The organism is Streptomyces sp. CA-111067 (genome assembly GCF_050956065.1).
GTDB lineage: Bacteria > Actinomycetota > Actinomycetes > Streptomycetales > Streptomycetaceae > Actinacidiphila.
Genome location: NZ_CP192103.1, coordinates 4877049 through 4933717 on the forward strand (window position 1 = coordinate 4877049; position 56669 = coordinate 4933717).

At 70.1% G+C, this 56669-nt stretch carries 54 protein-coding genes, 1 tRNA gene and 3 pseudogenes (2 of these 58 cut by a window edge); 36 read left to right on the forward strand and 22 right to left on the reverse strand.

The annotated features are described in order from the left end of the window. Window positions 1-1981: the 5' portion of an AAA family ATPase gene (locus tag ACQPW6_RS21265; RefSeq protein WP_433891252.1), read on the reverse strand. Its footprint begins 1259 nt before the window's first position; 1981 of the gene's 3240 nt are visible here — the first part of the coding sequence; its start codon is at window positions 1979-1981; its stop codon lies off the left edge, out of view. A 336-nt stretch (window positions 1982-2317) separates the two neighbouring features. Between ACQPW6_RS21265 and ACQPW6_RS21270 the strand changes: the two genes are divergently transcribed. Continuing rightward, window positions 2318-3151 (forward strand): alpha/beta hydrolase, encoded by an 834-nt coding sequence (locus tag ACQPW6_RS21270; protein ID WP_433891253.1) that lies wholly within the window; start codon window positions 2318-2320, stop codon window positions 3149-3151. 93 nt (window positions 3152-3244) lie between these two features. Beyond that, window positions 3245-4033 carry an oxidoreductase gene (locus ACQPW6_RS21275; RefSeq protein ID WP_433891254.1) on the forward strand — a complete coding sequence of 263 codons (789 nt, stop codon included), beginning with the start codon at window positions 3245-3247 and terminating at the stop codon, window positions 4031-4033. Window positions 4034-4150: 117 nt separating this feature from the next. On the opposite strand, the gene ACQPW6_RS21280 is transcribed toward ACQPW6_RS21275, so the two are convergent. Then, a complete protein-coding gene (locus ACQPW6_RS21280; RefSeq protein WP_433891255.1) occupies window positions 4151-4354 on the reverse strand; it encodes a hypothetical protein in 204 nt (67 codons plus the stop codon). Window positions 4355-4493: 139 nt separating this feature from the next. On the opposite strand from ACQPW6_RS21280, the pseudogene ACQPW6_RS21285 reads away from it, so the two are divergent. After that, window positions 4494-5449 (forward strand): annotated as a pseudogene (locus ACQPW6_RS21285) (ADP-ribosylglycohydrolase family protein). A gap of 61 nt (window positions 5450-5510) precedes the next feature. Here ACQPW6_RS21285 and ACQPW6_RS21290 read toward each other — a convergent pair. Then, a complete protein-coding gene (locus tag ACQPW6_RS21290; RefSeq protein WP_433891256.1) occupies window positions 5511-5945 on the reverse strand; it encodes a MarR family winged helix-turn-helix transcriptional regulator in 435 nt (144 codons plus the stop codon). Window positions 5946-6074: 129 nt separating this feature from the next. Here ACQPW6_RS21290 and ACQPW6_RS21295 point away from each other — a divergent pair, with 129 nt between their 5' ends. The 3 genes from ACQPW6_RS21295 (at window position 6075) to ACQPW6_RS21305 (ending at window position 9267) form a co-directional block, all read left to right on the forward strand. Further along, entirely contained in the window at window positions 6075-7028 is a 954-nt protein-coding gene (locus ACQPW6_RS21295; protein ID WP_433894611.1) for an MBL fold metallo-hydrolase, read from the forward strand. Window positions 7029-7087: 59 nt separating this feature from the next. Continuing rightward, the gene (locus tag ACQPW6_RS21300; RefSeq protein WP_433891257.1) at window positions 7088-8500 is read left to right on the forward strand and encodes an MFS transporter; all 1413 of its coding nucleotides are present in this window, start codon (window positions 7088-7090) and stop codon (window positions 8498-8500) included. Window positions 8501-9030: 530 nt separating this feature from the next. Beyond that, window positions 9031-9267, forward strand: coding sequence for a hypothetical protein (locus ACQPW6_RS21305; protein ID WP_433891258.1), 237 nt, complete (start codon window positions 9031-9033; stop codon window positions 9265-9267). A 50-nt stretch (window positions 9268-9317) separates the two neighbouring features. Here the strand turns inward: ACQPW6_RS21305 and ACQPW6_RS21310 are convergent, their stop codons facing one another. Beyond that, a complete protein-coding gene (locus ACQPW6_RS21310) occupies window positions 9318-10253 on the reverse strand; it encodes an aldo/keto reductase (protein WP_433891259.1) in 936 nt (311 codons plus the stop codon). Between the two features lie 425 nt (window positions 10254-10678). Between ACQPW6_RS21310 and ACQPW6_RS21315 the strand changes: the two genes are divergently transcribed. The 7 genes from ACQPW6_RS21315 (at window position 10679) to ACQPW6_RS21345 (ending at window position 21070) form a co-directional block, all read left to right on the forward strand. After that, complete coding sequence (locus ACQPW6_RS21315) at window positions 10679-11641, forward strand: hypothetical protein (RefSeq protein WP_433891260.1); 963 nt, start codon at window positions 10679-10681, stop codon at window positions 11639-11641. Continuing rightward, entirely contained in the window at window positions 11638-13860 is a 2223-nt protein-coding gene (locus ACQPW6_RS21320) for a hypothetical protein (RefSeq protein WP_433891261.1), read from the forward strand. The genes ACQPW6_RS21315 and ACQPW6_RS21320 overlap by 4 nt, the downstream gene beginning before the upstream one ends. 151 nt (window positions 13861-14011) lie before the next feature. After that, the gene (locus tag ACQPW6_RS21325) at window positions 14012-15832 is read left to right on the forward strand and encodes a vWA domain-containing protein (RefSeq protein WP_433891262.1); all 1821 of its coding nucleotides are present in this window, start codon (window positions 14012-14014) and stop codon (window positions 15830-15832) included. Window positions 15833-15871: 39 nt separating this feature from the next. After that, window positions 15872-16549: a vWA domain-containing protein gene (locus ACQPW6_RS21330; protein WP_433891263.1), complete on the forward strand. Its 678-nt coding sequence runs from the start codon at window positions 15872-15874 to the stop codon at window positions 16547-16549. A 1-nt stretch (window position 16550) separates the two neighbouring features. Further along, window positions 16551-17690, forward strand: a complete 1140-nt coding sequence (locus tag ACQPW6_RS21335) for a protein phosphatase 2C domain-containing protein (protein ID WP_433891264.1) — start codon at window positions 16551-16553, stop codon at window positions 17688-17690. Next, entirely contained in the window at window positions 17687-19426 is a 1740-nt protein-coding gene (locus ACQPW6_RS21340; protein WP_433891265.1) for a hypothetical protein, read from the forward strand. Before ACQPW6_RS21335 ends, ACQPW6_RS21340 begins: the two co-directional genes overlap by 4 nt. A gap of 9 nt (window positions 19427-19435) precedes the next feature. Then, window positions 19436-21070, forward strand: coding sequence for a hypothetical protein (locus ACQPW6_RS21345; protein ID WP_433891266.1), 1635 nt, complete (start codon window positions 19436-19438; stop codon window positions 21068-21070). Between the two features lie 70 nt (window positions 21071-21140). Here ACQPW6_RS21345 and ACQPW6_RS21350 read toward each other — a convergent pair whose 3' ends face one another. The 3 genes from ACQPW6_RS21350 to ACQPW6_RS21360 all read right to left on the reverse strand — a co-directional run bounded on the left by ACQPW6_RS21350 (window position 21141) and on the right by ACQPW6_RS21360 (window position 23258). Then, window positions 21141-21833, reverse strand: coding sequence for a Crp/Fnr family transcriptional regulator (locus ACQPW6_RS21350; RefSeq protein WP_433891267.1), 693 nt, complete (start codon window positions 21831-21833; stop codon window positions 21141-21143). A 305-nt stretch (window positions 21834-22138) separates the two neighbouring features. Next, the gene (locus tag ACQPW6_RS21355) at window positions 22139-22648 is read right to left on the reverse strand and encodes a hypothetical protein (protein WP_433891268.1); all 510 of its coding nucleotides are present in this window, start codon (window positions 22646-22648) and stop codon (window positions 22139-22141) included. A gap of 298 nt (window positions 22649-22946) precedes the next feature. Next, window positions 22947-23258: a hypothetical protein gene (locus ACQPW6_RS21360; protein WP_433891269.1), complete on the reverse strand. Its 312-nt coding sequence runs from the start codon at window positions 23256-23258 to the stop codon at window positions 22947-22949. A gap of 181 nt (window positions 23259-23439) precedes the next feature. Here ACQPW6_RS21360 and ACQPW6_RS21365 point away from each other — a divergent pair, with 181 nt between their 5' ends. Further along, window positions 23440-23982 carry a DUF6368 family protein gene (locus ACQPW6_RS21365; protein WP_433891270.1) on the forward strand — a complete coding sequence of 181 codons (543 nt, stop codon included), beginning with the start codon at window positions 23440-23442 and terminating at the stop codon, window positions 23980-23982. A 20-nt stretch (window positions 23983-24002) separates the two neighbouring features. Here ACQPW6_RS21365 and ACQPW6_RS21370 read toward each other — a convergent pair whose 3' ends face one another. Then, window positions 24003-25589, reverse strand: coding sequence for an ISL3 family transposase (locus ACQPW6_RS21370; protein ID WP_433891271.1), 1587 nt, complete (start codon window positions 25587-25589; stop codon window positions 24003-24005). Window positions 25590-26239: 650 nt separating this feature from the next. Between ACQPW6_RS21370 and ACQPW6_RS21375 the strand changes: the two genes are divergently transcribed. Next, complete coding sequence (locus ACQPW6_RS21375) at window positions 26240-28105, forward strand: serine hydrolase (RefSeq protein WP_433891272.1); 1866 nt, start codon at window positions 26240-26242, stop codon at window positions 28103-28105. 73 nt (window positions 28106-28178) lie between these two features. After that, the gene (locus ACQPW6_RS21380; protein WP_433891273.1) at window positions 28179-29078 is read left to right on the forward strand and encodes a MurR/RpiR family transcriptional regulator; all 900 of its coding nucleotides are present in this window, start codon (window positions 28179-28181) and stop codon (window positions 29076-29078) included. Between the two features lie 166 nt (window positions 29079-29244). Here ACQPW6_RS21380 and ACQPW6_RS21385 read toward each other — a convergent pair whose 3' ends face one another. Both ACQPW6_RS21385 and ACQPW6_RS21390 read right to left on the reverse strand, forming a co-directional pair. Beyond that, window positions 29245-29646, reverse strand: a complete 402-nt coding sequence (locus ACQPW6_RS21385) for a hypothetical protein (protein WP_433891274.1) — start codon at window positions 29644-29646, stop codon at window positions 29245-29247. Window positions 29647-29719: 73 nt separating this feature from the next. Beyond that, complete coding sequence (locus tag ACQPW6_RS21390; protein ID WP_433891275.1) at window positions 29720-30283, reverse strand: SUKH-4 family immunity protein; 564 nt, start codon at window positions 30281-30283, stop codon at window positions 29720-29722. Window positions 30284-30499: 216 nt separating this feature from the next. Here ACQPW6_RS21390 and ACQPW6_RS21395 point away from each other — a divergent pair. After that, window positions 30500-30572 (forward strand) — tRNA-Gln (locus tag ACQPW6_RS21395). A 2-nt stretch (window positions 30573-30574) separates the two neighbouring features. Beyond that, on the forward strand, window positions 30575-32908 hold the full coding sequence (locus ACQPW6_RS21400) for a hypothetical protein (protein ID WP_433891276.1): 2334 nt from the start codon (window positions 30575-30577) through the stop codon (window positions 32906-32908). A gap of 523 nt (window positions 32909-33431) precedes the next feature. Here ACQPW6_RS21400 and ACQPW6_RS21405 read toward each other — a convergent pair. The 8 genes and pseudogenes from ACQPW6_RS21405 to ACQPW6_RS21440 all read right to left on the reverse strand — a co-directional run bounded on the left by ACQPW6_RS21405 (window position 33432) and on the right by ACQPW6_RS21440 (window position 40280). Next, complete coding sequence (locus ACQPW6_RS21405; RefSeq protein ID WP_433891277.1) at window positions 33432-33836, reverse strand: type II toxin-antitoxin system VapC family toxin; 405 nt, start codon at window positions 33834-33836, stop codon at window positions 33432-33434. Continuing rightward, window positions 33829-34107, reverse strand: a complete 279-nt coding sequence (locus tag ACQPW6_RS21410) for a type II toxin-antitoxin system Phd/YefM family antitoxin (protein ID WP_433891278.1) — start codon at window positions 34105-34107, stop codon at window positions 33829-33831. Before ACQPW6_RS21410 ends, ACQPW6_RS21405 begins: the two co-directional genes overlap by 8 nt. A gap of 517 nt (window positions 34108-34624) precedes the next feature. Next, window positions 34625-35490: pseudogene (locus ACQPW6_RS21415) on the reverse strand (IS5 family transposase). A gap of 23 nt (window positions 35491-35513) precedes the next feature. After that, a complete protein-coding gene (locus tag ACQPW6_RS21420) occupies window positions 35514-36374 on the reverse strand; it encodes an aKG-HExxH-type peptide beta-hydroxylase (protein ID WP_433891279.1) in 861 nt (286 codons plus the stop codon). Continuing rightward, window positions 36322-36960, reverse strand: coding sequence for a cyclophane-containing peptide 2OG-Fe(II) oxygenase YhhC (gene yhhC, locus ACQPW6_RS21425; protein ID WP_433891280.1), 639 nt, complete (start codon window positions 36958-36960; stop codon window positions 36322-36324). Before yhhC ends, ACQPW6_RS21420 begins: the two co-directional genes overlap by 53 nt. 22 nt (window positions 36961-36982) lie before the next feature. Then, window positions 36983-38104: a cyclophane-forming radical SAM/SPASM peptide maturase YhhB gene (gene yhhB / locus ACQPW6_RS21430; RefSeq protein WP_433894612.1), complete on the reverse strand. Its 1122-nt coding sequence runs from the start codon at window positions 38102-38104 to the stop codon at window positions 36983-36985. 9 nt (window positions 38105-38113) lie between these two features. Further along, a complete protein-coding gene (yhhA, locus tag ACQPW6_RS21435) occupies window positions 38114-38278 on the reverse strand; it encodes a YhhA family cyclophane-containing RiPP (RefSeq protein WP_433891281.1) in 165 nt (54 codons plus the stop codon). A gap of 819 nt (window positions 38279-39097) precedes the next feature. Beyond that, window positions 39098-40280 (reverse strand): annotated as a pseudogene (locus tag ACQPW6_RS21440) (IS701 family transposase). Window positions 40281-40677: 397 nt separating this feature from the next. On the opposite strand from ACQPW6_RS21440, the gene ACQPW6_RS21445 reads away from it, so the two are divergent. The 3 genes from ACQPW6_RS21445 (at window position 40678) to ACQPW6_RS21455 (ending at window position 44649) form a co-directional block, all read left to right on the forward strand. Next, window positions 40678-41514 carry a VWA domain-containing protein gene (locus ACQPW6_RS21445; RefSeq protein ID WP_433891282.1) on the forward strand — a complete coding sequence of 279 codons (837 nt, stop codon included), beginning with the start codon at window positions 40678-40680 and terminating at the stop codon, window positions 41512-41514. A gap of 23 nt (window positions 41515-41537) precedes the next feature. Then, entirely contained in the window at window positions 41538-42407 is an 870-nt protein-coding gene (locus tag ACQPW6_RS21450) for a hypothetical protein (RefSeq protein ID WP_433891283.1), read from the forward strand. 88 nt (window positions 42408-42495) lie between these two features. Then, the gene (locus tag ACQPW6_RS21455) at window positions 42496-44649 is read left to right on the forward strand and encodes a hypothetical protein (RefSeq protein WP_433891284.1); all 2154 of its coding nucleotides are present in this window, start codon (window positions 42496-42498) and stop codon (window positions 44647-44649) included. 6 nt (window positions 44650-44655) lie between these two features. On the opposite strand, the gene ACQPW6_RS21460 is transcribed toward ACQPW6_RS21455, so the two are convergent. Together ACQPW6_RS21460 and ACQPW6_RS21465 are read right to left on the reverse strand one after the other, a co-directional pair. Next, window positions 44656-45213 carry a restriction endonuclease gene (locus ACQPW6_RS21460; RefSeq protein ID WP_433891285.1) on the reverse strand — a complete coding sequence of 186 codons (558 nt, stop codon included), beginning with the start codon at window positions 45211-45213 and terminating at the stop codon, window positions 44656-44658. A 368-nt stretch (window positions 45214-45581) separates the two neighbouring features. After that, on the reverse strand, window positions 45582-46121 hold the full coding sequence (locus ACQPW6_RS21465; RefSeq protein WP_433891286.1) for a hypothetical protein: 540 nt from the start codon (window positions 46119-46121) through the stop codon (window positions 45582-45584). 172 nt (window positions 46122-46293) lie between these two features. Between ACQPW6_RS21465 and ACQPW6_RS21470 the strand changes: the two genes are divergently transcribed. Beyond that, window positions 46294-47091 carry a hypothetical protein gene (locus tag ACQPW6_RS21470; RefSeq protein WP_433891287.1) on the forward strand — a complete coding sequence of 266 codons (798 nt, stop codon included), beginning with the start codon at window positions 46294-46296 and terminating at the stop codon, window positions 47089-47091. 1499 nt (window positions 47092-48590) lie between these two features. Here ACQPW6_RS21470 and ACQPW6_RS21475 read toward each other — a convergent pair. Continuing rightward, window positions 48591-49103, reverse strand: a complete 513-nt coding sequence (locus tag ACQPW6_RS21475) for an N-acetyltransferase family protein (protein ID WP_433891288.1) — start codon at window positions 49101-49103, stop codon at window positions 48591-48593. Between the two features lie 15 nt (window positions 49104-49118). Next, window positions 49119-49895, reverse strand: a complete 777-nt coding sequence (locus tag ACQPW6_RS21480; protein WP_433891289.1) for a GntR family transcriptional regulator — start codon at window positions 49893-49895, stop codon at window positions 49119-49121. A 157-nt stretch (window positions 49896-50052) separates the two neighbouring features. Between ACQPW6_RS21480 and ACQPW6_RS21485 the strand changes: the two genes are divergently transcribed. The 14 genes from ACQPW6_RS21485 to ACQPW6_RS21550 form a co-directional block, all read left to right on the forward strand. Continuing rightward, entirely contained in the window at window positions 50053-50409 is a 357-nt protein-coding gene (locus tag ACQPW6_RS21485) for a hypothetical protein (protein WP_433891290.1), read from the forward strand. Between the two features lie 6 nt (window positions 50410-50415). Continuing rightward, window positions 50416-51768 carry an FtsK/SpoIIIE domain-containing protein gene (locus tag ACQPW6_RS21490; protein ID WP_433891291.1) on the forward strand — a complete coding sequence of 451 codons (1353 nt, stop codon included), beginning with the start codon at window positions 50416-50418 and terminating at the stop codon, window positions 51766-51768. A 93-nt stretch (window positions 51769-51861) separates the two neighbouring features. Further along, window positions 51862-52062, forward strand: coding sequence for a hypothetical protein (locus tag ACQPW6_RS21495; RefSeq protein WP_433891292.1), 201 nt, complete (start codon window positions 51862-51864; stop codon window positions 52060-52062). A gap of 6 nt (window positions 52063-52068) precedes the next feature. Next, a complete protein-coding gene (locus ACQPW6_RS21500; protein ID WP_433891293.1) occupies window positions 52069-52254 on the forward strand; it encodes a hypothetical protein in 186 nt (61 codons plus the stop codon). An 85-nt stretch (window positions 52255-52339) separates the two neighbouring features. Next, complete coding sequence (locus ACQPW6_RS21505) at window positions 52340-53002, forward strand: DUF2637 domain-containing protein (protein WP_433891294.1); 663 nt, start codon at window positions 52340-52342, stop codon at window positions 53000-53002. Window positions 53003-53020: 18 nt separating this feature from the next. Then, complete coding sequence (locus ACQPW6_RS21510) at window positions 53021-53209, forward strand: mobile element transfer protein (RefSeq protein WP_433891295.1); 189 nt, start codon at window positions 53021-53023, stop codon at window positions 53207-53209. A gap of 18 nt (window positions 53210-53227) precedes the next feature. Beyond that, window positions 53228-53560 (forward strand): SpdD protein, encoded by a 333-nt coding sequence (locus ACQPW6_RS21515; protein WP_433891296.1) that lies wholly within the window; start codon window positions 53228-53230, stop codon window positions 53558-53560. Between the two features lie 5 nt (window positions 53561-53565). After that, entirely contained in the window at window positions 53566-53805 is a 240-nt protein-coding gene (locus ACQPW6_RS21520; protein WP_433891297.1) for a hypothetical protein, read from the forward strand. Window positions 53806-53898: 93 nt separating this feature from the next. Next, a complete protein-coding gene (locus tag ACQPW6_RS21525) occupies window positions 53899-54084 on the forward strand; it encodes a hypothetical protein (RefSeq protein ID WP_433891298.1) in 186 nt (61 codons plus the stop codon). Further along, the gene (locus tag ACQPW6_RS21530; RefSeq protein ID WP_433894803.1) at window positions 54081-54263 is read left to right on the forward strand and encodes a hypothetical protein; all 183 of its coding nucleotides are present in this window, start codon (window positions 54081-54083) and stop codon (window positions 54261-54263) included. The genes ACQPW6_RS21525 and ACQPW6_RS21530 overlap by 4 nt, the downstream gene beginning before the upstream one ends. 62 nt (window positions 54264-54325) lie before the next feature. Continuing rightward, complete coding sequence (locus ACQPW6_RS21535) at window positions 54326-54970, forward strand: DNA methylase (protein ID WP_433894613.1); 645 nt, start codon at window positions 54326-54328, stop codon at window positions 54968-54970. Next, a complete protein-coding gene (gene repSA, locus ACQPW6_RS21540) occupies window positions 54964-56355 on the forward strand; it encodes a replication initiator protein RepSA (protein ID WP_433891299.1) in 1392 nt (463 codons plus the stop codon). Before ACQPW6_RS21535 ends, repSA begins: the two co-directional genes overlap by 7 nt. 2 nt (window positions 56356-56357) lie before the next feature. Then, a complete protein-coding gene (locus ACQPW6_RS21545) occupies window positions 56358-56564 on the forward strand; it encodes an excisionase family DNA-binding protein (protein ID WP_433891300.1) in 207 nt (68 codons plus the stop codon). Further along, window positions 56564-56669, forward strand: partial view of a tyrosine-type recombinase/integrase gene (locus ACQPW6_RS21550; protein ID WP_433891301.1) — the 5' end (the start) only. The gene runs 1058 nt beyond the window's last position; only the first 106 of its 1164 coding nucleotides appear in the window; the start codon lies at window positions 56564-56566; the stop codon falls past the right edge of the window. The genes ACQPW6_RS21545 and ACQPW6_RS21550 overlap by 1 nt, the downstream gene beginning before the upstream one ends.

The following is a 56669-nucleotide window of genomic DNA, read 5'->3' on the forward strand; positions in this document are numbered from 1 at the left end:
CGTGCGCGAGGCGGATGCAGTAGGCCTCGACCACCCGGTCCGGAACCAGCATCGGCAGCGAACGGTCCCACGGCATCGAGAGGACGGTGGCGGCGAGTTCGTCCAGCGCGATGCCGACCGTGTGCTCCCGGGTCATCATCGCCACCGCGAGCGCCTCGAAGACCATGTCGCGCGCCAACCGCTCGTCGTACGGCAGGACTTCGGCCGCGGCGGCCATCAGGATCGACGGCGCCAGCACCGCACGGCCGCGCAGCCAGGCGATGGCCGCGCGCAGGCGCTGGGCGCGGGCCCGGGTGGCCGGCGTGCCGAGGCCGGGGACGGCCTGGTCGAGCACGGCCTCCGCCATCGTCACGTCGCCGATCACGAGATGGGCCTGCGCGGCGGTGAAGTAGCGGTCGGCGCGGCCGCGCGGGTCGGAGGTCAACTCAGCCGCGCGGACCAGGAAGTTGGCCTGCGCCGCGTAGCCGCCACGGCTGCGCGCGCCCTCCGCCACGCGTTCCAACTCGGCGGCCACCGCGTCGTCCAGGCCGGGCGCGGCCTCCGCGAGATGCCAGGCCCGGCGGTCGGCCGCGCTGCCGGGGTCGGTCGCGGCGGCGAGCGCGAGGTGGACGTCACGGCGCCGCGCCGGTGCCGCCCCCGCGTGGACGGCCGAACGGATCAGCGGATGGCGGAAGACGGGCCGGTGGTCCCGGGTCAGTACGCCGTCCGCCACGGCCGGGTCCAGCGCGTGCGCCGGCAGCCCGAGCGCCGCCGCGGCCCGCCACAGGACCCCCGGATCGTCGGACGGCGCGAGCGCGACGACCAGCAGCAGGGCCTGCGTCTCGGCGGGCAGCGCCCGGACCCGGGTGAGGAAGTGCGCCTCCAGGCGCGGGCCGATCGGGAGCGGGGCGGACGGGGGAGGGAGGGGTCCGGTCGTGAGGTCGGCGGCGAGTTCGATGAGGGCGAGGGGGTTGCCGCGGGTCTCGGCGACGATGCGGGCGACGGCGGTGGCGGCGGAGGGGCCGGCGGGGGTGGGGCCGGCGGGGGTGGGGCGGTTGGCGTTCGTGGGGGTGGACGGGCCGGTCGGCGAGCTGGTGGGCGCGTCCGTGGCGGCGGACGGGCCGGGGTCGTTGGACGGGCCGGGGGCCGTGTGCGGCCCCGTGGTGGGGGGCGGGCCGGTGGTGGGGGGTGGCCCGGCTGCGTCGGACGGCCCCGGGGCCGCGAACGGCCCCGTCACGTCGGACGGCCCCGAGGCCGCGAACAGGCCGGTGGAACTGGCCGCCAGCAGCCGCCGGGCGTCCGCCTCGGACAGGCCCGTCAGCCGGAGGACGGGCAGCCCGTCCAGGACGACGAGGCCGGGCCCGTCGCCGTCCCACCCGCTCGGCGCCCGCCCCGTCCGGCCGTCCTCGCCGCCGCTGCCCCGTACGCCGATGATCAGCCCGATGCCGTCCGCGTGCAGCCGGCGCCCGACGAAGGCCAGCACCTCGAGGGACTCGCGGTCCAGCCACTGGGCGTCGTCCACCAGGCACATCAGCGGGCCGGTCCTGGCGACGTCCGAGAGGAGGGTGAGGGTGGCGAGCGCGGTCAGGAAGCGGTCGGCCGGCGGGCCCGCGACGAGGCCGAACGCGGCGCCCAGCGCGTCCCGTTGGGGTGCCGGCAGCCGGGTGAGCCCGTCGAGGAACGGCAGCAGGAGCCGGTGCAGGGCGGCGAAGCCGAGCCGGGCCTCGGTCTCCATGCCGACGATCCGGGCGGTGCGGAGGTCGGCGGCGGCGCCGGCCGCGTACTCCAGCAGGCGCGTCTTGCCGATGCCGGCCTCGCCGACGAGGACGACGGCGCCGCTCAGTCCTTCGCGGACGGCGGCGACGAGGGCGTCGAGCGCTTGCTGTTCGGCCTCGCGGCCGAGCAGCGGGACGGGTGCGCGGGCGGGTGCCCGTGCGGGTGGTGGCGCCGGTGGGACGGGCGGTGCGGGAGGCTGCCGGCCCGCCGGTCCGATAACGGTCATGGGGCAACGCTACGGAGCCGCGCAAGGGCTTGACCAGGCCCGAAGGGGAGAGATCCGCCGAGGATCGGGGGACCGGGTTCCGCGGGAGGTGGAAGGGACTGGGGTGTTTCCACGGTACGAATCCGCGCGCCGTGTGGTGAGCTGATCCCGCTCTCGAACCCCCTCTCGGACGCGCTCCGGACCCGCCGCACGCCGCCGACTTCCGCACGCTGCCGTAAGCCGCATCGCCGCCGTACTGCCCGCGACCGTACCCGCCGTACCCGCCGTACCCGCCCGCCGTACCCGCCGTACGCCTCCGCATCGCCGTAGACCCGCCGCACCGAAAGGCCGCCCGCCATGACGACCCCGGAATCCCCGACCACGCCACCGCCGTCCGCCGCCCCGACCCCCGTCCTCTTCATCCACGGCCTGTGGCTGCACGCCACCTCCTGGACCCCGTGGGTCGACCTCTTCCGCAGCGAGGGCTACGCGCCCGCCGCCCCGGGCTGGCCCGGCGACCCCGACACCGTTCCCGAGGCCCGTGCCAACCCGGAGAGCATCGCCGACCACGGCATCGACGACGTCGTCGACCACTACGCCGAGATCATCGGCTCGCTGGACGCCAAGCCCATCCTCGTCGGCCACTCCTTCGGCGGCATGATCGCGCAGAAGCTGCTCGGCCGGGATCTGGCGCTCGCGGCCGTCGCGATCGACGCCGCGCAGATCAAGGGCGTGCTCCCGGTGCCGCTGTCGGCGCTGCGCGCCACGCTTCCGGTGTTCAAGAACCCGGGGAACAAGCACCGGGCGGTCTCGCTGACCGCCGACCAGTTCCGGTTCGCGTTCGGCAACGCGCTGCCGGAGCAGGAGTCGGCCGACCTCTACGAGCAGTGGACGATCCCGGCGCCCGGCAAGCCGCTGTTCGAGGCCGCCGCGGCCAACTTCAACCCGCACTCGCCCGCCAAGGTCGACACCGGCAACGAGAGCCGCGGACCGCTGCTGCTGATGTCCGGCGGCCGGGACCACACCGTGCCGGAGGCCGTCGTGCGCGCCACGCTCAAGCAGTACCGGCATTCCGAGGCGGTCACTGACATCATCGACTTCCCCGACCGCGGCCACTCGTTGACGATCGACGCCGGCTGGCGGGAGGTGGCTGACGCGGCGCTCACGTGGCTGCGGCAGCAGTCGCTGTGACGTCCGCGTGAGGCGCGGCCCGGGCGTCCCGGGCCGCGTGATCCGCCCCCCGTCGTGTCCCGTTGATCGCACACCCACCCCAAGGGAGCAGCCATGGACCTCCAGTTGACCGGCCGTACCGCAGTCGTGACCGGCGCGAGCCGGGGCATCGGCCTTGCCGTGGCGCGCGGACTGCTCGACGCGGGCGCGCGGGTGGTGGCCGGCGCGCGCGAGATCACCGACGAGCTGAGCGCGCTCGCGGCCGCGGGCGAACTGACCACCGTCAAGGCGGACTTGACCGCCCAGGACGGCCCGGCGGCGATGGTCGAGGCCGCGGTGTCGGCGTACGGCGGCGTGGACATCCTCGTCAACAACGTCGGCGGCGTCCGCCCCCGCACCGACGGCTTCCTCTCGGTGACCGACGACGACTGGACGTCCACCCTGGCCGTCAACTTCCTGGCCGCCGTCCGCACCACCCGCGCCGCGCTGCCGCACCTGCTGGAGGCGGACGGCGGCAGCATCGTCACCGTCTCGTCCGTCAACGCCTTCCTGCCCGACCCCCTGGTGATCGACTACAGCGCGGCGAAGGCCGCCCTGTCCAACTTCTGCAAGTCGCTCTCCAAGCAGGTCGGCCCCCAGGGCGTCCGCGTCAACACGGTGAGCCCCGGCCCGGTCTCGACATCCCTGTGGCTCTCCGACAACGGCGTCGCCGCGACCGTAGCCCGCGCGGCGGGCGGCACCCCCGAGGACATCGCCGCCCAGGCGGCCGCCGACGCCCCCACCGGCCGCTTCACCCACCCCGAGGAGGTGGCCGACCTGATCCTCTTCCTGTCGAGCCCCCGAGCAGCAAACATCACAGGCGCCGACTACGTGATCGACGGCGGCCTGGTCAACACCCTCTAGCCCGCCGCCCGACTCATCGATGCAGACCGGGGCGGGTCGGTCGGCCCATGAATGCCAGAATCGTCGCCCCTGTTCTGCCAGATCGGTCGCACGTCGGCGCGAGGGTCGGTCCTGGGCTCACCCGGCTGCCGGGGGCCCGTACAGGTCCTCGATCTGGCGCTCGCCGCGGGGGCAGGCGGCCATCATTCCGTTCGGCGTCTCGTAGCTGCTGGTCGGCTGTTCGCGGCAGGCCCTCTCGCCGTGCCAGGAGCAGCCGCCCCGCTGTCCTACGGTGCCTTTGTTGTGCAGCGTTGCGTCGTAGGCGTGCTTCACGATTGCCATGCGAGCTCCCGAAGTGAGCCGGAACCAGGGGGTCAACGGTAGCCAGTGGCGGGGGCGCGGGAGGGGTGCGAGGCGGCATTGGTCGGGGGTGTTTTCCTGAAGCGGGGAGGCGGAGCCGGCGGGCTTCTACGCTGCGGGGGTGGATGACGTGGAGCGGGCCGGTGGGGCGGTGGTCGGGTCGGCGGTGGGGGACGCGCTGGGTGCGCCGTTCGAGTTCGGGCGGCGGGGGTGTTCTCGGGGCGGTTTCCGGAGTCCGGGGTCGGTGGGGAGATGTGCGGGGGCGGCGGCTGGGAGCCGGGGGAGGCGACGGATGACACGCAGATGGCCGTGCACGTCGGGGAGTCGCTGGTGGAGCGGGGCGGGTTGGACCTGCCGGACGTCTTCGCGCGTTTCCGGCGGTGGGCGGCGGCCGATCCGAAGGACATCGGTTTGCAGACCGAGGACGTCCTGACCACCGGCCTGCCGTGGGACCGCGCGGCCGAGGAGCACTTCCGGACCAATCACCGTGCCGCCGGGAACGGCGCCCTGATGCGGGCGGCCACGTCAGGCGTCTACTTCGCCGGGCACGGCCGGGCCGCCACGATGGAGGCCGGGCGGCGCCTGGCCGCGCTCACCCACGGAGACCCGGCCGCGTGGGAGGGCACCGCGATCTTCCACGAGTTGCTGCGCGTGGCGCTGACGGGCGGCGATCCGATCGCCGCGATCCCCGACACCTTGACCGCCGCGCGCCCCGAGCACCGTGAGCGCTATGCGACGGTGCTGGCCCGCGACTGGCGGCCCGAGCAGGCCACGGAGTTCAACGGCGCCGTCTGGCCCTGCCTCGGCTCGGCCGTCTGGGCGGTGCGGACCACCGGTTCCTACGAGGCGGCGGTACGCGCCGCGATCGACCTGGGCGGCGACACCGACACCGTGGCCGCGGTCACCGGCGCCCTGGCCGGCGCGGTCCACGGCCTCAGCGCCGTCCCCACCCGGTGGACGGACCCCCTCCACGTCCCCCTCCCGGGCGCGACCGCCCCCCACCGCGTCCTCGACGCGACCGATCTCGCGGACCTGGCCCGCCGCCTTCTGGCCGCACCGGATGATGGCCGGCAATGACGGCAGCGACTCAACACCGTTGGAGCGCCGGGTGCCGTCGGCAGGCCGAGTCTGTGAGCGGTCACCCCGAAGGCCGGGTGATCGCCTGCTCCAGGAGGCCTTGGAGGACCCGCTGCTGGTCGGCGCTCAGGCCGGCCAGGGGTGAGTCCTGGACGAGGAGTTCGAGAAGCCGCTCGCGCAGATCGGTGCCCGCCGGCGTGAGGACCAGGAGTCTGGCGCGGCGGTCGGTGGGGTGGGGGTGGCGTTCGACCAGGCCCTGTTTCGCGAGCTTGTCGATGACGAACGTGGCGTTGGACGGCTCGCAGCTCATGCGTTCGGCGAGCTCGCCCATGGTCATCGGCCCGGTCATCTCGCGCAGCGCCGTCGCCTGGGCCGCGGTGAGCCCCAGCGGGACGGCGCGCTCGCGTACGTGCTGGGCGATCCGCTGTGCCATTCCGTTCAGCAGGCCGCACAGCTCCCGCTCGGCGGCGGCGTGTGACTGCGAGGGCGTCGTCATGTCTTCATCCTAGCAAGTCCATCAAGTAAGAATATTTCTAACTTGCATGATTCTAACTTGACTCATATGGTGGCGCCGTCGCCCCGCAATGCCGGGCGACGACCTGCCAGGAGGACGGGGATGAGGATCATGGCGCAGTCCGCCACCGAACAGCTGCGGGTGCCGGCCGGCACGCGTTCACTGCTGCTGGGCGACACCCGGGTGTCATACGTACCGGACGGGGAGGTGCTGCTCAGACCGCGCGAGATGTTTCCCGACAGCACCCGCGAGACGTGGGCCGCCCACCCCGAACTCCTCGACCGTTCCGGCAGCCTGGTGGCGAGCATCGGCGGCCTGCTGGTGGAGAGCGGCGACCGTGCGCTGCTGATCGACGCGGGCTTCGGACCGCGGTCGCTGCCGCCCGCGCCGGACGGCCCGCGCGGCGCGATCCACGGTGGCGGCCTCCTGGACCAGCTGGCCCGGCTCGGCCGCCGGCCCGAGGAGATCGAGGCGGTGGCCATCACCCACCTGCACCCCGACCACACCGGCTGGGCCTGGCATCCCGCCGGCGACCTCGGCCGCCCCGCGTTCGCCCACGCCGACTACCTCGTCTCCGCGCCGGAATGGGCCTCGCACCGCGACCAGTTGGAGCCGCACGAGGCCGCCGGGCTGGCCCCGAACGTACGCACCGTGGCCGACGGGCAGGAGGTCTTCCCCGGCGTACGGATGCGGATCACCGCCGGACACACGCCCGGACACGCCGAGTTCGTCATCAGCTCGGGCGGCAGCCGGCTGATCGCCTTCGGCGACGCGCTGCACTCGCCGATCCAGGTCGCCCACCCCGAATGGTCCTCGGCGTTCGACCACGACCCCGTCGGGTCGGCCGGCCATCGGCGCCGGCTGGTCGCCGAGTTGGCGGAGCCCGGCACGTTCGGTTTCGGCATCCACTTCGGTGACGTGATGTTCGGGCACGCCGAACGGGACGGCGAGCGGTTGACCTGGCGCCCGCTGGAGCGTACGCGGCGCCGGCCGGAGCGCACACCGCGCCCGCTGGACGGCAGGGGGCGTCCGCTGGACAACGGGCGGCGCCCGCCGGCCTCGTGAGACCGGGTCGCACGGCTCTCACCCGTTGAAGCACCGGTCGGCCAACTCGGGGGTACCCCATGGAAACCGCAGTATCCGCAGCGTGCGGCGCCCGCCGGGGCACGCAAGCCGTGCAGCCGGGGGCCGGCTCGGTGCCGCAACCCGTACGGCCCGGGGCCGGCTCGCTGCCGCAACCCCTGCGGTCCGGGGTCGGCTCGCTGCCCGGCTCCGGCCGCCGCAACGCGGTGGTGCTGGTCGGCTTCACCGCCGTGACCAACCTCGCCGACGGCGTGATGAAGATGGCGCTCCCGGTGCTCGCCGCCCGCCTCACCAGCTCTCCGTCCCAGGTCACCGCCGCTTCCCTGACGCTCACGCTGCCCTGGCTGCTCGTCGCCCTGCACGTCGGTGTGCTCGTGGACCGGTTCGACCGCCGGTGGCTGCTGTGGGGCGCGAACGGGATGCGGCTGGTGGCAATGGGCCTGCTCACCGCCTCCGCCGTGACCGGCGGCATCAGCCTCGGCCTGCTCTTCGCGGCCGGCGCGGTGCTCGGCGTCGCCGACGTGCTGGCGGCCACCTCCGCGTCCGCCCTGGTCCCGGCCGCGGTACCGGCGGCGGGTCGGGAACGGGTGAACACCTGGATGGTGGGCGCCGAGACCGTGGGACAGGAGTTCGCCGGCCCCTTCGTCGGCGGACTGCTGCTGGCCACCGGAACGGCTCTGGCGCTGGGAGCCGCCGGCGCCGCCTACGCGGTCGCGGCCCTCGTCCTGCTGCTGCTCGCGGGCCGCTTCCGGGCCGAGGGGCGCGCTGCGGGGGCGCCGGGCGCGGGGATGCTGGCAGCGGGGGCACCGTCCGCAGTGGCACTGGCCGCGGGGGCGCCGTCCGCCTCCGTCAACAGCCGGATCGCCGAGGGGATGCGCTTCCTGTGGCGGGACCGGCTGCTGCGGACGCTGTCGGTGGTCGTCGCCGTGCTCTCCGCCACCTGGGGCGGCTGGTTGGCGATCATGCCGCTCTACGCCAGGGAGGCCATGCACCTGGGGCCGAGGCAGTACGGCATCGTGCTCAGCGCCCTGGGGGTCGGAGGTCTGGCCGGCGCCGTGGCCGTGACCTGGGTGAACCGGCTGCTCGGCGCGCGCAGGGCCATGCTCGCCGACCTGCTCGGCACCACCGCGATGGTGGCTCTGCCCGCCGTGACCACCAGTATCTGGGCGGTAGCGGCGGGCGCCTTCCTCGGCGGCATGGGCGGCACGCTCTGGTCGGTCAACGCCCGTACCCTCACCCAGAACATGGTCCCGGACGAGATGCTCGGACGCTACGGCGCGGCATCCCGGCTCTTCACCTTCGGCGCCATGCCGCTGGGCGCGGCGCTGGTGGGCGTGCTGGCCGAACTGGCCGGCATGCGAACGGCGTTCGGCCTGTTCGCACTGGTCACCGCGGCGACCCCGGTGTTCTTCCTCAGGAACGTGACCGAACCGGACCTGAGGGCCGGCCGCTGAGGCCGCTCCGACGACGTCCCGGAGGCCGAACCCGCGACGCCGCCGCGTCGCCCATTCACGCGCAGGCGGTCCGCAGCGGCGGCCGGCAACAGCCGACCGCGTACGAGGCCGCCGACGACCGGTACCCGCCGCCGCCCCGACGAAGTGCGCGCCGATCTGGACGCCGGCCGGGACAGCCCGGCCGTCGCGACCGACGCCACGACCCCGTGGCCGCCCCTCGCCCGCTCCCACCCGACGGCGCTTCCTGCTCCCGTGTCCCCGTCAAGCGGCCTCCCTCCGCATCCGTCCACGACCCCGGAACGGGGTCCGCACAGACGACGAACGGGACGACTCCAGGTCGACACCTGCCGGCAGGGACTGCTCCAGGTGTGCCTTGTCGCGCCGGATCAGGGGCAGACGGCAAGAAGGCGAAGTCGGCCGGGACGACGAATCGAGGCCCCCGTGCAACGAACCCGACGCACCGCGACCTTCGCGGCGACGAACGCCGCGCGGGGCCGGCTCCGTCCGGCCGCCGCCTCGGGAGCGGGACGGTGAACGGCGGCCTGCCGCCGCTGCGGGAGCGGCACATGGCGGCGGTCTTCATCGTCGTCATGTACGCGGGGCTTGGTGTCCTGCTGGCCGGGCTGCTCGCTCTGGGGCTCGGGGGAAGCAGCTCCTGGGGAGGGGTGGCGGCTGCCGCGGGCGGGATCGGCGGAGCTGCCTTCGGCCTGTGGATGATCCACCGGACCCCGGAGGAAGAGCGCATGGACGACAGCCCGTACTCCTGAGGGGGCGGGTCCTGAGGGGGCGGGTCCGCGCCCGCCCCCTGCCTGCGGGGTCAGGGGACGAGGTGGCCGGCGGCGCGGAAGAGTTCGTACCACTCGGCACGGGTCAGGCGGAGGTCGGAGCCCTGGGCGGCGCCCGCGACGCGTTCGGGGGTGGTGGTGCCGAGCACGACCTGCATCTGGGCGGGGTGGCGGGTGATCCAGGCGGTCGCGATGGCGATGGCGGGGACGTCGTACTGGGCGGCGAGCCGGTCGATGACGGCGTTGAGCTCGGGGTAGTCCGACGAGCCGAGGAAGACACCGGTGAAGAAGCCGGCCTGGAACGGCGACCACGCCTGGATGGTGATGTCGTTCAGGCGGCAGTAGTCGACGATCCCGCCGCCGTCGAGGGTGGCCCCCTGCTGCTCCGCGAGCATGTTCGCGGCGACCCCCTGGGCGATGATCGGCTCGTGCGTGATCGACAGCTGGAGCTGGTTGGCCACGATGGGCTGGCGCACGTACTTGCGCAGCAGGTCGATCTGGCGCGGAGTGTGGTTCGAGACACCGAACGTGCGCACCTTGCCCGAGGACTCGAGCTCGTCGAACGCGCGGGCCACCTCCTCGGGCTCGACGAGCGCGTCGGGGCGGTGCAGCAGCAGGATGTCGATGCGGTCGGTGCCCAGGGCCGCGAGCGAGCCCTCGACCGACTCGATGATGTGCTCGTAGGAAAAGTCGTAGTACGGCCCGTCCGGCACGATCCCGGTCTTGGTCTGGATGGTGATCTCGTCGCGCTGCGACGGGGTCAGTGCCATCGCCTCGGCGAAGCGGCGCTCGCATGCGTGCAGCTTGCCGCCGTAGATGTCGGCGTGGTCGACGAAGTCGATCCCCGCGTCACGCGCGACGCGGACGAGTTCGCGGACGTCCTCGTCGGACTTGTCGGCGATACGCATCAGGCCGAGCACGATGTTCGGGGCGAGGATGTCGGTGCCGGGCATGATGAAGGTCTTCACGGCGGTTTTCCTTTCGATGTTCAGGTCTGCACAGTACAAGCGGAGCCCCGCCGCCCTTGACCCCGGCAGGCGCACCGGGGCCGAGCCGCCTGCGACGATCACGGTCCGCTGCCGACCTGCTGCTGCCCGTACCGGAGCGGCACCGCCCCGCCCGCCCCTCACTTCATGGCGGACGCCGCCCGACCCGTGGCGCCCCGGCCGGGCACCGCAGTGATTATGACGGACCGTCATGCTTTCCGCGTACATTTCTCGCTTTCCCGTACATGGGGGGAAGGCGCTCACCTACCGTCGGCGGCGCGGTCTCGGGGATCGGGGGATCACGTCCCGGCTCTGTGCGCCAGGTGGCGTAGACGCGTTCGCAGGCTAGGCATATCCAAGTAAGCCAGGGGGGCGGGGAGCCCGCCTGGTCAGGGGAGGGAACCCGCGTGGAATCGAGCGACCCCGTCAACCAGTCGATCTTCCTTGTGGACATCGAGAACTTCAGCACCAGGCCGCAGGCCGTCCAGGCCCTGCTGCACGACCGGCTGTACGAGGTGCTGTCGTTCGCCCTGCGGAAGTCCCGGATCGACGAGTCCGCGTGCCGGTACCAGGACTGCGGCGACGGTGTGCTGTACCTGCTGCCCGCCACGGTCAGCACCGCGGTGCTGCTGCGGGAGCTGGTGCGCGGGCTGCAGGACGCGCTCGCCGCGCACCACGCCTCGTACCGCGAGGACCACGCCATGCGGCTGAGGGTGGGGCTCCACCACGGCGCGGTGAACGTCAACGGCAACCGCTTGACCAGCGACGCGATCAACGACCTGTCGCGGCTGGTGGACGCCGGCCCGGTCAGGCGGGTGCTGGCCACCGCCGAGCGCGCGCACATGGTGCTGGTGGTCTCGGAGTACGTGCACCAGTCGGTGGTGGTCGGCCGGCATCCGGGCATCGACCCGGCGGCCTACCTGCCGTTCGACTTCGTCACCAAGCACCAAGAGGCTCGGCGGGGATGGGTGACCGTTCCGGGTTACCCGTCCCCGCCCGGGCTCCCGGCGGCGCAAGGGGGGTCGGGCGCGGGAGCGGAGGGGGGCTCCCCCGTGCCCGGTGCCGCCCCGGGAGCGGGGGGCGGGGCAGCCGCCGGGGGAACTGCCCCGCTCCCCTCGAATGCGGCCGTCCCGGTCCCGGCCGCCGCGATCCCGGTCGTTCCGGCCCCGGCCGCCCCGGACCCTGCCGCCCCGATCCCGGCCGCCCCGGTCCCTGCCGCCCTGAACCAGGAGGACGGGCCCGCGGGCCGCTCGATCCACATCAGTGGCGACTACGTGGCGGGCGACCACGTCCGCGTCGCAGGTGACTTCACCAAGCAGGTGGCCGACAAGATCGTCACGATCCACACCACGGGCCCGGTCACGACATGACCACCCCGCCCGCCCTGGCTCCCACGGCCACGCCCACGACGCCCCCGCCCACGACCGCGCCCCCGGCGAACGGCAGCGCCCCGCCCCCCGGCAACGCGCCGCCCGCCGGCGACCCTTCCTCCGCGACGCCCCCGGGCGCCGACAAGGCCGCCGACGCCAACCAGCCGGGCGGCGGCCAGGACGCGAACGCCGCCGGCGCCACCGGCCGCCCCGGCCAGGGCAGCAAGCGCAGACGCCTCCAGGAGGAGGCGCGCATCAAGGTGGAGGGCGACTCCGTCGCCGGCGACAAGATCTACGTGAACGGCACCTGGCGCCAGGTGCGGCCGCGGCCGGTGCCGGACGCGTACGTGCAGGCGGCACGGCACGCCTTCCATCCGCCGCCGCACTGGGCGGAGTTGTACGACAACGCCTGGCGTAAGCGCTCGATGGTGCTCCGCGGCCCGGCGGGCTGCGGCAAGACGGCCGCCGCCCTCAGGCTCCTGCTGAAGGCCGGCGCCTGTTCGTGGCACTTCCTCGACTCCGTCGCGGACCTCGGCTGGCTGACCGACGTCGAGAGCCTGGGCGAGCGCCCCGGCCTGCTGGTCACCAGCCCGCAGGACGCCGCCGAGTTGCGCGAGGCGCGCCTGGAGGGCCTGGAGGACATGCTGGAGAAGGCGGGCGCCCACCTGGTGCTGACCGTGGGGTCGGAGCCCCGGCTCGACCGCGACCTGGCCGGCTACCTGAAGCGGCTGGCCCGGCCCGAGGACCTCCGGGACGTCCTGCTCGCCCACCTGGTGCGCCGCGTCAGCGAACGCGAGGCCGCGGAGCTGCTCGCCGGGCCCGAGGCGGCAGCCCTGATCGCCGACCACCTCGGGGAGAACGCGGCATGCAGGACCGCGGCCCTGGCCGCCGACGTCCTCGCCGACGAGCACCTCGGCGGCGCCCTGGACTGGGACCGGGTCAGGGCGCTGATCAAGGAGAGCGAGAGCGAGGACCCCGAGACCCGGTTCGAGCAGCTCGCCGATCCGGTGCTGCGCACCCACGCCGTCGCCCTCGCCGTCCTCAACGGCCTGCCGCAGGAGGACATCGCGCTGGCCGGCGCCGCACTGCTGCGGCGCTTCGAACCCGAAGGCCGGGTGATCGGGTCCGCCGCCGACACCGACCAACTCCCGCGCGTCCGCGACCCGTTCGCCCTGTCGCACCGGCACGAGCTGGAGCGGTTACGGGCCCGTACGTCCTCGGGGCTGACCCGCGGCGAGTTCGGTGATGTGCCGTGCACGGTCATCGAGTACCGGGACGGCGGCGATCCGAGCCGGCTGATCCGGCACGTGTGGACGGAGTACCGGGCCCAGCAGGAACTGCTGGCGTGGCTGGGGGAGTTGGTCGACTCCGGTTCCGACCAGATCCTCAGTTTCGCCGGCACCGCGCTCGGTCTGATCGCCTCCGTGTCCTTCGACCTGCTGAGTGCCCGGGTGTTCCCGCAGTGGATCGCGGACCGTCAGCACGGCCGCCGGCGCCGTGACGCGGTGGCCCACGCGCTGCGGGTGTGCGTGCGGAATCCGGAGCTGCGGCCCGGGGTCAGTGCCCTGGTCGACGCCTGGTTCATGTCCGGGCAGTGGGAGTCGCAGGCCGCCGCGGCCCGCGCCTACGGACGGTGCCTGGGCGGCGCCGACCTGACGGCCGCCCTGGAGGGTCTGTCCCGGCTGGGCACGGTGGGGGACGTGGCTGTCGACGTCGCCGTCGGGGACAGCTTCGCCGACCTGATCGAGGAGGATCTCGCCGGCAACGCGCCGCTGGTCCTGCGGACGCTCGTCAGGATGGTGGCGGAGCCCGAGACCCGGGAGTGCGGGCACCTCAGCTTTCTCATCCTGGCCGACACCCTGGTCATCGAGGACGCCGAGCCCGCGCCGGGCGCCTCCGCCGCCAGCCGGCCCACTCTGATGCACCTGTCGATGACCGACGAGCGGCTGCGCGGTCTGCTGGCCCAACTGTGGTCCGAGGTGATCTGCGGTGAGCTCTACGGCGACCTGGCGGCCGGGGTGCTGACCAGCTGGGCCGCCCAGTCCGAGGCGGATCCGCAACTGCTGGACGCGTTCGTCCGCATCATGCGCGACCTCGCGCAGCGCGACACCCGCACCCGGGAGCTGCTGCTGCGCTACGCGGTCGGCTGGGACGCCCGCGGGAGCCTGCGCCCGCTGCACCGGGCGGCGGCGCTGCTGCGGTCCGTGCTGAACCCGTGACCGGGCGGGCCGGCGGGGACGGCCGGGCCGCCGAGCCCCGGGCCGCCCAGCCCCCCGGAATTCGTCCCGCCGTCCCGCCGCGATCCGTCCCGCCGGAACCGGCCAGAGCTTTCCCTCCGCGTCCACACGATCCGATTGAGGAGGTGCCACGGTGGCCGAACCCGTGTCACTGATCGCCAGCCAGACCTCGGTGCCCCGGGTGGCGCTGGGCCCGACCAAGAGCAAACTCCCGTACCTGGCGGTGGTGTACGCCACGGCGAGCGGCGACGTCGAGTGCTTCGACGGGCGCCCGCTGTCGCCGTCACGGCAGGTCTTCTCCCGGTACCGCACCCGGTACGAGGTCGACATGCGCGACCAGTCCCGTACGGTCCTGCTGGGCCGCACCCCGATCGTCTCCCGGGACAAGGTGCACGAGTTCGAGGTGACGGTCACCTTCGGCTTCCACATCGACGGCATCGAGGGAGCCAAGGCGTGGGTGGCCGGCGGGCAGCCGGACGCGCTCGCGGTGGTCTACGGATACGTCAACTCCCTTTTCCACAGCACCGGTCAGAACTTCGACATCGAGGACTCCTTCGGCCTGCAGAGCGCGCTGAACCAGCACTGCGCGGGATCCGTGCCGCTGCACCCGGGCCTTCGCTTCCACGACTGCCGGGTGTCGGTCCGGCCGGACGCCGCCTCCCGGTCCTACCTCAACGGCCTGCTGGAGGCCCGGCGCACCGAGACCACGGGCCGAGCCGTGCACCAGGCCGACGTGGGCGAACTGAGCCGGCGGATCGAACTGGACACGCAGCGGCAGTTGGCCGACCTGGAGACGACCAGGAGGCAGGACGCCGCCCTCGGCTCGGTGCTCAACACCAGCGAGAGCATGATCCGTTACTACCTGGTCACGCACCCCGAGGACGCGGCCAGCGCGGTCGGGATGATGCGGCAGTTGGAGGAGGCCAGGTCCCACCACACCGGCGAGCAGTACGACCGCGCCCTGGGCCTGTTCAAGATGATGACGGACAAGGGGCTCATCCTGCCGGGTGACGTCAACCCCATGCGGGACCAGCTGGTCGGGCAGGTGCAGGCCGCCACGGGCGGTCTGGCGGCCGATCCGGCACGGCCGAACGTCGGCTGGGACACGCCGCTGGCGCTGGGCGACGCGGCCGCGGCGGGGTTCGCGGCGGGGTCCGCGGCCCACGCCGGACCCCCGCCGCGGTACCCCCGGGCCGGCCAGGACGGGGCGGGGGCCGCAGCCCCCCAGGGCGCCGGGGAGTTCTACGAGCCGACGCTCGTCACGCCGACCGCGAAACCGCCCGCGTCCCCCGCGTTCCCCGCGGCCACGCTGATCTACCTGGTGCTGGACGAGTCGCTCGCGCCCGGCGCGCTGGACGAGCTCAACCGCGGCCTGAGCGCGCTGCACGACGCCCTGTCCGGCAACCCGGTCGCCTCCGCCGCCGTCCGGCTGTGCGTACTCGGCATGGCGGCCGACACGCAGATACGGCTCACGCTGGATCACGTCGGCCCGGGCACGCGGACCCCCATCCTCGTCCGCCGCCCCGGCCTGTCCTACGCGCACGCGTTCCGCACCCTGCTCATGCTGCTGCCGCAGGACGTGGCCCTGGTCAAGTCGCAGCACACAGCGGTGCTGCGGCCGATGGTGTTCCTGCTCAGCGGCCACGCGCCCGACGACGGCAACTGGTCGGACGCGCACGACGAACTGGTGGACGTGTCCCGGCACCCGTCGGCGCCGCAGATCATCGCCTGCGGGCTGGGCGAGGCGGAGCCCGGTGCGATCGGGCGCATCGCCTCCCGCGCGGAGTTCGGCCACGTCGCCGCGCCGCACTCGGACGCGGCGTCGGCGGCACACAGCTACGCGGCGTACCTGCGCGACTGCGTCCTCGACTTCGGGCAGCAACTCGCCGCCGGAAGAAGCGAGTTCAACGTGCCCGCCCCGGACGGCTTCCGGCCGGCCACCGACGTTCTCTGAGCCCGTATGCACGGCGTACCTGGAAGGACTTCGACAATCATGGACGGCAACCGGGGACACCTGCTCCCCATCTATGTCCTGGCCGACGAGTCGGGCTCGATGGTCGACGACATCGGCGACCTCAACGACGGGCTGCGCTCGCTGCACCAGGCGCTGCTCGGTGAACCGATGGCCGCGGCCAAGGTGCGCTTCTCCGTGCTGGGATTCGCCGACGACGTGGCCGAACGTGTCCGCATGGTGGACCTGCGCACCGCCGCGGAACTGCCCCAGTTGTACACGCGGGGCATGACGAGTTACGCCACCGCGTTCGCCGACCTCGCCGGCCGGATCCCGCGCGACGTGGCCGCCCTCAAGAGCGAGGGCTACAAGGTGCACCGGCCCGCGGTGTTCTTCCTCAGCGACGGCGCGCCCAACCCCGACGAGGACTGGCGGTCGGTGCACCGGCGGCTCACCGACAAGGCGTCCACCCCGGCCGCGCCGAACATCATCGCCTGCGGCATCGGCGAGGCGGACGCGGCGACGATCGCGGAGGTGGCCACCCAGGAGGAGTTCGGCTTCGTCGCCAGGCAGGGGGTGGACGTGGGCGCTGCCATCGCCAAGTTCTGCACCTCGCTGACCAAGAGCGTGATCGCGTCGGGGCGTTCGCTCAACTCCGCCGATCCGCAGCTCGTGGTGGACCGCCCGGACGGCTTCACCCTCGCGATCGAGGTGATCTGACGTGGCGTCCCTCTTCGGCCGCAGGGCCACCGAACCCCGGCCGCCCGGGGCCGACTTGCTGCCGCCGGAGCCCGTGGCGGCTTACGGGCACGACGTGTTGCCGCCGGGACCCGCAGCAGTACACGGGCAGGACGTGCAGCCGCCGGAGCCCGTGGCGGCGTACGGGCCGGACGTGCTGCCGCCCGGCCCCGTTGCGGCACAGCCCCGGCACGCGAAGGACCCACAGCCGCCCGCCTCGCGCACCGCCGACCGCACCGACCCCTGGCGGCCGGTCGTCGTCGGCCGCCCGGTGGCCGACTTCCCGGCCGCGCCGCCCACCGGCCTGTCCTACCGGCCCGACACGCTGTGCGACGGATGGTCAACTCCGGCGCTGCACTTGCGACTTGCGTCCGTACGCGGCTACCAGCACCGCTACGACGGCCGTCCGCGGGAGGACGACGCGGCCGCCGCTTACCACCCGGAGACCGGCACGGTGGCCTTCGCCGTCGCCGACGGGGTGTCCGACGCCCGGCAGCCGCACGTCGGGTCCCAACTCGCCTGCCGCAGCGCCGTCGACGAACTGCTGAGCCAGCTGACCGCGTCCGGTGTGCACAACACCGACTGGTCGAGGCTGCTGACCACCGTCCACTGGCAACTGGTCGAGCAGGCCCGGCGCATCCTGCACCGGCCGGACGCCGACGTGCTCGCCACCGAGGAGCTGCTCGCCACCACCCTGGTGGCCGGCACCGCCACGCCCACGCCGCAAGGGGTGGAGGTCGCCGTGGTGTCGGTGGGGGACTCCGGGGTCTGGCAGCTGAAGGGTGGCCGGATCCACCGGCTGGTCGGCGGCAAGGACTCCACCGCCGACGGACTGGTCTCCTCCACCGTCAGCCCGCTGCCGCGCATCCCCCAGCACTTCCGGCCGCAGACGTTCTACCTCGACCCGGGCAGCGTCGTCCTGGTCGGCACCGACGGCTTCGGCGACCCGGTGGGTGACGGCGAGGGAGACGTCGCCCGGCTGTTCGTCCGCGAACTCCGGGAGCCCGTCAGCCCGTTGCGCTTCGCCCATCTGCTGGACTTCTCCCGGGAGACCTTCGACGACGACCGGACCCTGGTCGCGCTGTGGAACACCGGCCACGGGTCGGAGGTGCGACCGGCGTGAGCGTGATCCACTTCGACCCCGCCGAACTCGGGCCGTACCAGGACCGCCTGCTGGACGAGGGCGGCCAGGGAAAGGTGTTCGGCGTACCGACGCCGCCCGGCGGGCTGACGGGGGAGTACGTCTACAAGGAGTACCTGCCCGGAGTCCCGGTCTCCGCCGACCTGTTGGAGCAGATGGCCGGGTTCCTCGACTCCGTCGAACCGGACGACCGCAGGCTGCTCGACTCCCGGCTGGCGTGGCCGATCGCGCTCGGCCGGCAGGACGCGCGGCTGACCGGATTCCTGATGCGGCGGGTGCCGACCGCGTTCTTCATCGAGATCGCCGGCAGCTCCAAGGCCCAGAGCCTCCAGTATCTGCTCAACGCGCAGACGTACCAGCGCGCCATCGGCCTGCACGTGGACGACGCCCAACGCCTCGAACTCCTCAAGGACCTGGCCGTCCTGATCGCCCGACTGCACCGGCTCGACGTGGTGGTGGGAGACCTCTCGCCGAAGAACGTGCTGTTCACCCTCCTCGGACGGCCGCGCTGCCTGCTGATCGACTGCGACTCCATGCGCTACCGCGGGCAGTCGGTGGTCGAGCAGGTGGACACGACCGGCTGGGAGCTGCCGGACGGGGAGGAGAAGGCGACGCCGTCCTCCGACGCGCTGAAGTTCGGACGCCTGGCCGTCCGGCTCTTCAACGGCGACCAGGACAGCCTTGACGCGAAGCCGCTCGTGGCGATCTCACCGGCCCTGGCCGACCTCGCCCGGCAGAGCCAACTGCCCGACTCCGGCAGCCGGCCGACGGTGGACGACTGGGTGGAGCCGCTGGAGCAAGCGCTGGACCGGATGCTGGACGAACCGCCCGTGCCGGACCCGGAGCAGACGCAGACCGCGCTGTCCTCCGTCCTGTACGCGACCCCGAGCCACCCGCCGCCGCCGGCCGCCGCACCGGCACCGCCACAGGGCTTCGTGCTGCCGCCCCGGGTCGTCCCGTCGCAGCACACCCCCTACGGCCGGCCGCCGCGGCCCCCCGGACGGGCGAAGGGCGTGGTGTCGTTGGCCGTCTCGCTGACCGTCCTGGCCCTCCTGGGGTTCGGCATCGACCAGGCCTCCGGGGGCAGCCCCTCGAATGGCACCGGCGTGTCCAGCACGCAGGACGCCGGCCAGCCCGGCGTGGAGGACACCGGTCTGCCCACGACCGAGGACACCGGACTGCCGAGCACCCAGGAGACCGCTCTCGACCCCGGCACCGACGACTCCTCGGGCGGATACCCGGACACCCCCACCGACGACCCCGGTACCGAGGAGAGCACCACACCCGACCTGCCGGACGGTCAACTGCCGGTGGACACCTCCGCGGTCGACACGGATCCCGAGGCGGTCGCGGTGGGCGACCTGTTCAGCCGGTTCTACGGGGCGATCGACGCCCAGGACTACGACACCGCGCTGTCGCTCTACGACCCGCGGACGACGTCGGTCGATGTGAATGACGACGCCAGCACCTCGCGGTGGAAGCACACGATGAGCACCACCCAGGAGTCCGACGTCGCCCTCGTCGGACTCACCGCCTCGGGCTCCGACACCATGGCCTCGGTGACCTTCCGCAGCCACCAGGACCCCGGGTACGGACCGGGCGGCGCGGAGGACGAGACCTGCACGGACTGGGCGGTGACCTATGAACTGACCAGCACGGACGGTGAGTACCACATCCTCAAGGCGCCCCGGGGCGGCGTCAGCCACAGCGGATGCTGAGGTGGCCCGGTGAGGTGGGCTGATCCGGTCCCGTACTGGATCGTCCAGTTGGCCGTCGACGGGCCGGGCACGGGGGAGGGGGCGGGCGCGGGCGCGGGGGCGGGTTCGGGTGCGGGCGCGGACGCATCGCGGGCGCGCAGGTCGGAGGAGTGGCACAAGGCCGTCGACCACGCGATGACCTTGGCGGGCATCGACCGGGAGCTGTGCGTGTCGCATGAACAGGGGTCAGGGGTACTGCTGTTGGTGCCTCAGCGGTACAGCGCCGCGACGCTGCTGCGCGACATGGTGCGCGTACTCGACGGCCTGCTCTCCGTGTTGCGCGAACGGTCCGGTGCCGACCGCCGGATACGGCTGCGGGTCGGGTTCGCCGACGGTCCGGTGGCCGAGCACGGCGGCCGGCCGGCCGGGCGGGCGGTCGGTGAGGCCGCCCAACTGGTCGGAGCCGAGCCGGTACGGCGGGCGCTGCGGGCCGTGCCGGACGCGAACATGGTCGTCGTCGTGTCCGACCGGATCTACCAGACGGTGGTGACGGGCGGGTATCGCGGAATCCGGGCGGCGGAGTACGGGTCGTTCGACATCGGGACGGGGGAGCGCGGGGGCGTGCGGGCGTGGGTGCGGCTGCCTGGGGGGTACCGGGCACCGCGGTTGGTGCCGGGGGCGGCTGGGAGGGGGGCCGTTGCAGGTGCGGGGGATGCCGGGGCCGTTGCGGATGCCGGGTCCGGGGGCGCCGGGGCCGTTGCCGATGCCGATGCCGTTGCCGGGGGTACGGGGGCCGATGCCTCGGTCGAGGACGCCGCCGGTTACCGGGACATCCCGCTCGGCGAGGGCAGGGACGGTGTGGTGTACACGGTCACCAGGCCGTACCCCGGGCTGCCCGGCCACCTCGCGTACAAGGAGTACCGGCCCGGGCGGCTGGCCGACCCCCAACGGCTGGCGACCATGGCCGCGTTCCCCACCACCCTCAGCGCCGCCGATCGTGCCTTCCTCGACTCGCGTCTGCTCTGGCCGCTGGCGCTGGGCACCCGGTCCGGCGCGACGTCGGGCTTCCTGATGAGGCGGATCCCGGCCGAATTCCTGCTCGACGCACCGGAGTTGCCGGGCCCCCGGCCGCGGGGTGTGGAACTCCTGCTGCGCTCCGACGCGTACCTGGAGCGGCTCGGCCTGCCCGTCGGACGTCCGCAACGGCTGCGGCTGCTCAAGGACTTGGCCGAGATCATCGGCCGCCTGCACCGGCACGGCGTGGTGGTCGGCGACCTCGCGCCGCACCGGGTCCTGTTCACCGTCGCTGTCTGGCCGCGCTGCCTGCTCACCCACTGCGACTTGATGCGCTGGCGGGGGAGTCCGGCCCTCGCCCGGGCCGAGTCCGCGGGCTGGGAGCCACCGGAGCGAGGCGGGCCGACCCCCTGGACGGACATGTTCAAGTTCGGCCTGATGGCGGTGCGGATGTTCGCCGGGGACGGCCGGTCTCGGGACTCCGGTCCGCTGGGGACCGTGTCGCCGGAACTGGAGTACCTGGCGCTGCTGAGCATGAGTCCGGCGCCGCGGCAGAGGCCCGGGTTCGCGGACTGGATCGCCGCGCTGGAGCGGGCGTTGGAGGGGAGGGGCGTGCCGGACGTGGTGCGGATCGACGTGGACGCGCTGTGAACGGGCCGGGTGTTCTGTGGACGGCCCTCGCGGCGCGCGGCGGCGGCCGGGACACGGCTCGTGAGGTGGGTCAGCCGTCCGAGCCGAGCATCTTCAGCCGGTCCACCGACATCACCGACAGCGACCTGCGGCCGGTGACGATCACGCCCCTGCCGCGCCAGTCCTCCAGCACCCTGCTGACCGAGCGGCGCGAACTGAGCACCAGCCCGGCGAGGTCGTCCTGGGACAGCGGCAGGCCGATCCGCACCTCGCCGGGGCCGCGGCCGGGCTCCCCGCAGCGCTCGCACAGGTCGAGCAGCACCGCGGCCAGCCGGACCGACACCGGCTCGGTGATACCGGCCCGTTGGACGTCCGCCTCCCGGAGCCGCCTGGAGAGCGACTGCTCCACCGACCGTCCGACCGAGGACCGCCGCCGGGCCAACTCGCCGAAGCGGTCCGCCGTCACCTGCAGCAGGCTCACATCCGTCGCGGTGTGCAGGGATGCGCCCCGCCGCCGCCCCTCCAACCCCGCCTGCTCGCCGAGCAGATCCCCCGGACCGCGTAAGGCGAGCAGCGCCCGGTAGCCGCCCGACGAGTGCGCGGCCACCTTGATCCACCCGTGCAGCACCACGATCAGGTAGTCGGACGCCTCGCCCTGAGCGAGCAACTGCGTGTCCGCCGGGCGCACCACGTTCGTCCCGAGCCGGCTCAACTCGGCCCGGTCCGCGGCACCCAGCGAGGCCCAGAAGGTCGTCGCGTTCCCCGTTCGCCCCGTGCCGGTCAACGCGCTACCCCACCATCCAGGACAGTGCGGCGAGCCCCGCGGACTCCCGACTCACCGCGAAGCTCGCCTTGGCATCCACCCGCCCGGTGCACTCCGCCAACGCCGCATGAATGCGCCACGCCGTGCCCACCGGATCCGTCCCCGCCAACAGCACCCCTCCCCGAGCGCCCGCCGCCTGGCATCCGCGAACTCCCATTTTGACACCCCATCCCCGCCGGAGCCGCCCAATCCCGACAACTCCCCCCGCCCCGCACCACCCCGCGCCCCGTCGCGCACATAACCACCCGGTCCCCGGCCCGCCCACGTCAGCCGTTCGGGGCCTCGAACGTGTTCATCACGGTCCGGAAGGTGCCATGACCGGGCTGAGCGGGGTTGATCAGCACCACGAAGTCCGGCAGGGCGCCCGGAAGGGGCCGCCCGGTCTCGTCGTAGCTGCCTGCTTCGGCCTGCCAGTCGATCACGTGGACGACCACGGCACAGCGCCCCTCGGGCACAGGTTGTTCGATCGTGCCGTCGGAGGCGTCGCCGCTGACGTCCTCGATCCCGCCGACGATCGCGCGACCGCCGGAGACGAAAAGATAAGGCTGGGAGGCGGCCAGTTGGTGGCCCCTCTCGCGCTCGGTCAACGCGGCCGGCACGGACGCGGTACCCACCCGCACCAGAACACGGAACGCGCCGTCGCTGTCGACGTGGAGCGGAACGAGGGAACCCGCCCGGATGTGCCGGACGATGTCCTCGTCCTCCAGGAGCTCGTCCTCCCAGGTCTCGTGATCGACGACGCCCTCGAACCGCCGCGGATCCCACAGGACAAGCATCCCGGCGTCCGTTCCCACCGTCGCCGAAACCGCACCAGAGTGCTCGTGAGCAGCCACCCGTTCCTCCGATCGTCCCGCCCGATTCGAATCGGCTGAATTCTTCCAGCAAGGAACCCCGCGCATAGACTTGCGGCGGCTCGCGTCGGTCAGGAGCCGCACCCCCGGCACCTGACCCGTTGTGGAGGGGACCAGCCCGTTCAAGCCGGGCCGGGTGGGGGGTCGCTCAGCACCTCTTCCCTCACTTCTGGCGGCGAAGTTCTCTCCACGCGTCAGTGAAAGAGAGCGTGACCGCGCCGAGTCACCTGGCGTCCTCCGGGTCGTCCCAGGTCGCCGGGTCTTCAAGAATCGAGGGGAGCTGCTCGCGCGGAATCGGTGGGCCGTAGGTGAGTCCCCTGCGCCCTTCTGGTGAGGTCCACGGCACAATCCGATGGACCTGTACCCAGCCGTGATCAACCAGCCCGAGCACACCGCGCACAAGGTCGGCCTGCTCGTAGTCCTCGCTCTCGTCGATGTCGGCCTCGGCATAGGGGAGAATCCCTGTCGCCTCCTGCGCACAGATCAGCAGCGCATGCTCTATCGCGCTGAGCGTTGCCCAGACATCCTCACCCATGCGGAGAGAATGACACAGCGCAGAAAAACGCCGAGCCGGAGCGGACCGCCGGTCGTCATGCCCCGGTAACCACCACAGAGTGGCTCTGTCCACCAGAACGGGCTCTGGCTCAGCTTCTGTGACGCGGCCACTCTGAGTAATCGGTTGGGGATGGCATTCCTGGCTGGTTAGGCTCCGGGCCATGAGCGGACCGGTGTTGGTGATCGAGTTGGCGGAGGCCGTCCCTCGCGTGGCGATCCAGCGGCTCCGCGAGTTCCTTCTTGGCGCCTCGGCACGGTTTGAGGAGAAGCGGGTCGGCGAGTACGACCTGAACATTCGCGCGGAGGGCCTCGGGATTGCGGATGCCGGGGACGTAGATGGACGTCGGCCTCTCCTGGTCTCTCTCATGGGGCCTGGGATCGGTGACGAGGCCATCTTCGATGCCGAGCACGCCGACGAAGTCGACCAGGAACCCCTCATCGGCTTCACCCCCACCCACGCGGTCGACGTCATCGCGTTCTGCAACCGTCCTGTCGACCACCTCGTCACGGCCCTGCTGACCGCCGCCGTCATGGATGTGATCGGTGGTGTCGCTAACGCCGAGCTGCGAGAAGATCAGGTTGCAATCGTGGCCGGCCTTCCCGGCATCGTCGCAACGATGACCGATCCGTGGCCCGCCGTGTACGGCTCGGCGGAATTCCTCCGAGCGTGGGCCCAACAGTCCGGTTTCCGGCTCCTGAAGTAGCCGGAACTCAGCCAGCTGGCTCACGCGAGTAGTACCCGCTTGCGTAGCAGCTTGAAGCCGGCTCGGCCGAACATCTGGCGCTTGAGCATTTTGATCCGGTTGACATGGCCTTCGACCGCGCCCGAGCTCCAGGGCAAGGTCAATCCGGCGATGACGGCGTCGAGGTCGCGGTCGATGCCGGCGGCGAGGGTGTGGAGGCTGGGCAGGTCGTCCCGCCGGACGGCGTCGAGCCAGGCCGGGAGGCGCTCGCCCTGGCGGTAGGTGAGCATGGTCGCGAAGGACCGGACGTGTCGGGTGAGGGCGTCCAGTTCGGGGCACTGGGTGCGGACGGCCTTGAGCTGGAGTCGTTCGGGCTCGGTGAGGGTTTCCGGGCGTCTGAGGATCCATCCGGAGACCGTTCGGGGCGACGGGGGCCGTGCGGTCACGGGTCGCGGTGAGATGCGTTTCTTGTGGACGTAGGCGCGAACGCGCTGGTAGCTGCCCTTGTAGCCGAGCGGCACGATCTCCTCCCACAGCTTCCACGCGTTGGTGAAGCCCTCGTTCCACCGGTCGTCCAGGTAGGGCTTGTAGTCGTCGAGCACCGAGGGCCGGTCCTGCCACTGGCCGGTGAACAGATCATCGGGCCTCTCGGCGTCGGCGAACCGTCTGACGGTGTGCCAGGCCATGCCGAGCTGCCGCTGGACCGAACGCAGGCTGTGTCCAGCCTCCAGGAGTGCGTGAACGGCGGCGTGCCGGGACCTGGTGCGGTCGGCGAACCGGTGCCCCGTCGGCCAGGGTGAACCGGACGACTCGTCTTCCGAGGCGGGCACAGGCTCGGCTTCGGGGGCGGCCGGGACAAGGGCTCGCAGGCAGCGGCGGTGCTGGGCGACGGCCCGTTCGGCAGCCTCGCTCAGGTTGTGCCAGAGGTGCCACCGGTCCGCAACCTGGAGGGCCTGAGGGGCGCCGGCGGAGGCGCCTTCGGCGAAGAACGGCGCCCGGTCGCGGCAGACGACCTCGACGCATGGCCGTTCAGCAAGCCAAGCCGCCAGGCTGGACGCCTCCCGGTCCGGCAGCAGATCGACGGGGCGCCGGGTCTCGATGTCGATGAGGACAGTGCCATAGTGGCGGCCCTTGCGGGTGGCGTACTCGTCGACGCCGACCACCCGCGGCGCGGGGATCTCGGGTTCGGGAAGAGCGTCCACCAGCCGGAGCACCGTGCTGCGGCTGACGGGCACCCCTAGAACACGGGCAAGACGGGCCCCGGCCCGGCCCGCGAGGGCCAGGCCGACTGCGGCCAGTGTGGAGCGCAACCGCTCTGTCCACTGACCGTGCCGACGGGTCAGACCGGGTATCTGCTCGACGAAGGTACGGCGAGCACAGCCTGAGTTCTCGCAGGTGAACCGACGGACCCTCAGTTGGAGAACGACGCTTCGGTCACCGCTCGGCACATCAGTGGGAAACCGCAGGTAGGAACCATGCACCCGGTTCGACCAGGCTCCGCAGACCGGGCACACGGCACCGTTCGCGATGCCGTGCGCATCGATACGCACTGTCTCGGTGTTCACGTCCACCGACAGCACCGCGACGTCCGCGATCGACGGGAACAACAACTCCTTGAGCCGGACCACGACCTCTTCCACGGCCCCGAACTGTCAGCCCAACCGCCGGGCCAACGGGCCATTTTCGGGCGACTTCGTGTACGGCTCATAGAGGTCCGGCTGTCACTCAGAGTGGCCGCGTCACAGAAGCTGAGCCAGAGCCGGTTCCCGCAAACAAAGCCACGTTGTCCCATTCACCGACTTCGGCGGCAAATCGGCGCCTGTCTCCCAGCGTCACGGTCACGCCCGACGCTCGCACGTGTTCGGCTTCATCTGCAAGCAGATCCACCCACGGCGACCCGCGGTTGCCATTCTCCTTTTCCGGCTGCGCGTCGTGTGTCGAGTGGTGCTCCCCACGCAAGCGGGGATGGACCCGCGAGCCTGAACGCGGAGTACGTACAGATCAACTGCTCCCCGTACGAGCGGGGATGGACCGCCGCGGCCGTCGCCCCCGCGCCGCAAGCGCCGCCCCCGCGCCGCCGTGCCGAGTGGTCAGAGAGCGTTCCTGCAGAGGTTGTTGGGGGCCGAGTGGTTGACCCGCGCCGCGGTGGTCAGTAACTTACCGATGCCGATCATCTTCTGGTCAGAAACTTTCCAAACCGGGTCCCGTGGCGCGCTCGCCACTGTGTGCCGCGACCGGGCCCGGCAGGCGTACGACGACCTCCACGGACGAGGTTCACATGCGGATCCCTGCGCTCACCGCAGCGGCAGCGCTGCTCGCCTCCCTCACGTTCGCCCTTCCCGGCGCCGGCGTCGGCGCCGCAGCCGCGACCCCGCCGGCCCGGCACGGCGACAGCGGCCGGTTCGACCGGCCGTACTCGGCGTTCGCCCCGGCCGACACGGTGCTGCGCCGGGGGACACCCGGCGCAGCCGGGCTCGACGCGGCGCCGATTGACGCGTTCGAAAGCCAGATGGCCCAGTGGGAGGACCCGGCCGGCGGCGCGAACTACCTCTTCCCCGGAGCCACCACGCTGATGGCGCACGACGGTGTGGTGGCCGAACGCGCGGCCGGCGGCTACGCGGTGAAGTACGCCGACGCCACCACCGAACTCCCGCAGGACCAGTGGGTCCCGGCCCGCACCGACACGATCTACGACCTGGCCTCCCTGTCGAAACTGTTCACCTCGATCGTGGCCATGCAGCAGTTGGAAGCGGGCCGGATCGACCTGGACACCCCCGTGGCGCACTACCTGCCCGAGTTCGCCACCAACGGCAAGGCCGGCATCACCATCGAGCAACTCCTCACCCACACCTCCGGGTTCGACGCCGACCCGGTGCCCTCGCTGTGGCAGGGCTATCCCGACATCCCCTCCCGGGAGAAGGCGATCCTCGACACCAAGCCGATCAACCCGCCCGGCACCACGTATCTGTACTCCGACCTGAACATGCTGAGCCTTCAGCTGGTGCTGCAGAAGGTGACGGGCAAGCCGCTGGACACCCTCGTGCGCGACGGCGTCACCCGGCCGCTCCACCTGACCGACACCGGCTACAACCCGCCGGCGGCCGAACTGCCGCGGATCGCGGCGACCGAGTACCAGACGAGCCCGCCGCGCGGCATGGTCCGGGGCCAGGTCCACGACGAGAACGCCTGGGCCATGGGGGGCGTCGCCGGCCACGCGGGCGTCTTCTCCACCGTCGACGACCTCGCGGTGCTCGCGCAGTCCATCCTCAACGGCGGTACGTACAAGGGCCATCGCATCCTCAGCGGGCACAGCGTCAGGCTGATGGAGCAGAACTTCAACGAGGCGTTCCCCGGCGACTCGCACGGCCTGGGCTTCGAACTCGACCAGATCTGGTACATGGGCGGCCTCTCGGGCCCGCAGACCCTCGGCCACACCGGGTTCACGGGTACGTCACTGGTCATCGATCCGCAGTCGCGCTCCTTCGTCATCCTGCTCAGCAACCGCGTCCACCCGACGCGGAACACGCCGTCGACCAACCCGCCGCGGCGGGCCATCGGCGAGGCGATGGCGCAGGCGATGCGGGTCGAGCCGCCCGGTGGCGGCCCGACCTGGTTCTCAGGACAGGGCGGCGGCACGACCAGCACCCTGACCAGCGGACCGCTGACCACCGGACCGCTTACGGCCGGCGCACCGCTTACGGCCGGCACGCCGTCGACGGTCGGCACACCGCTCACGGCCGGCACCCCGCTGAACGTCGACTTCTCCGCGTTCGTCAACACCGAGTCGACCGACCGGCTCTACGTCGAGACCTCCGCCGACGGCGGCGCGACCTGGCAGCCCCTCGCGCTCCGGGCGACCGGCACCGGAGCGCCGCCCGGAAGCCCGACGTCGCTGTCGGGGCAGGGCGTCCGCGCCTGGTGGCAGGTGCACGCGGAGATCCCGCAGGCCACCGGACCCGTACAACTGCGCTGGCGGTACACCACCGACCCCGTCTACGAAGGCCGGGGCGTCGATCTCGCGCACCTGAAGGTGACCGCCGGCGGAGGAAACCTCCTCGATGCCGCCGGCCTCACCCCGGCGGGCGCCTGGCAGGAACTGCCGGCCGCCGGCGGGCCGAAGAGCCCGCATGTCCTCGGCGGCTGACCGGTACGGGGGCTTGCCCGGCGGCCGGCCCGACGGCGTTGACCTGCTTGATCACGGTGAGTAAGTTCTCCACGTGGTAGCAGCCGATTCCGTCAGTGGTTCGTCCACGGCGAGCCCCCTGGTCCGCATCCGGTCGCTGCTGCCCGATCTCGCCCCGGCGGAGCAGCGCGTGGCCAGGGCCGTCCTGGCCAACCCCGGGCTGGTCGCGCGCCGCAGCATCACCGCGCTCGCCGAGGCCGCAGGCACCAGCGAGACCACGGTGATCCGGTTCTGCAAGGCGATCGGGGTCGGCGGCTACGCGGATCTGCGGATCGCGCTGGCCGCCGACACCGCCCGCGCCGAGGTCCGCGACGACCGGCGGCTCGGCGGCGACATCACGCCGAGCGACGACCTCGGCGAGGTGGTCGGCAAGGTCGCCTTCGCCGACGCCCGCGCGGTCGAGGAGACCGCACGGCAACTCGACGTGGCCACCCTGCGGCGGGTGGTCGCCGCTGTCGCGGACGCGGGCCGCGTCGACATCTACGGCGTCGGCGCCAACGCGTTCGTAGCGGCCGACCTCCAGCAGAAGCTGCACCGCATCGGGCGGGTGAGCTTCGCCTGGAGCGACACCCACATCATGCTCACCTCGGCGGCCGTGCTCACCCCGGGCGACGTCGCGATCGGGCTCTCCCACACCGGCGCCACCGCCGAGACCGTGGAGGCGCTGCGCATCGCCCGCGGTCACGGGGCGACCACCGTGGGCCTGACGAGCTTCCCCCGCTCGCCGATCCGCGAGGTCTGCGACCACCTGCTGACGACGGTGGCACCCGAGACCACCTTCCGATCCGGCGCGACGGCCAGCAGGATCGCCCAACTGACCGTCATCGACTGCCTGTTCATCGGCGTCGCCCAGCGCGATCTACCGAGTGCGCGCAAGGCACTCCAGGCCACGTACGACGCCGTCGGCGACCACCGCCTCGACAGGAGCGGGTAGATCTGCGCGGCCGTCAGCTGCTCGGGGTCCACGTCCCGGCTCAAGCCCTCGAAGGACAAGGGCTGACGCCACCGAGGCCCGTCCGCTCGTTCCTCTTCGCCGCATTCCGACCTCTTCGCCGCATTCCGAGACTGATGGATCGCCTGCCCGTACGGCCCGATCGCGTCTACAGGTCTTCAAAGGCATCTTCGCCGGGCCGCCAGACCATCCACGAGCGATCTCCGAAACCGTTGAGCATGGCGATCTCCGGACCGGTGACTTCGTCCCTGCTGGGATGCAACTGGAGGGAACCGGCGCCGAAGTCCACCTTGATCCCGATGCCGGTCTCCTCGCGGGTGGCGATCACGTCTTGCGGGATCAACCCCCGTAGTGCTCCGGCCCAGTTGGCCTCTGCCGGCGAGAACCTCTCTCCGGCCAGGGTGACGGTCGGCAGCACGTCGCACGTGAGGACGGGCGTCTCGTCGGTCGGGCCGTCGAACCGTAGTTGGACGTAATCCATGACGAACTGCACCGAGTACAGCCGGAAGCCGACGAGTCGGCTGAGTAGGGAGTTGAGCTCATACGCCACAGCGGGAAGTCTACGGTCGGCTGAGCGAGCCGCCTCGAAGTGCCCACGTGACATGGCGTGGGCTGTTCGGGGGTCACAGCACGTCGGGGTCTGCGAGGTAGTCGATGACTCGCGGCCAGCACGAGTCGGGGATCTCCAGCGCGGTCGGGTCCACGTCGGTCATCCCGTCCAGCAGGTGCCGTCGGATCGTTTCGGTGTCAGCCGACCTCCCCGCGAAGTCCCATTCAGACTTGGTGGACTTGAGTACGTAATGGAAGTGCACGAACGCCCGCAGGCTGCTGTTCACCCGGTGGATCTCGCCCTCCTGGGGAATGCAGAAGACCGTCCCGGACACCGGGTCGAACGCGAGGCTGTCGTAGAAGGAGAGCGCCAGGCCGATCCAGTCGTCCGCGCCGGCCGGGACGTTCGGGTAGTTCCCTTCCAGCGTCCAGTCCCAGTCGGCGACCGTCTCGAAGCGCGTGCCGAACGTGACGTCCACGTCGAACACCGGGTTCTCCCAGCGCGGGATTCCCAACGTGCCCAGCACTTCCACCACGTCTGCGTTCGGTATCTGCCCCAGGAGGTCCGGCGGGACCGTGAGCAGTTCCTCCGGCGCGAACACCGACTCCAGCATCTGGCGGGTGAGTGGTGTGCTCATACCGTCCAATCCGTTTCGCTACGTTGTGCCCTCAATCGACCTGGGCTTCGTCTCTCGGCCGTCCATGAACTGCAGTTGGGAGTATGGAGCAGGGTTCCCGCTCCGAGGTGGAGTTGATCGGAGTCGGGCCTGTCCGCTCAGCGGTTAGCCACCCCTCAGGCGCAACAAAACTGTTGGCCGGGGCCGATGCCCAGCCAGTAGCCTCACCATGAACATCGGCGTGTAGCTCAGTCAGAAGAGCACCGGGCTCTGAACCCGGAGGGCGCGGGGGCGGAGCCCGCCACGCTGGCTATGGACAACGACTCCAGCCGCGACGACGGCCACGACGCACCCCTGTCCGGCCCGTCCGGTCGGGAACCTGCCGACGTTCACCGCCCCTATCCGCTCGGCCAGTTGGCCACGGCATTCACCACGGCCCTGACCCATCACGACCCGCGAGTGCGGGCCCGCGCCGAGGACCGGGTGGCCCGCTGGCGCAAGATCCTGACCGGCATGGCCGACGGCACGCTGACCGTCGGATCGCGCACCCCGGTTGCCGGCCTGCCCGCCTGGGTCACACCGGAGGTCGTCCGCGGCGGCTTCGCCACCGGCACCCCGGCCGCGGGCGGGCCGCTGCTTTCGCACGAAACCGAGGCCGCGCGCCGCGCCGGTCTGCCGGCCGAGCGCCGTGCCTTGTTCGCGTACGCCCTGACCACGGCAGGTCTGGCCGAACTGACGGACCTGCTGGCATCGGGCGCCTACGGTATCGACCTGCCCGAAGAAGCGGCCCTGCTGACCGTTGCCTGGCTCGCCGACCACGGGGAGACCGCGGCTGCGCTGGAACTCCTCGACGTGCTGGAGCCGTTCGCCGATCGCCTGCGATTCCTGCCGCGTCGGGTACCCGCCCCGCCCTCGGGGGCGAACAGCGGCATCGTGTTCCGCTGGACGGTCGGAGAAGTGCGCGAGCGGCTGCGGGAACGTCGCCCGCACGCCGACGTCGAGGCCATGAACGAGGCACTGTCCGTGTGGAACCCCTTCGCCGACGACCTGCTCGACCACTGGCTGAAGACCGTACGAGACGGCCGTGTCCTGGCCGGGACCCCCGCGCCGGAGTGGAAGGAGCAGGCGACCGCCCTGCTGGAGCGCTACCGCGCACTTGCCGCCGAGCACACCCTGTGCGGAAAGCACCGTCGTCCGAAGGAGAACGCGTTCATCCTCCGGACCGCGCTGGAAGACCTGGTCCACGGACGGGACTTGGACGCCCGGCGCCACGGAATGGTGCAGCACGCTGTCGAGTCGATGGTGCGCCGCCGCGGGGCACCCGGCACGCCCGAACACAGCGCGCTGCGCGCCCACCAGGCCGCGGACGCCGGCCGTCCGACGCACCATGCCCTGGCAGAGCTTGTCGCCGGGCGTCTTGCCGACCTGCCGGCGGACACCGGCACCTCGCAGGCCGACAGCTTCACGGTCCCGGTCACCCCCGCCGAACACGCGACCACGGGCCTGCCCGTCAGCGCCGACGTGCCCGAGCCCATCGCCCGACTGGTACGCCGAGCGCTGGCCGCCGACGTCCCCACGCTCATCGGGGCCGGCGTCGTGCCGTCCGCGGAAGTGCTGGCCGCTCTCGTACCCCAGCTCGTCGCGACGGGGACCGCCGCCGGCTATCCCGACCCCCAGCTGCGCAGGCTGATGGCCGCCGCGTACGGGGCGTTCCGCAACCGGCGCTCGCTGCTCCTGGTCAACCTCCAACACCAGGTCCGCTTCGAGGAGTTGCCCTGGGTGCGGGCCGTCGAACGGCACCGGCAGGCCACCGACCCGGTGCGCGCCACGGCACGACGCACTCTGGCCGATCTCGGCGAACTCGCGCTGCTGGGCTGGCCCGGCACCGTCCTGCCCAACCCTCTGGTGAGCGAACTCGCCACGCTCACCCGAACCGCGGGGCTCACCCTGCCGTGGACCGAGGAGCTCGCCGCTGACATCTTCATGGGCACCTTCACGTCCAAGTTCCCCGTCGCCGCGCGCATGGCGGCCGAACTCCTCGACGGCACCCTGTACGCGGCCTATTACGGCATTGACCGCGCGGCCGTCGCCGACATCGCGCAGGAGGCCGCCGACGGCAAAGGGCCCAGCGGTGCTTCGCAGTTCGCGGCGCTGTGCCACGAGCGGGCCGGCGTCGTGGGGACGACCTGGCTGTCGGTCGCCCAGGGGGGCGCGGTGATCGAGCAGGCCCAGATCCTCACCACGCACAACCTCGCCCTGCTCGCCGGTCCGGTCGGCGTGACTCCACCGTCCGGCTGGGCGGCGCCGGCTCGCGGGGCGTTTGCCACCACCTGCCGCCTGGCCGCGCGGATTCACGGCAACCCACGGCCGCTGACGACCATCAAAGACATGGCCTACGCCTGGCGTCAGGTCTTGTTCTACCTGTCAATGGCCACTTCCGACGAGCGCGGCGCCGTCCTGGAGCAGTTCGACGACGACGTGGCGCGGTATCCCGACCATGCCCGTGTTCGCCTGGCTCCGGTTCTGGCGGGAGTGCGTCTCGTGCGTGCGGGAGGCGACTTCGGCCCCGGCGGCGGCCCGGCACACGGCGGCGCCCGCCGGCTCGTCGGCTGGACCCCCGCCGGCCGTCACTGGCTCCAGGGATAGGCGCGGGCGCCGACACCAACGACTGGTCCAGGCCCACCAACGACGAACGCTTCGTCTTCGTCCACGTCTACCCGGCGGACCACGACAGCGACCCCGGCGAGGAGTCGACGACGGAGAAGTGACGGCGCGATGCTCCGCGGCACGGCTGATCGGCCCCGGCGTCGGCAGGCGGTCCATCCGAGCGCCGCGGCGCCAGCCGACCGATCACGGTCATCCGGTGCGTAGGCGCACGAGCTTTCGCCGCGGAACGGCAGGCCAATGGCATTCGTCCGCGAATTGTTCCGGGCAACGACGGAACCCCAACTCGCCGAGCTGGCGCTTTTCTGTGGAGCGGGTGACGGGAATCGAACCCGCGCTCTGAGCTTGGGAATCACATGAGTCGTCGTGAAACAGGTGCTGGTCGGCGCGGTTTCGTGCTGACAAGCGGGTGTGCCGCAGCCTTCAGCACTGGCCGGGGTTGACCGTCTTGTACCGCTGTGAGTGGTGCGGATGTGGTGCATGCAAACCGCGTATGGCGGGTCCGTCAGACGGCGACGACGGTCAGGGAGCCGCCCAGTCCCTTGAAGTCGTCGGCGTTGCGGGTGTAGAGGGGAAGGCCCTGGACGGAGGCGATGGCGGCGATCATGAGATCCATCCTCCGGGGGCGGGGATCGCGGCCTGCGGCGATGGCAAGCGCTACGAGCGTGCCGTAGCGGGCGGCTGCGTCGCCGTTGAACGGGAGGGGGTCGAAATCGGCGACTGCCGCGCCCAGTTTTTCCATGCGGGCGGCTCGCACGGCGGCGTCCTTGGCCATGGCGACCCCTTGCTGCAACTCGGCCATCGTGATGGCGGTGAGTTCGGGGACCGCTGGAAGGTCCGCCGGGTCGAGCAGGTCCAGGTCGATGTACGTGCAGGTGTCGAGCACACCGGCCGGGTGGCGCTCAGCCACGGCTGCGCTGCCAGGGGTCGTCGTCGCCGGCCCGGTCCTCGGTCCCGAAGAACTCGTCCGCTTCGTCTCGCATGCCGGCGGCGTCGACGCGCGGCAGTCTGCGGTGCCGTTCCACCAGTTCTTCGGCGCTCAGGCGACGCCTGCGGTGAAGGGGGCGCAGTTCTGCGACCTCGGTGCCGTTACGGGTGATGTGAAAGGTCTCGCCGGCTTCGACGGCGTCCATGACGGCTGCGGATTCGTTGCGGAACTCGCGCTGGGTGATGGATCTCATGAACTGAGTGTAGCGCGTCGTGTCTCATGGTGCTACGGACTAGCGCTGGTGGACGACGGACGCTGTGACCATCGGGTGGCTGCCCTCGACGAGGCCCGGGCCGGGTCTACGGCCGAGAGGAGGCCGGCCGCCCCAACTCTGCGAAACGCGCCAAGATCCGAAGCCTGCCTGTTGTTCAGCGGCGCGAGGCACCGTGCAGTGCCCGCGAGACCAGCGTCGTGGGTGGCCGCAGATGACCGCTGTGTACCGCTGTGCGTGGTGCGGAAATGGTGTGGCGGGCGAGCGTCACCGCCCGTGCCTGATGACGGGCCAGAATATGGGCACGACAGTGAGTAGGCCGTCGAGCTTTGTCGGGTTGGTGGTGAATACGGGGCAGTTATTTGGTGATGACGGCGATCACGAGGTTGGGAGCCCTGCGCCCCAGCTTGCCTCCCGTGCTAACTAGACCGAGCCCTTCTGATCGCAGAGCTCGCGTGAATAAGTGCGACGGCCGTTGACTTTCGGAGCCTTACAACGGCTAACACAATGAGTTGATCTGTCGCAGGGTGATGAGGCAGCAGGCGAGTTTGAGGAAGGCTTCGTGGATGTCGGCTCTGCGTTCCCAGCGGATGCGGAGTCGTTTGAAGCCGTGGAGCCAGGCGAAGGTGCGCTCGACGACCCATCTGTACGTGCCCAGTCCTGTTCCGTGGCGGGTGCCGCGGCGGGCGATGGCCGGCACGATGCGGCGGGCGTGGACCTGGTCGCGGTAGATGTCGTGGTCGTAGCCGCGGTCGGCGAACAGCGAGTTCGGCTTTCGGCGGGGGTGCCCGCGCCGGCCGCGAATGGCCGGGATCGCGTCGATCAGCGGCAGGAGCTGGGTGACGTCGTTGCGGTTGCCGCCGGTGAGGATGACGGCCAGGGGGGTGCCGTGGCCGTCGGTGATCAGGTGGTGCTTCGAGCCCGGCCTGCCCCGGTCGACCGGCGAGGGGCCCGTGTGGTGCCCCCTTTTAACGCGCGCACGTGCGAGGAATCGACCACGGCTCTGGACCAGTCCAGCCGGGCGGCGGCGTTCAGTTCGGCGAGCAGCACTTCGTGGAGGTCCTGCCACACGCCGGCCTCGTTCCAGTCCCGCAGCCGCCGCCAGCACGTCATCCCGGATCCGAACCCGAGTTCCTGCGGCAGATGCTCCCACTGGATGCCGGTGTGCAGCACGAACAGGATCCCGCACAGCACCTCGCGGTCCGGCACCGGCCTGCGACCCGGATACCGGAACCGCCGCTCCCTCCTCGGCAGCAGCGGCTCGATCCACTCCCACAGCTCATCCGACACGATCCACGGCGAGGCTCCCACGACCAGCCCAACGCTCAACTCGCAGGCCGGGCACGGCCACCAGGACCGATCCACCTCATTGTGTTAGCCGTTGTTACTCAGGCTGCAATATTCTCACGGCAGCGACGCCACAAATCGATGCCCATTTTGGAAAGTCCTTCCGGCGCCTCCGAGAGTGAGGCGATCTCAACTTCGATCTCACTACTACGTTTGCGACAGTATTGGCGCCACTCGCCGCTTATGCCCGTCAGAATGCCGAACGTCTGGTGGATGACGGCAAAGACGTAGAGGCCATGCAGAAGTCCGGTGACGGGTCGAATTTCATTCTTCCACGGCGAGTAGCCGTTTGCGCGATCATCTACGGCTAGAGGCTCGATTATGTCTACTAGAGTGAGTTGGAGGTGCATCGATTCATGGATGAGTGACTCGGCCAGCCTTAGCGATGCATCTCGCTCGTCCTTCTCCGGTATCGAGACAAAAATTGAGAATGGCAGCTCGGGCGTGCTGTGGCTGACGTCGTAGCCCCTCAGGCATTGAAGTGGATGAATTGCCTTCACGACCGAGCCGATGCTTTCGGCCATGCCCGGGACGTGTGTAAGCACGTCGGCCGCCGCTTGGATCCGCTCACGCATCTCCGGATCACGACTGTCAGCAAAGTGCAGCCCGGCGAATTCTGCTGCTGTCTCGCTCGACAGGTACTCGATCTTCGCTACGTGAGACCCGATGTGAATTCCACCGCCGTCGGGCGCGGGAGGAATTTTATCGCCCGCCAACCAGCGAGACGTCCCATATTGTTCGACGAGACTTGGCTTCACTTGATTGCGCGATATGAAGTCCGCTACCAGTTCGGCCGTCAGACCAGGGAACCAAAGCCGATCCTCCTTGCCCAGGCGCAGACTGAGTGAGCTAATCACATCGAGCTCGAAGCGAGTAAATGACCGTGTATCGCGCTCCTCCATGCATCTTGGAAACCGCGTGAAAGGAGTCGGGCGAAATCTCAAACGCAAGTGCGCTCAGGTGTTCCGGACGCAGCACACGGTGGACATCGGCGGGGTCGCCGGAGCTGAAGAGCATCAAAAAGCCGCCATCGGTGTCAGCGAGACCACGGTTCAGTTGGATGGTTAGTCGGTGCGACTCTTCCCCGATGAGATGGTCGTTGTGTATGCCGATTCGATGCCCGCGCACGAGCTTGTGGCACACGACGTTGACGTCCGGCTCAAACTCGCATCCGAACATTCCTGTCATCGCGGTGCCGACAGCATCGAGGATGTCGGGTCTGGTCAGGTAGGAAGCTGCCGGCGATGTGCTGTCCCAGCAGCTGAACTCGTACTGCTCGTAGAAGTCGGTCCGCTTCGCGATCCACGGCGCGTCGCGCTCAAACCACTCGAGGACGTGCTCACCGATCTGCGGTGTGAAGCACTCAATCAAAGTCGCGTACCGAAAAGGAGTTGCGGCCACTTCGGGGCTACCCAGGTCTGGCCGCGGCCATGCCGTCATATCGGATGCCGGCAATGCGCCTTGTTCAGGCGGAGAGTTGGTCGTCACGACGATCCCTCGTGTCGGTCATTTACTTGGCGGCGATGGAGAGACGGCCTCTGACCGCCGAGATCAGTGTGAGCTGGTCGCTGCAGAAGATGGTCGGGTTGGAGTAGCCATTCTTGGTAGACCAGCGATGAGCAGGCATTCCTCCGCCGCATACCGCCAGTTCGGGGCAGGTTGCGCACGCCGGGGACGTCGGATACTGGAGGGCGAAGTACTCGTCAAATTCTGGGCCGGTGAGCTGGTTAAGGAGATCCCGATTGATGATTGAACGCTCAAGTTGAAAGCGATCAGCGCCGGGGTAAGCTACCTTCAGTGTATCGTTGCGAGTTATGCGACCGTCGGTGTCAATTACAAGAATGCCGTACTCCTCTTGCCCGACACCCTCCTTGCGACCTCGGCCGCCAAGGATGAGACGGATGAGATCATCGAGTACGCGGATTCGGGGCGGGGTCAGGTCCGCGAGGTAGTGGTCGAGTAGGCGCACCATCCAGTCGCCGTATTCGGTCGAGTCCGTCTGACTCTTTCCTGGAGGGAGGACCTCGTGGTTTCCGTCTCGATAGAGGAAGTCGAATGATGGCGCGCCGGTGGCCTTCAGGAATTCATACACGTTGACAGGGTCTGACGTCGGATCGACAACCGCGAGCAATCCACTGAACAGTCGGTCTCGCGCCGGGTGTGCGACGAGTCGAGCAACGCCGGCCACCACGCGCTCGTGTGAACCGTCACCGTGTCGGTCCCGACGATTTTGGTCATGTATCTCGGCCGGACCATCCAGGCTGATCGAGATTCCCACGTCGTAGCGATCGAAGACGTCAATGAACTCGTCTGTTAACAGAACGCCATTGGTCTGGATGTGTAGACCGGCATCTTCACGCAGACCCGACTTGAGACCTTCGACGAAACGTTCAGTTGCGCCGATGCCGAGTAGGAGCGGCTCGCCCCCGTGCAGTACTACGCTCAGCGGGTGCGTCTGCGACTGACTTAGCCCGCCCAACTGATCAATGACAGCACTCATCACCGCATCTGTCATACGGCGAGGCTGGCTCTTCCATCCATCGTCACCGAGGTTGTAGACGTAGCAGTAGTTGCAGTCCAGGTTGCACCGACTAGCCGTCTTGATCAGTACGGTATCAATCTGCCGATTCAGGACTGACCTCTAACGGTTGTGGCGATTATGGGTCCGGTTGTAATTGGCGGTCGCCACTGGTTCGCTCGTCCGGACCTCCTCGATCAAACGCTGTAGGGCGACGCTGTTCATCTCCAACGATGGGGCCACAGGTGCTGGGGCTGCCACGTCGTCGGCCGATTCAACCTTGCTCATAAGGGATTTCCCTTCGAGTGATCAGCGTTGATCAAGATCTCACAAACCCTCGTTTGTGAGCCAAAGTGTGCAAAGACACTGCTCTACGATCCGCATCTTGGATGATAGACCGTTCGCCAGCACTTGTCGTGTGAGAGCGACCAATCTGGGTGCGGTGGGACGAGTGTGACAGTCTGTGAAACCAGAGGCTGGCGCGCTACGGGCAGCGGTTGCGGGAGCACCCTTGCTTGTCAGGGGTTACTGGTCCTCTGGCGAGCCGGAGATGACCCGGCACGATATTGCGTGGTCGCCCTGAGCCAGTGAGCTATTCCGTCCTGACCAGATGGACGGGGTACTGGGGTGATGGGCGGTGTTCGAACGTCAAGAGTGTCCTGGTAGGCGGGTTCACGACCAAGATCGCCTGTCGCACCGGGAGCCTCCCGTGCTCGTCTACTCGTCTGGCATCGATGTGTCCACGTTGAACTGCGCTACGTGTCGGGTTTCTGCGGACCGGTCCCAAGGAAGATCGAACACGGTGGCCGCCTGAACGTAGGCCGCCTTGCACTGACGCTTGTCGAGGCGATGCATGCCGTCACAACTGGCTGCTTTCACCTCCCGGCCGGACCACTGCCCTTCTCCGGGCTGACCGGGCTGCTCGTAGCTGACAGGTCGACTAGTACTGCAACGGTCTTTGTCGTGACGGGTGGGCAGGTGTTGGTGGGGTGTGGCCTCGTCGTTTGTAGTGGCTGGTGCGGGCTTGGTGTTGTCGTCTTCGGCGTCAGGTCGACCAGTGCAGGACGTGCTCGGCGGGTGCGGGCCGGCGGTTGATGAGGCGGTGGATCAGGCGTCTGATCTCGGCGAGGCTGAGGTGGATGAGCTGGGAGGATCCGTTTCTGCTTTCCCGGCATCCAGCTGGCGGGCGCAGGACGGTCAGGCAGGCGTGGGCTGCCATCGCCAAGGTGGTGTGGCGGTGCCAGCCGTCGTAGCGGCGGACTTGGTAGTCGTCCAGGCCGCATTCGCCCTTGGCGGTCTGGAAGCACTCCTCGACCGCCCAGCGGCTGCCCGCGACGCGGATCAGCTCGTCCAGCGTGGTGCCGGCGGGGCAGTAGGCGATGTAGTAGGAGATCTCCTGCGGCCGGGCGATGCTGCGCCGCGCGATCACCCAGTGCTGTCGGTCGGGCCGGTGCCATGGGCGGACTTCGACCCGGGCCCAGTCGTAGACGCGGGGCCCGTGGACGCCGGTCCCGCACGAGCGGCGCTGCCACTTCTGCCTCGTCAGGCCGGGGAACAGCTCCTGGACAGGGTGGTCGATGGCGTGGTGGGTGACGACGGTGTCGTGCCGGGTGGTGGCCATGACGTGGAAGACATCCGCCTGTTCCAGTTCGAAGCGCCAGCCCTTGCTGTAGCCGTAGCCGGCGTCCGCAGTCACCCACCGGAACGGGATCTTGTCGGTGATCGCGCGGCGGACCATGGCTTTGGCGATGGCGATCTTCGTGGCGAAGCCGACCTCGTCGCCGATGCCCGAGTCCCGGCACCGCTGCCGGTCGTCGGTCCATGACGTGGGCAGATACAGACGGCGGTCGATCAGTGTGCGGCCGAGCGGGGCGGCGTAGGCGAGGAAGACACCGACCTGACAGTTCTCGGTGCGGCCCGCCGTGCCGGAGTACTGCCGCTGCACCCCGGCCGACCGGATGCCCTTCTTCAAGAACCCGGTGTCGTCCACGATCAGCACCGCACCGGGGTCACCGAGGTGCTCCAGGACGTAGTCACGCACATCGTCCAGGACGTCGTCAGCGTCCCACTCGATCCGGTTCAGCAAGCGGTGGATCCGGTCCGGCCCGGTATGGCCGGCCTCCTCCGCCAGCGTCCAGCCGTTCTTCCGCTCCAGCGGCGCTATCAGCCCTCGCATATAGGCAAGCGCCGACTCCCGCGGCTCCGACCTGTTGAACCGGTGCACGAAACGCTCGTGCACCGCACTCAACTCACCAGCCCACGAACTGACCTCAGCAAGAACCCCACCCACGACAACCCCAACGACCGACCTGCCCACCCGTCACGACAAAGACCGTTGCAGTACTAGAGCGGATTGGCCGTGTGGAAGAAGAACAGCTCTCCGGTGAGGCCGACACGAGCGCAGTCGCGGACTCACCACAGAGCATCACTCTGATCCCCGTGCCCTCAGGTCAGCGGTAGCGGCCTACCTGTGGCCGTGTCACCACCGGTGCCGCTTCCGTCCATCCCAGACGTGTTAGCCGACTGGACGACGACAGTCCTCCGCCTCCGATGATCATGGCGCAATCCACAGTGAACCCCCACCAGGTACGTCGGGACCGGCTAGCATCGGTCCCCACAAGGGGGGCCTGTCCAGCGTGGCGTGAGCACCCGTCGGCGTACCCGAAGTAGAAGCTCAGGTCTCCGTTATGTCGTACTCCGCAGAGATCAGCCGCACCAATCCGGGATGTTTCATTTTCCTGGTCGACCAGTCGACCTCCATGAGCGACGCGATCGGCGGTGAGAGCGCCCAAAAGAAGGCAGATGTCGTTGCGGACGCGATCAACCGGCTGTTGACCGAAGTCTCGGTCAAGTGCGCGAAGGAGGAAGGCGTCAGGGACTACTTCCACGTCGCCGTCGTCGGTTACGGGCATTCGGTCGGTTCCGCGTTCGGAGGCGCGCTGGCCGGCCGCGACCTCGTCCCGCTGAGCGAGGTGGCTAACAATCCGGCTCGGGTCGAGAACCGGTCGAAGAAGATCCCGGATGGCGCCGGCGGGTTGGTGGAGACCAGTATCAGCTTCCCGGTGTGGATGGATCCGGTGGCCCAGGGCGGCACCCCGATGACCCGTGCGCTGGGATACGCGGGTTCCTTGGTGGCCCGGTGGATCGAGGAGCACCCCGGCGGGTTCCCGCCGATTGTGCTGAACCTCACCGACGGCGAGTCGACCGACGGCGATCCGACGAGCGCGGCGATATCCATTGCGTCGCACGCGACAGCGGACGGCACGGTGCTCCTGTTCAATCTGCACGTCTCCGCCGGCGGTGGTTCTCCGGTCACATTCCCCGACACTGAGGCTGGTCTCCCCGACACGTATGCACAGACGCTCTTCGGGATGTCCAGCGTCCTGCCGAGCCACATGCGTTCCTATGCGGCCTCGCAGGGTCACCGCGTCTCGGAGAGCACCCGTGGCTTCGTCTACAACGCTGACATCACCTCGGTCGTGGAGTTCCTGGACATCGGGACCCGAGCCACCGAACTGCGGTGACGGGGTTGGCGCCCAGACTCTTCGTGAACCGGCTCCTGGTTCCGAAGCAGGGAAGTTCTGACCTCGAATGCGAGGACGCGATCGAGGTGCGCCCGAGTCTGGACGCCGACGACGCCGTGGACACAGCACTCTGCGCCGCCGTCGCCGACGGTGCGTCGGAGAGCATGCTGGCCTCGCGGTGGGCCAGATCGCTGGTGAGCGAGACGGCAGATGTGGGTTTCTTGTACCCGGAGATATTCGACGAACGCCACCCGCTGTCATCTGAGTTGGTGCGCCGAGCCGTCGAGCCGTGGGACGATCGGATCAAGGACTACAGCGCCCGCCGGGAGGCCGACGGGCGTCCCTTGCAGTGGTACGAGCAGCCGGGACTTGAGAAGGGCGCCTACGCGACACTCGTCGCCGTGCGCGTCCAACCGCCGTCACCCGCGACTCTGGACGAGCCGCAACTTGTGGCGCAGGGCGGTGCCTGGACCTACACGGCTGTCGCGCTCGGGGACAGCTGTCTGTTCCACGTCTCCGGTGACGAGGCCACGTCCTTCCCCCTCACCGGGTCGGCGGAGTTCGGGCTCAATCCACAACTCCTCGGCAGCCGAAACCACGACGTCGACCTCATCGCGGACCGCCTGTCGTACGCCCGCGGCTGCTTGCGTGCGGGAGACGAACTCCTGCTGGCGACCGACGCCCTGGCCGCATGGTTCCTCCGGGGCTGCGAGAACCGGTCCCGTCCGTGGCTTGAACTCCAAACAGCGACCGCGGAAGGGCAGTCGACGTTCGCGGCATGGATTCGTGAGCGACGCGAGAACGGGTCGATGCGCAATGACGATGTCGCCCTGGTGCAGATCGTCGTCCGGGACGAAGGGCCCGGTGATGCCGATGGCCGCGACGGCGAGTGATCCGAATGGGCGAACTGGCCCAGGAGTAGGGAGCATCCGCAGGTTCCCCACTGGCGGGGAGTACGTAGAGGCACTGCAGAACACCGCTGTGTGCTTCAGGGAACCCGAGCTCAAAAGTGGCACGGTCGGCCGCGATCCCGTGCTCGGCCCCAAGCCCATCTCCGGGAACTTCGCCAGCGTCTTCTCGGTCACCTCGCGCTCGGGGCACCGCTACGCCGTCAAGTGCTTCACCCAGGACGTCGCCGCCCAGGAGTCGCGCTACGACGCGATCAGCCGCCATCTGGCCGCACTGGACCGCGCGGCGCTGTCCCAGCCATGGAACATCGGCTTCGAGTATCAGCCACAGGGCGTCCTGGTCGCCGGTCAGTGGTATCCCCTGCTCAAGATGGAGTGGGCGGAGGGGAACAGCCTGATCCGCTGGATCGAGGACCACCGTGCCGACCCTGCTGCGCTCGGTGCACTCGCGGACCGCTTTGCCGCGCTGACCGCGGACCTGGCCGCCACGGGAGTCGCCCACGGAGATCTTCAGCACGGCAACCTCCTCGTCGCCCGGGACGGCACCTTCCGGCTCGTCGACTACGACGGCATGTTCGTCCCCGCCCTGGCGGGTTACCGGGCCACAGAGATGGGTCACCGCAACTACCAGTCGCCGCAGCGTTCGGACACCGACTTCGGTCCCGGCCTGGACCGGTTCTCGGCGTGGGTCATCTACGTCTCGTTGGCCGCTCTGTCCGCCGATCCAATGCTGTGGGACCAACTCCACGAATCTGGAGGCGAGTTCCTGCTCCTGACGGAAGACGACTTCCGGGCGCCGGCCGCGTCGTTCCGCTTTGGGACGCTGCTGAGCCATCCCGATCCGCGGCTGCGCGACCTGGCCGGCCGTATGAGGGACCTATCCGCGCAGCCGTTGTCTGAACTTCCTACTCTGCCGCCAGGCATGTTCTCCGGGCCTGCGGCTCCGCCCCGGGCGCGCCCGTCCGTGCACTCCGGCTCGATTCCGCATCCTTCGGCCCCGTCCAACTCCGGCTCGTACCCCTCGTGGCTGACCGGTCATCTGCCCTCGACCGTCCCTGCGCCGCCGACCGCCTCCGTCTCCGTATCCGCGTCTTCTGGGGCATCGGCATCGGCGGGTTCGGGCTTTCAGCGCCGCAGGAGGGCTGATGTCGTCCTCGCCTGCTGCATGACGTTGTTGGTCCTCGCTCCGACGCTGCTCACGGTAAGCTCCCTCCTCGCTGCCTCGGCCTACCCCACCGCGCAAGGGGGAGCGATGCTTGCCGCCTTCGGAGCGGGCGGTGCAAGCCGCCGCACACGGTCCGAGGTACGGGCACTACGCCTGCTTCGACGCGATCTGCGCCGTCGCTCCCAGACGATCGGGCACCCGGAGAAGGCGCTGGCGAGTCTCGACCAGGAAGCCCAGGCACTCGACCGGCACATCCAGGACCGGGAGGCGAAAGGCTCCGCTCGCATTCGACAACTGCAGGCCGAGCAGAACGACGAAGGCGCGCGCGTCACCATCACGCTGAACCAGCGGCTCGCCGCCATCGACGGTGAACTCGCTGCGCTGCCCCGCCGGGAGCAGGAGCGACGTGACAGGGCACTCGCGCCGCTTCAGCGGAGCCACATCCAGGACCAGCTCCGGCGCACTCCCATCGGCGAGACCGCGAAGCTCTCGAATCTTGGTGCCGGGACGACCAGCGCGCTCATCGGCGCGGGTATCAGGACCGCCGCTGACTTCACCGCGGTCCACTACGTCACGGGCGGCGGGTACGGCAATGTGACTGCCATGTTCGTCCTGGCGAACGGCCGCCAGGTCAAAGTCCCGAGCATCGGCGAGAAGCGCGCCCGAACACTGGAGAGTTGGCGCAAGGATATCGAGAACCGGGCGCGTCGGTCCGCGCCGGTCAAGCTCTCGCCCGCCGAGCTAAACAGTCTGGCAGCACAGACCGCAGCCGAGCGCAGCCGCCTCCACAGCGAACGCAAGAGGGCCCAGACGGATGCCCAGACACATCGGGACCGCTTGCGGACGCGCATCACCACCGAACAGCGTGCCGTCATGGACGCTCAGCAGGCGGCCCGTGCCGACGACGCGCGCGCCAGGGCCGAGATGAGTCAGCGACGCGCCCAACTCGCCCTGCTGCGGGACGACCGCGCCGCTGTCGACGCCGCACTGACCCTCGCGCGCCGGACCGGGCGTGGCCTCTCTCTCCGCCGTTACCTGTTGTTCCTCGTCACCGGTCGATGACGTTCCTCAGTGCCAGGGTGCAGGACCGGTCCGAGAAGTCCAACCGGCCAGGGCGTCGGCGTCGAAAAGTCGTATGCCGACGCGTACCGCGTAGTCGCGCGCCGGCCGTGTGAAGCGGCTCGTGGTGACGATTGCGGCCAGGTGGCCGCCGTGTGCGTGCTGGTAGGTACCGTTCACCTTCTGTACGTCACCGCTGCCGACCGTGGAGTTCGGGCCGTACCGCTTCGCCTGGAGGACAAGACGTCGGCCGTCGGGAACGGTCGCGATGACATCCGCGCCCAGGTCTCCTGAGCCGCCCACGACTCGGACGTCCCGGCATCCGTCCCGCTGGCACAGGAACGCCAGAGCGTGCTCGAACTCTTTTGGCGACATGTTCTGGTAAGCCTCCACGTGCTGGGCTCGGGCGGCCCACACCGCGCGGGCCTCGGTCCGCCTCCTGACGCTTCGCACCACCGTGGCTACGACGGCGCCGAGGAGGCCGAGGATCATCAGCACTCCGAGGACCGGATGAGCGGCGAGAAGGCTGACCAGCACGATCACCCCGATCGCCGCACCACTGACCACGATCCATCGGTCGGCCCGTGCGACAGAACGGCGTAAAGCCGGGTTCCCACGTTGTGCGCCACGCCGCCGCACCACTGCCAAGCTGATCCCCCCAAAGATGTTGTACTACGAGCAGATTGTGCCCGATTTCTCCTTCCGACGCGCCAACTGCGGGAATTCGGTCGTACAGGGTGGCCTGATCGGGGCTATTCGTTCGGAGGGCCGGGCGCCTCTTGAGCACCGACGTTCCCTCGCGGCGCGAGCAGTTCCAGCGTCTCTTCCCACTGGAACCAGTCGGCGTCCCTACCAGACCCCGGCGGATGTGGCTCGTACTCGCTGGGTCGGCATGCCGAACCCGAGCGCCAGCCGGCGCGGCCGGAGGGTGAAGGTCAGTCGTCAGTGCCGAGCGCTTGGCGCGCGGCTGCCTGGAATTCCCTGTCAGGCGACCGCTTTGCCTCAGCAGCCACTTTGAACCGGCGGGCGAATGAGTCGAGGCGTCCGTGGCCCTCGCAACGGGCAGCGTCATGCCAGGCCATTCCGATCATGTCCCAGTCGTACATGCTCTGCCGAAGGACGTCAGCGCGATCGGCGACGGAGCGTGGACCCACGATCGCCACGGCCGCGACGGAAGCGCTGAATCGTGTCCAGGCATCGTGTGCGGTGATGAAACCGGCTTGCCAGTGCTCTGGGGTGCTCCCGGCTGCCCACAGCAAGTCGGACATCTTCCACCAGGCCGCGGAGAGCTGTTTCGTACTGGCGACGCAGTCGTTGTAGGCCTGTCGCCGGACGTCGTCGCGCCACCGTTCACGCTCCGCATCGCGCTGCCGGTCCTGATGGCGACCCTGTCCCAGCATCGTGAGCCAGCCGCCGCCGAGTCCTCCTAACGCACCGATCGCGGCTCCGGCGATGGCTGCCGTACTTGCGTCCATGGCGACTTCTCCAACGTGGCGAGGCTGGCTGCGATTCTGCCTGAGCCGGCCCAGGGAGCGCGGGTGTTCTTCTGGCACGGCTCTTGAGAGCGGGCCGACAGCCTGACTTCAACCCTCGTCTAAGGAAGGTCCGACTCCGGCTGTGCCAGACGCTGATGGGACACTGCGGCATGTGACTCTCGCCAACCTCACTCTCGACCAGTGGCGGTCAATTGACCCCTCGACCGTCCGCGGAATCGCGATGGAGGCGGCTGACCTGGCCGAGGGCCGCGTAGCTGGCATCGACGTCGTAGAGCATCTCGGTGCCCCGCTGCACCGTGTCCGGATCGAGCGGAACGCGACGGAGTTCGCCCTGATACCGGGTGGCACCGTGACACTCGGATTTGATCTCGATGCCTGGGAGCCGACGCCGGAGCAAGCCGCCGACTACGCCGAGAGCCTGGCGCAGGGCTTCGGATACGGCCCAGACCTGCGGGCCCACCTCGCGCAGCTGCTCAGCCCGCGCCGGACGGTCACTTTGGCCACGGTGCTCATGGCGGTGGAGGACGAGAATCTGACCGCACCGCCCGCCGCAATGCCGGCCGTGCTCGCAGCCCGCGGTCTGCGGATGCCGAGCGCCGACGAGTGGGAGCACGCGTGTGGGGCCGGCGCGGACACGCTGTTTCGCTGGGGCAGCGACTGCCCTCTCGACCGGATCCCCTACGAGGACGGCGACGGCCCGCAACACCGACTGAACTCCCTGAGCCTGCACATCGCCTACGACACCTACCGCACGGAACTGACGAGCGATGTCACCGCGGCGCACGGCGGGGACGGCGGCGAGTCCGCGTGCGGCGGCTACGGCAACCTGCTGGGATGGCTCCCCCTGGCCACCGCCAATCGCAACCCGTTCATGGCCGAGTTCGTCCACGGCCCGGACGGTGCAGGTCTCTACGAGGACTTCTCCACCCGGCCGGTCCTACCGCTCTGAACTTCCGGCAGGCAGTTCTCCGCAAGTCTGCGACTGCTGTCCGAGGTTCACCGGTCGGCATGACGTGGGCGGCGTACTCAAGGCAAGAGCTTCCCATTGGCTTCTGGCGGCCAGAAAGCCGACGCTCTCCTGGGGACGGGTGCGCCGATTGACCGCCAGATGTGGTGCCGAACTGGTGCGGGTTCTTCAATTGGTCTGGGCAGCACGAAAGCCCCAGGTTCATAACCCGGGGCTTCTTTATGGAGCGGATGACGGGAATCGAACCCGCGCTCTGAGCTTGGGAATCACCAGTCGAAAAGACTTCGAAATGGCCTCTGATCTGCTGTTATACCCCGATGGGGATAGCAAGCTGCGACACCGCTGGCCACCGACTTTCCCCGTGGTTCCCCACCGTATCGGGCATGGATCGGGCACGTGTGCGGCGACCGGCGAGCTAGCGCGACCCCACTTTGGTGTGGGCTCTGGTAGGCCATCAAGGGGAGAGGGCCAGTCTGCAAGCGACATGGGCCATTTCCAGACTCTCCTTCGACTCATCCTGGCAAGCGTAAAGGACGCCTCTTACGATATCGTCACCCAGTTGAACGGGGTCTGCGCGGAGTAGTTCTCGTTGCCATTCACTACTTGCGCGCCAAATCTCGTAGCCAGCCTCAATGACAGAATCCGGACCTTCAAGTGCGGCAACGATGCGGGCTGCTTCAAATAAGCCGAAAGCCTCCCGCGCTAGAGCGACCTGCTCGGACCAATCGCTGTCCCCGTAAGTCCGACGGAGGACACCGCGCGTCATCTCATCAAATCTTCGGTGCGTTGCAAGAGCCGCTGATAAGAACGCCACATAGGCGTCACGACGGGTCTGCCGCCGCCACTGCTGATTCTGCCCACGACCCGCCACTGCGGCTGCCATTACCGCACCACCTGCACCAACTGCTGCTCCTACTACAGCAGCGACTGCTCCTACCAGAGCCACTCCCCCTGCGTCCATCCCAGCAATTATGCCTCCTGTGTTCCGACCGATCAGCGCAGGGCGTCACGTTTCTAGACGCGGTGACGCATACATGTCGGCGTGATCTAGCAACAACCGCTGCCACCTCTTCTTTCTCCCATCCCGTCTGCCGTCGGCCCGCACTCCTGTGGAGCGGGCGTGGTTCAGGGCGTCAAGGTGGAGCGCGCCACTGTACGAACGACCTTGACGCCCTGGGCCGCGACTGCTCGGCTTGCCCGGGTCGATGGCAGGTGGGATGGGAGCCCCGCGCACACCACGATGAACCCGCGGACGCCAGCGAGTTGGGTCCATCCTGGAAGCCGGAGCGCCCCCGCCGGAGGCATGTCGTGACCGTGTGGTGGGCTGGCGTGGTTCGCACCCATCGACCCTGAGCCTTGGCGTGCGGCCGGCGGCCGGGCCACCGCCCGGCGGAGACAGGGGCGGCGGCCCGAGCCGCCGGGCCGCGCCTGCCGCGCGTGCGCGGCGGGTGCCTTGATGAGGTAGAGAAACCTGTAACAGCTCAGGCGGCGGGCCAGATGTAGCACGCTGCGGGGATGTGCTCGCCGGCTCCGAAGTGGTGCTCTACTTCGCCGATGCGCTGCCACTCAAGGCGTTCGTACAGGCGGATGGCGGCGGTGTCCTTCGTCATCACGTCCAGTACGAGCCGGATGGAGCCCTGTCGGGCGTAGTCCATAGCCGCGCGCATTAGCCGTTCGCCAGCAGCGTGCTTGCGTGCTTCGCGGACGACGAACAGTCGGGCCAGTACGCCGATACGCTCCTCAGCTTCCCCGCTCTTCTCCCGCCACAGGTCTACGGCCCCCTCACCCTGCGGGCGCATCACCCCCACGTGGCCGACGATCTTCCCCGCTTCCTCCGCCACCCATGCGCCGAGAACTGCCGGCGGACGAAGCCACGCTTCGGGATTGCCGACGCCTTCAACGGGATAGCCGTCCGTCGCGTGTACCTCGGTCAACGCTGCGGCTGCACCGGGAACATCGGCATCGGTGATCGGTCGTACGACGATGCTGGTCATGGGGCCTCCACAGGGTCACTGTTCGACAGGGAGTTCGTAGAGCAAGCCTGTTAGGTCGGCACGGTGGACGTACCGCGTGACCTCGAACGGTTCGCCGTTCTGGTCAAGGCTGGTGTGCAGCACGTCCAGCACAGGTACTCCCGGAAGCAGGTCGAGAATGCCGGCCTCCTCGGGAGTGGGCATCCGGGCGCTGATCTCGTCGCGCACCCGGGTCATTACGTGGCCGAGCTCCTCAAGGCGTCCGTATATCCCGTTCGGGCCGGACTTCTTCTCCATCAGCAGCGTCCCCCGGGCCTCCTCCCACCGCAGGTAAGTGGAGACGATCTGCACCGGCTCTTCGTCGGCGAAGTAGTGGTTCTCCCGGTGGACCACGCTCGCGTCGTCGGCCGAGACCTGGAGCCGTTCGGCGATGTCCGCTGGCGGTACTTCGCGAGCGATGCTCGGCACTTCGATCCGTGGCGTCTTCCCCTGGCGCTTCGTCTCCAGGCGGAACGGCGTGAGGCCGGTCTCCCGATTCTTGATCGAGTAACGATCGCTGCCGAATCGGAACAGCCGTTGCGGCTCTCGTACGAACACGCCCTTGCCTTGCTTGGCGGTCACCAAGCCCTGTTCGGCGAGGATGCGGATCGCTTCCCGGGCCGTGTTGCGCGCCGCGCCGTACTCCTCCGCCAGGGCCCGTTCGGACGGGAGCTTGTCGCCGGCCGCCAGCTCTCCGCGCGCGATTCGTGCACGAAGTTCTTCGGCGATACGGCGGCTCGGTGGCTGCTGCGGAGTAGGGGCGGATGGGGTCATGACCAGCAGCATACAGGTGGCTCAAGCCAGTGCCTTGACTCGCGTCGCCCCGTGTGCTCAACTGGCTTAAGCCAGTAAGTGGCTCAAGCCAGTTGGAAGCGGCGTCCTACCGCCAAGCAAGCCGCCGCTTCCTCCCTCGTACAAGGGAGTTGCCATCATGGCATCGTTCAAGATCGACCTTTCGACGGCCACGGTGTTCGTGGCCACCCCGCCCGTGCCGAAGTTGGTCAGCAAGCAGACCGGCGAGATCGCGATCGACCGCGAGACGAAGGCGCCGTTGAGGACGGTGGGTCTGCTGGTCTCGGACGAGGGACAGGGTGACCTGTTCCAGGTGACGATCCCGGAGACCGGTATCGACGCGACGCTGACGCCGGGTACGCCGGTGACGGTGATCGGGCTGCGGGCGCGGGACTGGGAGAACGAGTTCAACGGGCAGAAGCGGCACGGGATCAGCTTCCGTGCGGTCGCGGTTACGGCGTTGATGCCGGCGGCGGCCTCGAACGGCAGGGGCTGACCTGCGATGGTGACGGTCCTCGTGCTGACCGGTACCGGGATCGCGGCTGTGCTGATTCTGCGCCGGGTCCGTCCTGACCTGTATTGGGTGCTGGTCGGCGGCCCGGCGGCTCGCATCCGGGTCGGCTGGTCGTACGGGTCGGTGATGGACGCGTGCGGGCTGAGCGTGCCTCCGTCGCGGGCCCGTATCGCGGTCGCCCGTGCGTTGCGGCGGGAGATGCCGGCCAACCGTCCGCCCAAGCTGCTGCGGCTGCGGGTGACCCGCACGGGCCTGGTGGCCCGGATCCGGCTCCGGCCGGGTCAGGACGCGTTCGACGTGATCACCGCCGCTGACCGGCTGCGGCACTCCTGGCGCCTGCACCAGGTGTCGGTCAAGGAGATCCGCTCGGGCCTGTTGGAGCTGTCGATGACCGGCTACGACGTGCTGGACCGGGTGCATCTGCCGGCCAGGACCGAACGGACTGCGCTGCGGGTTCCCGTCGCGATGCGCGAGGACGGCACGGTGCATTACCGGGACTTCCGGAAGGTGCCACACAGTCTGGTGCTGGGCGCGACGGACTCGGGGAAGTCGGTGTATCAGCGCGGGCTGGTCAAGGAGTTGGCGCGTCAGCGGGTCGCGCTGGTGGGGATCGACTGCAAGCAGGGCGTGGAACTGTCCCCGCTGGCCCGCCGGTTGACCGCGCTGGCCGACAACCCCGACGCTGCCGCCGATCTCCTGGACGCGCTGGTGGTGGAGATGATCGAGCGGTTCCAGCTCATCCGGACCGCTCAGCGCATCAGCTCCGACACCCCGGATGCGGAGATCACTAGCGACATCTGGGGCCTGCCGGAAGCGGATCGGCCGGTGCCGATCGTGGTCCTGGTCGATGAGGTCGCCGAGCTGCTGCTCGTGGCGGGCTCGTCGCAGAAGAAGCGGCGGGAGCGGATCATCACCGCGCTGATCCGGCTCGGGCAGCTCGCCCGGTCTGCCGGCATCTACCTCGAAGTGTGCGGGCAGCGCTTCGGCTCCGAGCTGGGCGACGGCGTGACCATGCTCCGCGCACAGCTCACGGGCCGGGTCTGCCACCGGGTCAACGATGAAGCCTCCGCGAAGATGGCCTTCGGCGACATCGCCCCTGAGGCACTGGGCTCGGTGCTGACGATCGCCCCTGACCAGCCGGGCACCGCCGTGGCGGCCGACACCTCCGGCGGCTGGGCCCGCGTCCGGACCCCGCACACCTCGCTGCGTGACGCGGTAGCCGCCTGCAACCGGCACGCCGACCTCACACCCGACGTGGCATCCCTTGCCGACTTCCGGCCCGTGCTGCCCGCGATCCCCACGCCCGGCACCCCGGGCAAGCCGGTGCCCGCCACCGCCTGACCCCACCCCGCTCCATCGGTCGGCGCGACCACCCCCGCGCCAGGTCCCTACCCGCCCCATGCCCGGACGGGCCCGCATTGAAGGAGAAAGCTTATGTTCCGACGAGGCAAGACAGACGATCACGCCCGTAGCCAGCGGCTCTACGAATCCGCCCAGGACCTCTACGACTCCTCCGACGACCCCGACGAGTTCTCGTACAGGGTCCTCGGCTCGATGAAGGCCCAACTGCGCCGCGAGGCCAACCGGGACGACTACCCGCCCAAGGGCCACCGCTACCCCCGCAAGGCCCGGTGACCGGCCATGGCCGCCCGTAAGACCGCCGCCCGCCGCCCGGCCAAGCCCGCCGAACCGGTCCAGCCGCCGCCCTGCACGGTCTGCGAGGGCACCGGACTGGTCGCCGTGACCGTTCGGGTCGGACGCCGGCACCGCCCCGTGGGTCAGCAGGAAGGCATGTGCCTGTCCTGCCTCGGCACCGGCGAAGCCTGACGTCCCGTCAACCGCTCCCGGGGCCGTACTGCCACCGCGAAGGCCCGGCCCCGGGCCCTGATCCCCAGAAAGGAGGTGGACCCTCATGGCCCGCTCGCTGCGTCTCGATCCGATCCTGATTCAGGCCGTGATCGCCGGTTCGCTGTCCTTCGCGCATCTCCACGACATCGCCGACGCTGCCGGGCAAGCCGGTTGGAAAGCCTGGGCCTACCCGATCAGCGTTGACCTGCTCCTGGTCGCGGCCTGGCGCCGCATGCGCACCCTTCGCGCCACTGACCGCCCGGCCCGCGCCGCGTGGACCTGGTTCGTGATCGCCCTGGCCGCGTCGCTGGGGGCGAACGTGGCCACCGCCGGGCTCCTCGACCTGCACCACGTGCCCGCGACCCTGCGGGTGCTGGTCGCCGGCTGGCCCGCCCTGGCCTTCCTCGGCGGCACCCTGCTGGCCCACAGCTCGCCGGCTGATGTGCCCGCCCCGGCGACCGCCGAGCCGCTGCCCGACTCGCCGGCCGATCCGGCACCGCCGGTCACCCTCGACCGCACACCCGCCGCCCCAGCCCCTGCTGCTGCTCCGGAGCTGCCGCCGGCCCCGACCGCACCCTCCGTACCTGCCGCGCTGGTCGTGCACGCCCGGAAGATCGCCGACGCCCACCAGGCCGCGACCGGCCACCCGATCGACACCGCCACCCTCCGCACCCGCCTCGGCGTACCGCCGGCCTTGGCCGACGCCATCGCCGACCAACTCGCCTGACCCGAAAGGAGTACCGCTATGGCCCGCTTCGAGCGCTTCCGCAACGTCACCAGGATCGGCCCCGTCCAGGTCGGCGACCACCGCGACCGCCACGGCCGTAACGCCAGCGTCGCCACCTGCACCGCCCCCCGCTGCGGCTGGTCCAACGACTACGCCAGCCGCTCGGCCGCCGAACTCGCCGCCCGCACCCACACCTGCACCACCTGACCTGAAAGGACACCGCTGATGTTCAAGCCCAAGTACCCGCCGAACTACACCTACACCGCTCCCGTCACCGCCTACACCACCCCGGCCGCACCGCCGGCCGACCAGCCGGGCACCGCCCCGGCACCGGTCCAGCCGACCGCCCCGGTTCCCGCCCCGCAGACCACCCGGCCGGTGGTGCAGCTCACCCCCGGCAGCACCGCCATGCTCATCGCCGGCGGCACCGCCGTGGTGCTGGTCGTCGGCGTCGTCCTGGTCTCCATGCTGCTGGCCGTCGCCATCACCGCCGTGTCCATCGCGGTCGTCGCCGTAGTCCTGCGCTCGCTGCTGACCGACACCCGCAAGGGCCGGTGATTGTCATGGGCCTGTTCAGCCGCAAGACCGACTCCACGCCGGCCAACCCGGCCATGGCCGAGCTCGGCCGGGAGTTCGCCAACGCCAAACGGCACGGCGACCGCAAGACCGTGCGCCGTATCGCCCGCGAGTTCGACCGGACCGCGACCGGTGACAGCGACGCGGCCTCGTTCCAGCAGGGCCAGGACGTCTACAACTCGATCCCGCCCGCCTACTCCACCCGGCGCAACCGCCGCCGCTCGTAACGGCCCCCGGGGCGGCCTCAACCGCCAAGTATCCGCCGCCCCGGGCGCCTGCCCCATTCCTGATCCAACGGACCCGAAACGGAACTCACCATCATGCCCAAGCACACCCCTGCCCCGGGACGAATCTGCGGCCACTGCGACGGCTTCGCCACCGCCGCGATCACCACCGGTGGCCGCAACCCCGACGGCACCCGCCGCACGATCCGGGCCAACTGCCCCGCCTGCAAGGGCACCGGCACCGCCCCCGCCCGCCGGGTCCTGACCACCACCGGCCGGTGACCGCCATGGCCTTCCTGAACTGGCGCGACGCCAAGCACTACGACCACACCGGCGACAAGCCGTGCGTGCTCTGCGACAAGCCCACTCCGCTGCGCTCTGACAGGGGCAAGCCCGTGCACAAGGTGTGCGCGGAGAACTGGCTCGACACCCACCCGCAGAAGGGCGGTGAGGGCCGGTGATCGCCACCGCCCCGAACGGGCTACGGGTGCTGGACCTGTTCTGCTGCGCCGGCGGTGCCGCGATGGGCTACCACCGCGCCGGCTTCGCCGTGGACGGCGTGGACATCGTCCCCCGGCATCGCTACCCCTTCCCGATCGTCCAGGCCGACGCCCTGGAACACCTCACGCGCCTGATCGCCACCGGCGAGATCCAGCGGTACGCCCTCATTCACAACTCGCCGCCCTGCCAGGCCGGCTGCGCCCTGACGGTGGGCACCAACGCCGCACGCGGCTGGGGTGGTGACCACCCGCAGCTCATCCCCGCACTGCGGACCCTGCTCGACGCCACCGGCCTGCCGTACGTGATCGAACAGCCCACCGGTAAGGCCCCGGTCCGCCGCGACCTGACCCTGTGCGGGGAGAGCTTCGGCCTGGGAGTGCTGCGACACCGCACCTTCGAACTGGGCCGCTGGTCCACCACCAAGCCGGCGCACCCCCGCCACCGGGGCTACGTGCGCGGTTACCGGCACGGCCAGTACCGCGACGGCCCGTACGTCGCCGCGTACGGCTCCGGCGGCGGCAAGGCCACCGTTCCCGAGATGCAGCACGCCATGGGCATCACCTGGACCGACGTGCGCGGCGAACTCACCGAAGCCATCCCGCCGGCCTTCACCCAATGGATCGGCCGCGCCTTCCTCACCGCCCGACAGGAGGTGATCGAGTGGTGACCACCGCCCTCCCGGCGGGCCTGGACCCGGTCGCCTGGCAGGACTTCCTGCGGGTGGCCGGGCAACCGGGCTTCGACCGCTGGAACGACCAAGTACGCCGCACCGGAGGCTGCTCCGACCCGATCCACCTGACCGGCTCCACCGCCACCATCGACCGGACCACCGGCCAGGTCCTGTACTCCTACGCCACCACCGCCGAGCCGGGCGGCCGGCTCCGGGTCGCCTGCGGCAACCGCCGCGCCTCGCGCTGCCCGGCCTGCGCCTGGACCTACGCCGGCGACACCTACCAGCTCATCCTGTCCGGCCTCACCGGCGGCAAAGGCGTCCCCGCAACGGTCACCGACCACCCCCGGGTCTTCGCCACCCTCACCGCACCCTCCTTCGGCCCCGTCCACAACCGCCCCGCCGCCGGCCGCTGCCGCTGCGGCACCGCACACGCCGACGAGGCCTCGGAGCTGGGCACGCCCCTCGACCCGGACACCTACGACTACGCCGGCGCGGTGCTGTGGAACAACCACGCTGGCGACCTGTGGCGCTACGTCACCATCTACCTCCCGCGCGAACTCGCTGCCCGCACTGGCATCACCCAACGCGAACTGCGCGAACGCCTCCGGGTCTCGTACGGCAAGGTGGCCGAGTTCCAGAAGCGCGGCGCGATCCACTTCCACGCCGTGATCCGCTTCGACGGACCCGACGGCCCCGACACCGCACCCCCGGCATGGGCGACCGCCAACCTCCTGGAAGACGCGCTCCGGGCCGCTGCCGCCCGCGCCACGGTGACCGTTCCCGCCGCCCATGACCAGCCGGCCCGGGTCCTGGGTTGGGGCACACAGCTCGACGTGCAGACCATCGGCGCCTTCGGACACGGCGAAGACCTCACCGAACAAGCCGTCGCCTCCTACGTCGCCAAGTACGCCACCAAAGCCGCCGAGACCACCGGCACCGTAGACCGCCGCATCGGCGAACTCGCCGAACTGGACAAGCTGCCCGACCTGCCCGCCCACACCCGCCGCCTCATCGCCGCCTGCTGGGAACTCGACGGGCTGTACCCGGACCGCCGGCTATGGGCCTGGGCACACATGCTCGGCTTCCGGGGCCACTTCTCCACCAAAGCCCGCCGCTACTCCACCACCCTCGGAGCGCTCCGCCAGGCACGCGCCGACTACCGCGCCGACCAGGAACGCCGGGACCTCGGCCTGCCCGACCTCGACGCCGACCCGGACGCGTCCACCCTCGTCATCGCGCACTGGGCCTACGCCGGCCACGGACACACACCCGGCGAATCCTGGCTCGCGCAGCAGATCCACCGCGACATCACCCGAGACCGCGACACCGCACGCCAAGCACGCGCCGAACTCCAAGACCAGGAAGGGGAGGACTGGTGAACATGGCCGATCGTCTGTTGAGCGTTGAGGAAGTGGCCGAACGGCTGGGGACCTCTGTGCGGTTCCCCCGGCGGCTGATCGAGGAACGGCGCATCACTTACGTCAAGGTCGGCAAGCACGTGCGCATCTCCGAATGTGTCCTGGCTGCCTACGTGACGGCGAACACGGTTGAGTCGCGCCGTGCTCGGCACCTGCGGGGGGTGGCGTGATGGCCAGGAAGAAGCGCTCGTTCGGACGCGTGCGGAAGCTGCCTTCGGGGCGGTACCAGGCTCGCTACCTCGGGCCTGACGGTATCGACCGGCCGGCGCCGAACA

What these genes read in the sequence shown, in the direction of transcription:
- ACQPW6_RS21280 (WP_433891255.1), bottom strand. Translation starts at nt 4,354, where the DNA reads ATGGCAATCGTGAAGCACGCCTACGACGCAACGCTGCACAACAAAGGC.
- ACQPW6_RS21475 (WP_433891288.1), bottom strand. Translation starts at nt 49,103, where the DNA reads ATGACCAGCATCGTCGTACGACCGATCACCGATGCCGATGTTCCCGGT.
- ACQPW6_RS21500 (WP_433891293.1), top strand. Translation starts at nt 52,069, where the DNA reads ATGGCCGCCCGTAAGACCGCCGCCCGCCGCCCGGCCAAGCCCGCCGAA.
- ACQPW6_RS21270 (WP_433891253.1), top strand. Translation starts at nt 2,318, where the DNA reads ATGACGACCCCGGAATCCCCGACCACGCCACCGCCGTCCGCCGCCCCG.
- ACQPW6_RS21510 (WP_433891295.1), top strand. Translation starts at nt 53,021, where the DNA reads ATGGCCCGCTTCGAGCGCTTCCGCAACGTCACCAGGATCGGCCCCGTC.
- ACQPW6_RS21320 (WP_433891261.1), top strand. Translation starts at nt 11,638, where the DNA reads ATGACCACCCCGCCCGCCCTGGCTCCCACGGCCACGCCCACGACGCCC.
- ACQPW6_RS21420 (WP_433891279.1), bottom strand. Translation starts at nt 36,374, where the DNA reads ATGGAGGAGCGCGATACACGGTCATTTACTCGCTTCGAGCTCGATGTG.
- ACQPW6_RS21390 (WP_433891275.1), bottom strand. Translation starts at nt 30,283, where the DNA reads ATGAGCACACCACTCACCCGCCAGATGCTGGAGTCGGTGTTCGCGCCG.
- ACQPW6_RS21445 (WP_433891282.1), top strand. Translation starts at nt 40,678, where the DNA reads ATGTCGTACTCCGCAGAGATCAGCCGCACCAATCCGGGATGTTTCATT.
- ACQPW6_RS21465 (WP_433891286.1), bottom strand. Translation starts at nt 46,121, where the DNA reads ATGGACGCAAGTACGGCAGCCATCGCCGGAGCCGCGATCGGTGCGTTA.
- ACQPW6_RS21400 (WP_433891276.1), top strand. Translation starts at nt 30,575, where the DNA reads ATGGACAACGACTCCAGCCGCGACGACGGCCACGACGCACCCCTGTCC.
- ACQPW6_RS21375 (WP_433891272.1), top strand. Translation starts at nt 26,240, where the DNA reads ATGCGGATCCCTGCGCTCACCGCAGCGGCAGCGCTGCTCGCCTCCCTC.
- ACQPW6_RS21495 (WP_433891292.1), top strand. Translation starts at nt 51,862, where the DNA reads ATGTTCCGACGAGGCAAGACAGACGATCACGCCCGTAGCCAGCGGCTC.
- ACQPW6_RS21330 (WP_433891263.1), top strand. Translation starts at nt 15,872, where the DNA reads ATGGACGGCAACCGGGGACACCTGCTCCCCATCTATGTCCTGGCCGAC.
- ACQPW6_RS21295 (WP_433894611.1), top strand. Translation starts at nt 6,075, where the DNA reads ATGGCGCAGTCCGCCACCGAACAGCTGCGGGTGCCGGCCGGCACGCGT.
- ACQPW6_RS21515 (WP_433891296.1), top strand. Translation starts at nt 53,228, where the DNA reads ATGTTCAAGCCCAAGTACCCGCCGAACTACACCTACACCGCTCCCGTC.
- yhhA (WP_433891281.1), bottom strand. Translation starts at nt 38,278, where the DNA reads ATGAGCAAGGTTGAATCGGCCGACGACGTGGCAGCCCCAGCACCTGTG.
- ACQPW6_RS21355 (WP_433891268.1), bottom strand. Translation starts at nt 22,648, where the DNA reads ATGCTTGTCCTGTGGGATCCGCGGCGGTTCGAGGGCGTCGTCGATCAC.
- ACQPW6_RS21520 (WP_433891297.1), top strand. Translation starts at nt 53,566, where the DNA reads ATGGGCCTGTTCAGCCGCAAGACCGACTCCACGCCGGCCAACCCGGCC.
- ACQPW6_RS21485 (WP_433891290.1), top strand. Translation starts at nt 50,053, where the DNA reads ATGGCATCGTTCAAGATCGACCTTTCGACGGCCACGGTGTTCGTGGCC.
- ACQPW6_RS21365 (WP_433891270.1), top strand. Translation starts at nt 23,440, where the DNA reads ATGAGCGGACCGGTGTTGGTGATCGAGTTGGCGGAGGCCGTCCCTCGC.
- ACQPW6_RS21545 (WP_433891300.1), top strand. Translation starts at nt 56,358, where the DNA reads ATGGCCGATCGTCTGTTGAGCGTTGAGGAAGTGGCCGAACGGCTGGGG.
- ACQPW6_RS21410 (WP_433891278.1), bottom strand. Translation starts at nt 34,107, where the DNA reads ATGAGATCCATCACCCAGCGCGAGTTCCGCAACGAATCCGCAGCCGTC.
- ACQPW6_RS21505 (WP_433891294.1), top strand. Translation starts at nt 52,340, where the DNA reads ATGGCCCGCTCGCTGCGTCTCGATCCGATCCTGATTCAGGCCGTGATC.
- ACQPW6_RS21290 (WP_433891256.1), bottom strand. Translation starts at nt 5,945, where the DNA reads ATGACGACGCCCTCGCAGTCACACGCCGCCGCCGAGCGGGAGCTGTGC.
- ACQPW6_RS21300 (WP_433891257.1), top strand. Translation starts at nt 7,088, where the DNA reads ATGGAAACCGCAGTATCCGCAGCGTGCGGCGCCCGCCGGGGCACGCAA.
- ACQPW6_RS21525 (WP_433891298.1), top strand. Translation starts at nt 53,899, where the DNA reads ATGCCCAAGCACACCCCTGCCCCGGGACGAATCTGCGGCCACTGCGAC.
- ACQPW6_RS21490 (WP_433891291.1), top strand. Translation starts at nt 50,416, where the DNA reads ATGGTGACGGTCCTCGTGCTGACCGGTACCGGGATCGCGGCTGTGCTG.
- ACQPW6_RS21480 (WP_433891289.1), bottom strand. Translation starts at nt 49,895, where the DNA reads ATGACCCCATCCGCCCCTACTCCGCAGCAGCCACCGAGCCGCCGTATC.
- ACQPW6_RS21360 (WP_433891269.1), bottom strand. Translation starts at nt 23,258, where the DNA reads ATGGGTGAGGATGTCTGGGCAACGCTCAGCGCGATAGAGCATGCGCTG.
- ACQPW6_RS21275 (WP_433891254.1), top strand. Translation starts at nt 3,245, where the DNA reads ATGGACCTCCAGTTGACCGGCCGTACCGCAGTCGTGACCGGCGCGAGC.
- ACQPW6_RS21535 (WP_433894613.1), top strand. Translation starts at nt 54,326, where the DNA reads ATGGGCTACCACCGCGCCGGCTTCGCCGTGGACGGCGTGGACATCGTC.